We start from the raw sequence: 57671 nt of genomic DNA on the forward strand, positions 1-57671 counted from the left end.
GAGGGGCTTCCTTTCCGTCGGGGTCTGTTGCCGACCGCAGGTCGGTGGGCCCTGCGGGGCTGCGCGGCAGTGGAGTGGGGCGGCCCGGCACCGGCAAAGCGACTGACGGTCGGGGAGTGGTCGGGACTCATGCCCCGCTGTGCGGGCCCGTTGTCGGGTGACACCTGTTGTCTGGGGCGGAGAGCCTGCCACCCACCCCCTATGTCCCATTTTGGAAGGGGCTTTGGGGAGTGCTCCGGCGGGTCATGCGTCCTGAGTTCGGTTAACCGGGCCCCATGACGCATCCCCCCTCAGACAGGCCCACTCAGCGCCTCACCAGTCACATCCGCCCTGGGGCACGTGAGCGGAGGGAGGGGTGTGACTCATGGGGCGGCAGTGGGCCGGTCAGGGGTGGCGATGTGCCGTGGAGACGACTTAACCGAACCCAGGACGCACGACCTGCCCGGGGTCCCTGAAATGGCCCGCCAAACTGGGACATAGGGGGCGGGTGGCGAGTCCGTCCACCCCTGCTGACGGGTGCACCCGCCAACGGACTGTCACCAGCGGGGCATGAGTCCCCACCAACCACCCGCATCAGCTCGCCGAGCCGGGGCCGGGCCGCCCCACTCCACTCCCGCCCAGCCCCGCAGGGCCCACCGGCCCGCAGGCCGGGAAAGAAGCCGCCCCACGATCCCAGCCCCCCCGGGGACCCCTCCCCCCGGGCCGCCCCCCTCAAAGCAGCACTTGCGGTGGAGGGTTGGGAGTCAAGGGTGGGCGCAGCCCATCGGCTTGCCGACGCGACGAAGGAGCGCCCTTGACGCCCAACCCGCAACCGCGAAACTGAAACCCAGGGGCGGCCCCCACCCGCCATCAAACACACCGGCCCACCCCGACTACCCCTCGGTCCTCACCCGCACCCCACAACACACCGCCACCAGCGGGGCATGAAGCCCAGCCCGTTCCCGACCGTCAGACGCTTTGCCGGTGCCGGGCCGCCCCACTCAACTCCCGCGCAGACACCGTCACAGTCGGCCCAGCATGAGGGCCACGACAATCACCCACAGGCTCGCGCCGACGGTTACCGCGATGGCGGCGAGGCGCGTCATTCGCGTTCCCTCGTGCCCGCCGGCGGACAGCCGAAGATCCGCTCGTACAGGGCGACTTCGTCCGGTGCCTGATAGGCGAACAGCGCCTCCCAGCGTTTGTACTCCCGGTGGGCACGCCGCCGACGTGGGCTGACCACCCGTAAGGCGACGGCGAGCGCGCCCGTGAACCAGCGCCGTACGCGCTTCATACCCCACCCCTGCTGCTCCACTTGTTGCGTTCCGCCACCCGCGCACTGAGTTCTTCGGGCGACCCGCCGACGGGCTCGTCGCCGACCGGGCGAGACGTTCGCTCCGCGCCCTCCCCACCCGCCGGGTCCTTCCACACGAGAAGCGCGCCGTCCGCCCCGAACGTGGCGATCAGCAGGGACAGAAGACGCCGTGCGTCGCTAGTCGTCATCGGACAACCGCCGCATCAGTCCGGCCTCAACTTCCCGCATCAACTCCGGGGTTGCTGTCGCGTAGCCATCGCGCGGGACCCACTCCGGGACGAGTCGCCAGAAGTCCTCGGTCGCGTCTTCGGTGGGATCCACCATGTCGCACCCTTCTTACGATTAGTTACGAACCGTGTTCAGAGTGCGACGTACCGCGCTACGTTGGGAAGCGGTTCACCGTCCGACCTGTGCATTGGTCTCACTGGCGTACCTCCACACGCCTGACCTGCACGGATACGACGAGTGACATCGGGTCTCAGGTCAGTGGTCAAGGAGGTTTCGCATGACGGAGCAGCGCGATGTTGACGAGACGGTGAGGAGTCCCCAGGAGGCATTCGGCGACGCATTGCGCAACGCCCGTGAATTGCGAGCGGCCGGCAAGTTGTCGCAGTCGGCCCTGGCGAAGATGGCACGTACGTCAAAGTCAACCGTCAGCCGGATCGAGCGCGGAGTTCCGCCGATCGCCAGCACCTTGCCCGCTGTGTTTGATCAAATCTTTGAGACGGACGGGCTGTTCAAGCGGCTGTACGAAGAGGTGGTCTCGCGATCGTTCCCAGCCCTGTACCGGCGACGCATGAGACTGGAGGGCGAGGCCATCGCCATCTGGGAGTGGTCCCCCACCATCATCCCCGGTCTCTTTCAGACCGCCGAGTATGCCCGCGCGCTGTTTCGGGCCAATAACCCACGGGCGACTGAAGATGAGATCGCGGGATTTCTGCGTGCACGACTCGCGCGGCAGGACCAACTACGGGGCGACGCTCCACCGAACGTCCGTGTAGTGCTGTGCGCGTCTGTGATCGCGCGTCGCATTGTGAGCCGCGACGCGATGCGCGGGCAACTGGCGGTGCTCCTGGGTCAAACAGAACGCCAGACCACGCGCCTCCAGGTGCTGCCACTCGACGCCGAACCGCATCCGCTCATCGATGGACCCGTCACGTTCCTGACGGCGCCAAATCATGTGACCGTAGTCTGTGTTGATGCGTTCCGTACGGCGGACATCAACGAAGATCCTGAACATGTCCGGACGGCCGTACGCGCCTACGATGACTTGACCAGCGAGGCGCTTTCAGCACGGGACAGCGCTGCCTTCATGAGAAAGCAGATGGAGAAACTGTGAACCCAAACTCCGTCCCCACCGCGTGGGTCAAGTCCACCTACAGCAACGGTGATGGCGGCAACTGCGTCGAGTGGTCCCCCACCCACGCCCACGCCCACAACCTCGTCCCCATCCGCGACAGCAAAGCCCCCCATCTCCCCCACCTCACCCTCACCCCCCACGCCTGGACCAGCTTCGTGGCCTTCGCCACCACCCACGCCACCGCCTACGCGGACGACGCCGGCCAGTAGCGGATCTCCAGCATCGTGCAGCCCGTCTCCGTCCGGTACGGCCCGTGCGGCATCCCTGGCGGCCGCGACGCGTAGTGACCCGCCGTGAATGTGACGCCCAGCGTCAGATCGTGCAGTTCGCCTTCGAGGAGGTAGACCTCTTCGTAGTACTCGTGCCGAATGACCCCCGCCTCGGAGGTGTCCAGTCCCGGGGCCCAGCGCGCGAGACGAGTCAGCTCTCCCGCGTCGCCCGGGGCCGTGCTGAGCACCCGTTCCGTGACGCCGGGCTGCCCGTCGACGTCCCTCCACGGCAGGTCCGCCGCGTCGAGGAACTCATGCATGTCCTTCATCCGATGGCCGCCGCCCACGCGATCCCGTCGACCATGTCCCCTGTACCGGCACTGGCCTCGCGCTCGCTGGGGCTGCCTGATCCCCCCTTGCTTGCCGTGCTCTTGTTGTCGGCGTCCCACATGGTCTTCGTCCTCCCACACCGGTTCGACGCGCGCTCGGGCGCACGAGGGACAGTTCATCACCGCTGAACTGCCTGGGCCCCGCTCCGGCGTGTGCCGGGCGGCCATGGTATGTGGGGCCGTGGTACGTGCGGAGCGCGTCAACGCAACGCGTCGATCGCCCGCACGATCAGCGCACGGGCGCCTGCCCCGTACACCGCCATACTCCGCAGCGTCTCAAACGCCTTTGTGTACAGAGCGATCTCGCTCGGCTGCGTGTGTGTCACTCGGGCCGAGATCAGCTCGACTGAGACGAGCGTGTCGTCGTACATGTGGAACAGTTCCTGCGGGAAGAGGCTCCTGTCGGGCGTCGCCCTCGGAATGATGCCCAGTGATACCGCCGGAAGGGCCCCGGCGGTGAGCAGGTAGCCGAGTTGTGCCGCCATGGCGTCGTGGTCCCCCAACTGGTAGTAGAGCGCGGACTCTTCGATGACGAGGACAAAGCGGTGCCCGGCCCTCTCGATGATCTTGGAGCGCTCGACCCGCGCCGCCGCGGCCTGCTTCGCATCATCCGGGACATCGAGCAGACGGGCATTGCCGCTGAGGAGAGCAGACGCGTACCCCTCCGTCTGCAAGAGCCCCGGAATGAGGCTCGGTGAGTAGACCCGAAACAGTTCGGTCGATTCGTACAGTCGCACGTAGCTGTCTTGCAGGTGCCGAAGTCCGGCTCGTACCCGGCGTTGCCACTCGACGAACTGAGACTCCGCATTGAGGGATTGCGCGATGATGTCCGGCGCCTGATTCGGCGCGTCGCACGCATTGCACCACCGTCGGATGTCGTCCGGGGAAGGGGGAGTCCGCGCGTTCTCGATGCGCGACGTCTTCGGATGGGTCCAGCCGCAGCGCGCGGCCAGCTCACTGCCGGTGAGCCCCACCTCGGCTCGGAGAGCTCGCAGCCGGTTGGCGACGCGCTCGCGGGCCGCCTGTGCTGAGGACGAAGGAGACTCGGGCATGAGCGGGCGTGGTTACCTTTGGGTTAGTTGACCGTGTAGTTCTCGTGGGGCACCGCGCGCTCCCACACCACTTCGAAGGCGTCGGCACACAGCTTCGCCGTCGCAGGATCGTCGCTCATCTCGCCGCCGGCCGACGCCCCGTTTCCGGTGAAGTGGTTCCAGCGGATCAGCCGCCCGTCGATGAGCCAGAAGTCGTTGCCGGGCAACGCCACATCCGAGGCTCGACGGCGTGGCAGCCATCGGACCTCCTCGCCTGCCCCCAGGTTGACGGGCGTTCCGGCATGCTCGTAGCGGATGTAATCACTGGGCGGTTCGGAGACGATGCGGACCCGGCGGACCACGACACCGCGCGTCACCGCGCGTCGGATCAACTCGACCCACGGCCCCCAGTAGGGAGAGCCGGGGTCGATGTCGCGTTGCCCCGTCGCTCTCCAGCGCGCGAAGTCGTCGGCCTCGCTGTCCACCCCGTACGCGTCGCGCATTTCCAGATGACAGGCCGTCCGCTGTGCTCCGTCGAGGAGTTCAGTGAAGCTCGGTACCTTCTGCGACATCACAGGCCCTCCTCAAGAGCGGCACCATGCGGGCCGGAATCCGGACTACTGCCTCGTGATCGGGGATGCCCATCGCGTGCCCGGGCAGCTCGAACACGGCGCACTCCGCTTCGACTTCCGGCCCCGGTTTCCATCCCTGAATGATCAGCTCACCCGTGCTTTCGTCGACCCACACGGTCGGGCTCTCCCCCGTACCGGTGTTGGGGTCGATCCCGATGAACCGTAATTTCATCGCTGCCTCCGGCACTCTTGATGTGCGTGGATGTGCACAACATTCACCCTCCGGAGCCACCGCGTCAAGGGCACCAAATAGCCGAAGGGCAGCGGAAATATCGCGGCGTGAACATTGGTGCACATTGCTGGAAGCGGCGAACATCACTTCTCTACCGTCAAGGTCTGACCCCATCCATGACGGCAGGGGCCGGCAGTGGACACGCGGCTCCTGCCACGCGCGGTGCCGCCTCACCCACCCGGAGCCTTACCGCCCGGTCAAAGGAAGTGAGTCCATGGAACAGTTCGAGCGCGCCCGGTTGGACGCCTACTTCGCGCGCATCGCCGACCACTTCGCACCGGTCGAGCGCCCGTCGTCCTTCCTGATCACTCATCTGCTGCCCGAGCGTCCATCGTTCGTACAGGCAGTGGGAAAGAGCAGCGCCCTGCGGGCCGTGCTGCCCAAGCCGAGGTCCATCGCCCCGGCCGCACTGCGCGAGGTCGAGAAGACGATCCCGTGCGACTCCCTGACGCGCGACCTGTTCGAAGACGCGTACGCCGCAGTCGAGTACATCGAGTCGCGCGCGCCCGGCGAGGACGTCGTCCTCCTGGACGTGGGCGGCTACTTCGCCCCCTCGCTCGACGCGCTGGGCGACCGCTTCTCCGGGCGTATCGTCGGCATCGTCGAGGACACCGAGAACGGCCACCGCCGCTACGCCGACCGCGACAAGCTGCCCTGCCCCGTGATCTCCGTCGCACGCAGCCCGTTGAAGATCCCCGAGGATTTCCTCGTAGGGCAGTCCGTCGTGTTCTCCGCCGAAGCCCTCATGCGTGGCCGCGGCGACATCCTGCACGGCCGCCCCGCGCTCGTGATCGGTTTCGGCAAGCTCGGTTCGAGCATCGCCCGCCTGCTCCACGCCAAGGGCGTACAGGTCACTGTGTACGACGTCGACCCCGTCCGGCAGACACACGCGCTCTCCCAGGGCTTCATTGTGGCGCGGGATCGTGACGCCGCCCTGCACGGCGCGGGTCTGGTCCTCTGCGCGACCGGCGCGGTGTCGCTGCGCTGCGAGGACTTTTCGAGCCTGCGCAACGGTGCTTACGTCGCGACCGTGACCTCGTCCGAGGACGAAGTCGACCTCGCCGCACTGCCCAGGGTCTACCAGCGGTCGCCCCAAGGCGATCACGTCACGCGCTACTCAACGACCGGCCACTACTTCTACCTGCTCAACGGAGGTAACGCCGTCAACTTCCTGCACGGTGCCTCTGTCGGACCCTTCATCTTCCTCGTGCAGGCGGAGATTCTCGCCGGAATCCAGTTGCTCACTCGCGGCGACCTCGGACCCGGTCTGCACGAGGTGGGCGCCGACGATCGGGCGACCATCGCAGCCACGTGGCTCAGCTACTTCAACCGATAGAGGACAGGAGCGACCCATGCCGGTCACCGCACAGCACGTACGCGAAACAGTGGATGCCTACCTCGCCGAGCACCCTGACGAAAACGACAGCCTGTCAGCCCTCATCCGGACGCTCGACCAGGCGGGCGACACGATCGCCTCACGCAAGGAGTTCCGGGGCCACGTCACAGCCGGCGCCGTGCTGCTGCGCCCCGACGGCCGCGTACTCACCATCGAGCACCGTGTCCTGCGTGAGTGGCTGCTGCCCGGCGGGCACGTCGAGGAGTGCGACACGACGCTCGTAGACGCCGCGTTGCGCGAACTGGAAGAAGAAACAGGGATCGCTCCCGACCGCGTCGAGCCGGACAGCGGCCTGCCTCTCCACATTGATGTACACACGATCCCGGCGAATCCGGGAAGGGGGAGCCGCGGCATCTTCACTTCGATTTCCGGTTCTTGTTCCGCACGACGGCCGACATGGTCGAGCTGCGAGGGGAGGAAGTCACGGCGTGCTCATGGCAGTTCGCCGACACGCTGACAGTTGAGCCCCTGCGCTTTCGCGTAATGAACGCCTCAAGGTAGCGCCGGCTGACGGACGCAGCTCGGCCGCGCCAGGTCCTGTCCGGTCGATCTTCGCGGATAAGCCCGCGGCGTCTGGTGCCGTGCATCGCAAGGCGGAGGATCGCTTATGTACTGGACGTACTTGGGCGACTGACGACAACGCGGCGAGGTGCGGTGCCAGGCGTCGCGGGCCCGCGAAGATCGACCGGACAGGACCTAGCCGCAGAGGCATCGGGGCCGCTGTGCGTCAGGGCATCACCGCAGGTCAGTCGTCGTTACCGGCGGCGTGGATCTCCTCCGCCGCCGCCCACGCGATCACGTCGAGCATCGCTCACGAACGCGACTCCCGAACCGGGTCGCGTGTACACGTGAGCGCGTACACTAGTCTCATGACTGAGAACACCGTGACCGTACGGGAAGCCCGCGCGCACCTCGCCGACCACATCAACCGGGCCGAGGAAGGCGTTCCGACTGTCATCACGCGCAACGGCGCTCCGGTGGCAGCCGTAGTCCCCATCGCGGACTTCGAAGCGCTGGAGGGAGCCGCCGACGTCATGCTGGCGCGCGAAGCCGAAGCGGTCCTGGCCGAGGGCGGTCCCACAGTGACGATGGCGGAACTGCTGGCAGACCTGTTCACCGAGCAGGACGGCGAAGCGGCGTGAAGTACGCCTTCCGATTCACCACGGCGGCACAGCGGCAGCTCCGGGCCGTCAGCCGACCCGAGGCCATGCGCATCCTGACCGCACTGACCGCGCTCGGTGACGACCCGTACCGCGAGGACGCCGACGTCAAGAAGCTCACCGGCCCGTCCGGGCTCTACCGGCTCCGGGTCGGAAGCTACCGGGTCGCCTACCAGATCAACGATGGTGAACTCGTCATCCTCGTCGTCAAGCTCGGCGACCGCCGGGACGTTTACCGCAACCTGTAGGCGGTCAGGCCAAAGACCATCCGATCCCGTCCAGGATGTCGTGTTCGCTGACCACGACCTCCTGGGCGCCGGTCCGCTCCATGATCGCGAGGAGTACGAGGGCGCCCGCGCCGATGACGTCCACCCGGCCCGGGTGCATGACGGGGATCGCGGCGCGTTCCGCGTGTGTGGCGTGGAGCAGGCGGGTGGCGATGCGCTGGACCTGGTCGTACGGGATCCGGGAGTGGTGGATCGCGGCGGAGTCGTACTCGGTCAGGCCGAGCGCGATCGCGGCGACCGTGGTCACGGAACCGGCCAGGCCGACCAGGGTGCGGGCCTCGCGCAGCGGGACCGTCTGTTCGGCCAGGTCGAGGGCCGCCTCGATGTCGGCGCGGATCGCGGCGATGGCCGTATCGGTGGGCGGGTCGACGGGGACGCCGTCCCGTACGAGGTGGCGTTCGGTCAGCCGTACGCAGCCGATGTCCACGGAGCGCGCGGCGCGCACGTGATCGTCGCCGACGACGAACTCGGTCGAGCCGCCGCCGATGTCCACGACCAGGTAGCTGTTCCCGTCGGCCGGGCCCAGTTCCTTCGTCGCGCCGGTGAAGGAGAAGGCCGCCTCCTGGTCGCCGGTGATCACCTCGGGCTCCACGCCCAGGATGTCCAGGACCCCGCTGACGAACTCGGCGCGGTTCTCGGCGTCCCGCGAGGCGGAGGTGGCGACGAAGCGTACGCGCTCGGCGCCGTGTTCCTTGATGAGGGCGGCGTACTCCCGGCAGGCGGCGAAGGTACGTGCCAGCGCCTCGGGAGCGAGCCGGCCCGTCCTGTCCACGCCCTGGCCGAGGCGGACGATCTTCATCCGGCGGTCGAGGTCGACCAGTTCACCCGTCTCGGGGTGCGCGTCCGCGACGAGCAGGCGGATCGAGTTCGTACCGCAGTCGATGGCGGCGACCCTGGTCATGCCTTCTCCCTCTCGTCGTGGGACGGACCGTCGGAGGGACCGCCGGACGGACCGCCGGACGGACCGTCGGAAGGGCCCGGACCGTCGGACGGGCCGGACACGCACGGCGTCACACACGGGCCCTTCGCCCACCACTCCGGCAGCATCGCGATCGCCTCGTCGCCCAGCGGGTTCACCCCGGGCCCGGCCGCCAGCGAGTGGCCGACCAGGACATGCAGGCACTTCACCCGGTCCGGCATGCCGCCGGCGCTCGGGAAGCCCTCCAGGACCTCGATGGCGTCACGGCGCCCGATGTAGTCCTCGTGGGCCGCGCGGTACGCGGCGGCCAGCTCGGGATCGGTCGCGAGGCGCTCGGTCATCTCCTTCATGACGCCGTTCGCCTCCAGCGTGCCGATGGCCGAGGCCGCGCGCGGGCAGGTGAGGTAGTACGTCGTCGGGAAGGGGGTGCCGTCGGGGAGCCGCGGGGCGGTCTCGACCACGTCCGGCAGGCCGCAGGGGCAGCGGTGCGCGATGGCGCGCAGCCCGCGCGGCGGGCGGCCCAGCTGTTCTTCGAATGCCGCGACGTCCGCCTCGGTGGGTTCCGTGCGTTCGGTCTGCGGAGGGGGCGTGTCCATGCCTGCCTAGGTATGTTCTGCGGTTCTCGGGCGTTCTCGGGTGTTCTCGGGTTTTCTCAGGTGTTCTGGGAGTTCTTGAGCGCCTCGGGTGTTCTTGGGTGTCCTCGGTACTCTGTCGCGGGCCGTCCCCGGCTATCTGTCCTGGCGGTCCGCGTTGTCCACGCCGTCCAGCACATTCGAGTACCAGGGGCGACCCGTCGCCCCCCGTTCCTCGCGGCGCTGCTCGCGCACATCCGGGTCGATCACGGTGTAGCCGGTCTCCCCAGGCATCACGTAATGCAGATGCTCCCGGGCCAGCCGCTGGATGTACGCGTCGTCCTGGAGCCGCGCCTTCTCGTCGCGCAGCTCCTCGACCCGCTGCTTCGCCTCGCGGGCCAGCCGCTCCTGGTCGGCGATCTCGTTCCGCTGCGACACGTACTGCCGCATCGGATACGCGAGCGCCACCACCAGTGTGCACACGACCAGGGCGAGGAAAGCGGCCCGGCCGGTGAGCCGGGAGCGGCGGTCCTGCCTGCGGTTCTGCGAGCGGTAGACCCGGGCGGCCGTCTGCTCGCCGAGCAGTCGCAGCCTGGTCGCGGTGGAGAACCGGTCCCGGTTCCCGGCCATGGCTCGCCTCCCCTTTTACGTCCCCTGTTGTACGTACGTCCCCGGACACGGTACGGGACCGCGGCCGGGGACGTACGGACGACGGGCGGAGCCGCCCCTCGCCCTCGTACCGACAGGATCAGGAAGAACGCATCCTCTTAATGGTTCTTACTGGTTCGCGGAGCGAAACCGCGGGAACGCGCTGCGGCCCGCGTACACCGCCGCGTCGTCGAGGATCTCCTCGATGCGCAGCAGCTGGTTGTACTTGGCGACGCGCTCGGAGCGGGCCGGGGCGCCGGTCTTGATCTGACCGCAGTTGGTGGCGACGGCGAGGTCGGCGATGGTGACGTCCTCGGTCTCACCGGAGCGGTGGGACATCATGCACTTGAAGCCGTTGCGCTGGGCCAGCTCGACGGCGTCCAGGGTCTCGGTCAGCGAACCGATCTGGTTGACCTTGACGAGCAGGGCGTTGGCCGAGCCCTCCTCGATGCCACGGGCCAGGCGCTCCGGGTTGGTGACGAACAGGTCGTCGCCGACGATCTGGACCTTGGAGCCGAGCTTGTCCGTGAGGACCTTCCAGCCGGCCCAGTCGTCCTCGAAGAGCGGGTCCTCGATGGAGACGAGCGGGTACGAGGCGACGAGCTCCTCGTAGTACTCGGTCATCTCGGCCGCCGAGCGCGACTTGCCCTCGAACTCGTACGACCCGTCCTTGTAGAACTCGGACGCGGCGACGTCGAGCGCGAGCGCGATGTCGCGGCCGGGGACGTAACCGGCCTCCTTGATCGCTTCGAGGATGAGGTCGAGCGCGGCGCGGTTCGACTCCAGGTTCGGCGCGAAGCCGCCCTCGTCGCCGAGGCCGGTGGACAGGCCCTTCTGCTTCAGGACCTTCTTGAGGGTGTGGTAGACCTCGGCACCCCAGCGCAGGGCCTCGGAGAAGGACTCCGCGCCGATCGGGGCGATCATGAATTCCTGGATGTCCACGTTGGAGTCGGCGTGCGAGCCGCCGTTCAGGATGTTCATCATCGGAACGGGCAGCAGGTGCGCGTTCGGGCCGCCGAGGTAGCGGAAGAGCGGGAGGTCCGAGGCCTCGGAGGCGGCGTGCGCGACGGCGAGGGAGACGCCGAGGATGGCGTTGGCGCCGAGCGACGACTTGTCCGGGGTGGCGTCCAGGTCGAACATCGCCTGGTCGATCAGGCGCTGCTCGGTGGCGTCGTACCCGACCAGCTCAGGGCCGATCTGCTCGATGACGGCGAGGACGGCCTTCTCGACGCCCTTGCCCTGGTAGCGGTTCTGGTCACCGTCGCGGAGCTCAAGGGCCTCGAACGCACCGGTGGAGGCACCGGAGGGGACAGCAGCACGACCCGTGCTGCCGTCGTCGAGGCCGACCTCGACCTCGACCGTGGGGTTGCCTCGGGAGTCGAGGATTTCCCGGGCTACGACGACGTCGATGGACGGCACGAGCATCTCCTTCTGGGATGTGACGCTTGGAGTGCAGGGTCTCATTGGCCTTGCGACACGAGACTATCCGGCGCGGGGTCATCGGTCGGCCGGTGCCCGCCACCTAAGACGGAATGGGGCCCGATTCCCCCACGCCGGAGCCCGCGGGGGCCGGGTACGCGGGAGGGTGGCGCCGGGTCCGCGGGTGAGCGGGAGCCGCGTCCGCGGGTGAGCGGGGGCCACAGGCGAAACCCCGGCCCGGCGCGTACGGGGGATTACGCGCCGGGCCGGGGCGGTCTCGGGTGGGGACGGTCCCGAGGGGCTCCGGTGGGGACTGACCGGGGGGGCTCCGCTGGGGACGGTCCCCGGAGACTCCGGTGGAGACGGTCCCCGGGGGCTCCGCTGGGGACGGTCCCGAGGGGAGAGCGGTCCCGGTTCCGGATACGGCCCGGACGAGGCCGGGTGGGTCAGCTCAGGTGGAGCTGCTGGCCCGGGTAGATCACGTCGGCGTCGCTGACGATGTCCTTGTTCAGGTCGTACAGCTTCTGCCAGCCACCCTCGACGTCCTCGGCCTTGGCGATCTTGGAGAGGGAGTCACCGGGCTTGACCTTGTACTCGCCGTCACCCTTCTTGATCGTGGTGGGACGGCTCTCGCCGCGCGAGGCCGGCTGGGCCGCGCCGCGCGTGGTCTCCTGCTGCTTCGGCTGCGCCTGCTGCTTGGGGGCCTGCCGCTGCGTCGGCTGCGACTTCTTCTGGGTGGGCCGGCTGGGCTGGGTGCTCTCGGTGGCGGAGCCGCCGTCGTACGCGGCCCTGGACAGGCCCACGCCGCAGTTCGGCCACGCGCCCTTGCCCTGGCCGGCGAGGACCTTCTCGGCGACGGCGATCTGCTGGGACTTGCTGGCCTGGTCGGCGCGGGCGGCATACGCGGTACCGCCGTAAGCGGCCCAGGTGGACGGCGTGAACTGGAGGCCGCCGTAGAAGCCGTTGTCCGTGTTGATCGACCAGTTGCCTCCGGACTCGCACTGCGCGACCTGGTCCCACTCTGCGGCGGTCGCGGCGGAGGCCGAGGTCGCACCGATCAGCGGGGCGGCGACGGCTGCGCCGGTGACCCCGGCGAGCGTGGCATAGCGGACGGCCTTCGACGGGCGGCGGTGCTTGCCCTTGCTGGAACGCAGCAGCATGGAACATCTCCCTCACCGACGCCTACGAGGTCAGCTGTCGGGTTCGGGCCAAGTGAGTTGCCCGGCCGTGTGCTCTGTCGCACACGGCTTCACCCCAAGCCGGTCCTCGGTCGTCTGTCGACGGCCGGAGCCCGGCGCGAACCTTTGGGTCCCCCGCTCCTGCCTACGGCGCATGACGCGTCGGTTGCTCCCCCCGACCGACGGCAGGATTCGGCGTGACGGTCGACGGGGCCCGCGGTGCGAGCGGTTCAGACCGTAATCACAGGTCCGCCCATTGTTCAAAGGAGAACATCAAGGAAAAATCGCCCTTACCTCCCCCTTGGATGACCCCATTTACGCAGGTGAGAGACGAAACGACCCAACCGCCGGAGCAAAAGGCCCCAGTTGCGGCGAAGAGACCCTTGTCTCACTTTCGCAGAAGTGGACATAGGGCCTCTAACTGCCTCTACTTCACGCCCAGATCAAGGGTCTGGCCAGGGAAGATCAGGTCAGGGTCGGCGCCGACGGTGTCCTTGTTCGCCTCGTAGATCGCGGACCACCCGCCGGGCACCTCGCGCTCGTCGGCGATGAGCCAAAGACAGTCACCGGCGCGGACGGTGTACTCACCATCCAGCGCGCCCGCGCCTTCCGTTTCGCCCGCGGAGCCGCCCGCCGAACCATCCGCCGGGCCGCCCGTCGCACCACTCGTCGCGCCATCCGCCGCGGCGTTGGCGTTACGTGTCGATCCGTCACCGCGCGAGGCATGACGGCCGGATTCACGCTCTTCGCCCGAATTGCCCGGTGCGGAGTCGTCCGGGGCCGCGTCGCCGCGGTGCTTGCCCTTGGCGGCGCCCTGACCGGACCCGGCGGACCCGGCGGAGCCGGAGGACTCGGCGGGAGCGGGCTCCTTCGTACCGTCACCGTTGGAGGCCGAGGCGTCCGGCGAGGCCGAGGAGCCGTCCGACGGGGACCCGGCCTTCCCGGATGTCCCGGACGGCTCAGGAGTCGCCTCAGATGTCTTCTCCGGCGTCGCCTCCGTCGCCGTCCCCGGCGTCGTACCGGGATCCACGCGCGGCGCGGGACTGCCCTCCGTCAGCCCGGCGACCGCGGCGCAACTGGCCCACGCCCGCGGCCCCTGCGCTTCGAGGATCCTCTCGGCTATCGCGATCTGCTGCGAGCGGCTGGCGAGGTCGGCTCTGGCCGCGTACTCGGCGCCGCCGAAGTCGTCCCAGGTCTCCTGGGAGATCTGGAGTCCGCCGAAGAAGTCGTTGCCGAGGTCCGCGCTCCACATGCCGCCGCTCTCGCACTCGGCGACACGGTCCCAGGTGGACGCGTCCGCCGCACTGGCACCGGCGGCACCGAGCAGCGGAATGGCGATCGCCGAGCCGGTCACCCCTGCCGCGACGATCAGGGCGGGGGCCTGGCGAGGTCGACGGTGTCGGCCGTTCCCGGAGCGCATGTGATTGCCTTCCGTGTGACTGATGTTTCGACTGGTGCGTGTGGCGGCTGAGTTTTCGAGAACGTAGCGGTACTCGAACTCCTGTCACAAGTCGATGCAGCGGAGATCACGCGAAAGTCACAGTCTTGACGGTCCGTCAGAAATCGTCAGTCGGACAATGGCGTGAACTGCACCGGAAGCGTGCGCAATCCACGCATGATGAGCCCTCCGCGCCAGCGCAAATCGGCAGGATCTCCCGCAAGCCGCACATCGGGCAGCCGGGTCAGCAGGGTGGCGAGCGCGGTCTGCCCCTCCACCCGGGCGAGCGGTGCGCCGAGGCAGTAGTGGATGCCGTGTCCGTATCCGAGGTGCTGATTGTCACGCCGGGAGAGGTCGAGCGTGTCCGGATCCGCGAAGCGCTCGGGGTCACGGTCGGCGGCGGCGAGGACGACCAGCACCGGATCGCCCGCCGCGATCAGCTGTCCGCCGAGCGTCAGGGGCTCGGTCGCGTACCGCCAGGTGGCCAGCTCCACGGGACCGTCGTACCGCAGCAGTTCCTCGACCCCTGTCGCGAGCAGTCCGGTCTCCCCCGCCCGGAGCGAACGCTGGAGCAGCGCGCGCTGCTCGGGATGGCGCAGCAGGGCGAACATGCCGTTCCCGATCAGGTTCACGGTCGTCTCGAAACCGGCGAACAGGATGATGAAGGCCATCGCCGCGGCCTCGTTCTCGGTGAGATGTTCCCCGTGGTCGCCGGCCCGGATGAGTCCGGAGATCAGATCGTCGCCGGGATCGGCCCTCTTACGGTGGATGAGGTCGGCGAGATAGCCGCGCATCTTCTTGACCGAGCGCCCGACTCCGCCGCGTGGTCCGCCGGCGTGCCGGATCATCATCCCCGCCCAGTCGCGGAAGTCGTCCTGGTCCTCGCGCGGCACCCCGAGCAGGTCACAGATCGCGTAGATGGGGAGCGGGAACGCGAAGTCATGAATCAGGTCCGCCTCGCCCCTCGCGGCGAAGCCGTCGATGAGCCGGTCGGTCAATTCCTGTACGCGCGGCGCGAATTCGGCCACGCGACGGGGCGTGAACGCCTTGGACACGAGCCGGCGCAGCCGAGTGTGGTCGGGCGGATCGATATTGAGCAGATGTGTCATCAGCTCGGCCTTGCGCTCACCGGGTATGCCCGTCTTCCCCTTGGCGTGCGCGGGCTCGGCGTGATGCGCGGGGTTCTTGGAGAGCCGCGCGTCGGCGAGGGCCTGCCTGGCATCCACATACCGCGTCACGAGCCACGCCTCCACGCCACTGGGCAGCGCGGTCCTGTGCACGGGCGAATGCTCGCGCAACCAGGCGTAGGCGGGATACGGATCGGTGGCGAACTCCCAGGTGAACAGCGCGGGAGCGGGCGCGGCCGGGGATATGGGGGCGGGCTGGTGACGCATCCCCCGACAGTAACCGTCGGCGTCGCCGGGGAACGGACCGCCGGGGTACGGGCCGCCGGGGAACGGACCGACGACGCCGTACCACCACCCTCGGCGGCCGTTCGGGCTGTACGGCCCGGCCCCGGGCCGTGCGGCTATACGGCGTGGCCCTCCGCCGTGCGGATCGCGTCCCGGTATACGCGGGCCGCCGCGCGCAGTGCCGCCTCCGGGTCGACGCCGGCCTCTTCCGCGCGTACCGCCAGGGCCAGTAGTTCGTAGCCGACGCCGTCGGCCTTCGGGAGCGGGACGTCGAGGCCGGCCGTGCGGGTGCGGCCCGCGAGTTTCGCGGCGAGGGCGAGGCCGGGCTGGCCCAGGGGGACTCCGTCGGTGACCGAGTCGCGCTGCTTCTCGACCGCTTTCATCCGGAGCCAGTGGGTTTTGACGTCCTCGGGGGTCTCGGCCGTCTCGTCGCCGAAGACATGGGGGTGGCGATGGATGAGCTTCTCCACGATCGTGCCGGCGACGTCGTCGATGGAGAACGGCCCGGCGTCCTCCTCTCCCTCCTCCGCCACGGCACGCTCCTCCGCGATACGGGCGTGGAAGACGACCTGGAGCAGTACGTCCCCCAGCTCCTCGCGCAGTTCGACGGCGTCGCCCTCCTCGATCGCCTCGACGAGTTCGTACGCCTCCTCGATGGCGTACTTGGCGAGACCCTGGTGCGTCTGGGTCGATGACCACGGGCACTCGACGCGGATCCGGTCCATGACCTGGACGAGGTCGAGCAGCCGGGCGCCCGGCAGGTCGTACGAGCCGGGAAGCAGCTCCAGGTCGGGCATCGGGACCCGGCCGGAGCCCGCCAGCCGCGCGAGGCCGTCGGTCAGCCGGGCGTCGGTGCCGTCGCCCTCGCCGGAGGGGATGACCACGACCGTACGGCCGCCCGCGCAGGCGTCGACCAGCTCCCGCGCGGTGGGCGCGGCCTGCTCGACGGTGATGCCCGCCTCGCGCAGATAGGGCAGCTGCGGATGGCCGGGGTCGGCGCACAGCACCGCGTCGGCGGCACGCAGCAGCTGCCAGGCGGGCCAGGACAGCAGCCCGGGGGCGACCCGGTGGCTGGCGGTCAGCAGGACGATACGGCCGGGGGTGGCGGGAGCTTCGTCTGTCACCTCTCGAACCTACCTCCGGCCGCCGGCCGCCCCGCCCGCGGGCCGAGGCCGCCTGCGGGCCGAGGCCGCCTGCGGGCCGAAGCCGGGCGCGGGCCGAGGCCGGGCGCCCCCGCCCGGCCGTTTCCGATCAGGCTCCGGCCGGCTGCTCCTGGTCCGGTGCCTCGCTGGTGAGCTGGGTGATCCACGGCGTCTTGGCCTCGCCCAGCCTGACCTGCTGGTTGTCCCAGCTGCCGTAGCGCGGATTGACGTCGATACCGAGTTTCTCGGAGGTCTTCGTCAGCTCGGCGAGGACCGTCTGCTGGCCCTGCGGCGTCGTGGTGTTGGCGCCGAGCGCCACGGCCAGCTTGGTCAGCAGCACCTCGCGGCGGATCGCCGACTCGATCTGGTCCGGGGCGAGCGCGCCCTGCTGGAGCAGCATCGCGGCGAACTGCGCCTCGCCGCCGGACTGGGCGGCTGCCTGCTGCCGGGTGGTCTGGATCTCCTTGCGGCTGATCGTGACCCCGGCGTTGCCCGCGGCCTTCTCCAGCACCCGGTCGAAGATCATGCTGTTCAGCTTGGCCTGGCTGAGCTGCCCGGTGTTCTTGATCAGCTCCTCGGCCTCGGCCTCGGGCGCGGTGCGCTGCGCGTCCCGTACGTCCCGTACCTGGGCCTGGAGCGCGGACACCTCGATCCGCTGCCCGCCGACGACGGCCGCGGCTCCGGGGTGGGCTTCGTTGCCGCAGGCGGTGAGGAGTGGGGCCGCGGCGAGAAGCGCGACGGAGACGGAGAGCGCGGTGCGACGACGGCGGTGCAAAGGGGGCCTCCCGGCGTGATTGTGCGGCGATGCACAAGGCCTTGCAGAGATCGATGGTAGGCAGTGGACGTGGTCTGGGCCACTGGTTCGACCAACGATTCACGGGCGGATCGGGGTGCGCGATCCGCGAAGGCGACGGGCCGGGGGGCTCCCGGTGCCCGGAGCGGGGGCAATGGTCCGCGCCTTCACGCGTTCACGTTCATCACCCAGCGCTCGGCCCAATCGCGTTGCGCACTCTCGATGTGCTCATAGGATGCGATGCGCCGCGCATGCTCCCTCAGCTTCAAAATCCGCTCAGGATGGGATGCCACGGAGAATCCAATACCGATCTGCCAGTATCCGGCAACCATCACCACATCCCCGGTCACTGACATCATCACGAACGTCGGATTGTCCCGGCCGGACCCGAGGAGCCCACTCTCGCAGCCGGCCCCTGCGACGTCCCACCCGTCGGAAAGCGATACGCGCACCCAGCGGTACGCCTTGAATTCCGACTCGTCCGGCATATCGACGGAAACGTCCACGCCGACCAGGAATTCGGGCCACCCGTCCCCCGCCATCGAGAACAGACCGCATTCCCGAGCCGTCCTCTCCCACTCCTCATTGATCTTGGAGTGAAGGTCCTGCTCGGCATGATCGATGATGACGTCCCGCCGCCCCTCGTCCGCATGCAACTGCGTCACATACCGGGCCACGAGAACCGGGGCGAGGTCGTCGCGGGTTCCGATCACTTCATGAACCCTGAATCCGGCATCGGAGAACTTGCCCAGAAGCTCTGGGTGCAATTCACCCACCACGCCCCGCCCCTCCTCACTCACTTGTCGATCGACCGCTAGCGCTTGGCGTACTTGTAGTACGTCGGATTGTTGTAGTCATGCACGCCGTTCTTGAGCGGGAACCAGGCGATTTCCCCGGTTCGGTGATGAACCATCACCCTTATCTGATTGTACTCACCAAGGTGCTCCATATCGAAGATCGGCGAGTCCTTCCAGTCGCCCCACCCTCGGACATTCCCTTCGTTCCGCCAGAAGTCGGCCCCAGCATTGGTGACTCGCTGAGGATAGGACGAGTCCGATGCCACGGAACGTGCGAGCCGGTCGTGCTTCTTGGTCAGACCCGCCTGCGCGGCCCACTCCGCACTTCGCTCGGCGATGGCCGCCGGTGAATAATTCTCATCCGGCGTCCAGTCACCGCCGTCGGCTCCATCACTTCCACTCTTCTTGCTCTTCGCGGCACAGTTGTGGACGAGAACCGGCTTGGCACCCGCGAGCACGAAGAACGTGTGCGCCGTGTCGACGCTCAGGTTGTAGACCGCCGCCCGCTGCGTCCACGCCTGGACCGCCTCGATCTGGACCCAGCTGCCGTTGCCCGACCTGAGCCACTGGCCCGGCTTCAGTTCGCCGGCCTTCTGCCACTTCTTGAGGTCCGGGCTCCAGAGGAGGTGGCCCTCCGTCGCCGTGATCGTGTCCGTGGCGTCACCCTTGGCACCGTCCGTGTCGACCGTGAGCTTGACCAGGTTCTTCAGGCCCTTGCCCTCGATCGTCGCGGTGACCTCCTGCGCCGAGGTCTTCCCGGTCGTCGGGTCCGTGGCCGTGACCTTGTCGCCTGCCTCCACGTCCTCGATCGGTTTTCTGCCGCCGTCGGCCATCACCACTTCCGTGCCCGGCAGGAAGCTGTTGCCGGTCAGGTCGGCGGCGAGCTGGAGACACGACACGGCCGAATCGACCCTCTCGGCCACATCGCCGATCTTGTCGGCCGCCTTCGCGATGTCGTCCGCGTACTTCACGGCCTTCATGCCCATCCGGCCGGCCTTCGCCGCCCGGACCGCGCCCGCGCCCACTCCGCCCAGGGCCAGGCCGCCCACCGTGGCGACGGCCCAGGCGCAGGCCTCCATGTCGCCCTTGGTGACGCAGTTCTTGATGTCGTTGAAGCCGGTGACCTCTCCGACGATATTGCCGACCGTCTTCACGCCCTCCCAGACCGCCGGGGCGACCTCGATCACGTAGTCCACCGCCGCCGATACGGACTCGACCACGATGCCGATCTGCTCCACCGCCGCGTCGCGGATGGCGTTCGTGACCTTGGCGACGTCCGCGACGACATCGCGGGTGGCCGAGACGATGATCGCCGGGAGGTTGGGGTTGGCCGTGACGATCGCGCCGGCCACCGCCATCAGCGGTTTCGCCGCCGCCACGATGTCGGGGATCGGGTTGTGCTTGGCCACATACGCGGCGACCGACTTGGCCTTGCGGGTGACGGCCTCCCGGGCCGCCTGGACCTGGGCTCTGGCCTCCGCCGCTTTCTGTCTGGCCCAGTCGGCCGTCGAGGAGGCCGCCGAGCTGATCTTGTTGCCGACCCATCTCGTCGCGTTGACGACGGCGTTGACGGCCGTCTTCAGGCCCGACTTCTCGTACACCCACTTCGCGGCGTTGCCCAGGGCGTTCTTGGCGATCCTCAGTGCGGAGAGCGGATGGCGCACGGTGTAGACCGCCGCCTTCCATACCGTCTTCGCGGTCTTGACCACGAACTTCGCGGCCTTGCTGTTCTTGACCTTGTTCCAGGTCTTCTTGCACCAGCCGCAGCTGGGCCAGTTGCCGTCCGGGTCGGTGAAGTTCGTCGGTGAACCGGCGCCGTACGTATAGCGGTTGGCGAGGATCGAGGCGCCCGAGGCGTAGGTGTACGCGTCGCGCGAGTCGAAGGTGCCCGTGCCCGGGTCGTACCAGCGCGCGCCCATGTTGACCTGGTCGGTCTCCGGGTCGGTGTAGTCCCCCTGGAAGCCCGCGCTGCCCGCCTCGTCGGACGCCCCCGCCGTGCCGATCGTCGCGCCGAAGGGGTCGTACGCCGTCGAGGACGCCAGGGATGTCTGCGCGCCGTTCGTCGGCGACATGCCGCCGACCACATCGCCGTGCTTGTCGGTCACGGACAGCTGTGCCGCGCCGCCCTCGGCGACCGAGAGCAGTTCGTCCGCCGCCCCTCGGCCGTAGGTGGCCGAGTTGTCCTTGACCGGGTCGGGGGCGAAACCGGCGTAGGTGAAGTCGACGCCGTTGCGGTCGGCGACCCGGTTCAGCGCGTCGTAGGTGTAGGTCGTCCCGGACTCGCCCGCCTTCGTCATCCGGTCGAACGCGTCGAAGGTGAACTCCTCCGCCAGCCCCGAGCTGGTACGGGAGGCGAGGGTGCCGCGCGCGGTGTAGTCGTACGTGTAGTCCCCGTCGGACAGCAGCCGGTTGCGTTCGTCGAACGTGGCCGTCTTGGCGCCGTTCTTGACGCGGTTGCCGCTGTCGTCCCAGCCGTACTCGGTCGTCGCGCCGTCCGCTGTCCAGGAGGTGAGCCGGCCCGCCTGGTCGTAGCCGTAGGTGTTCTCGCCAGCCTTGGCGGTGCCGGTGCTCGTCTTGCCGGTCAGCTGGTCGTTCGTGTCGTAGTCGTAGTCCGTGGACGCGACGGCCGCGCCGCCGCTGCTTCTGACCGTGTCGGTGTCGAGACGGCCCAGGTCGTCATAGGTGTACGCGCGCGACTGCCCGGCGCCGTAGTCGACCCGCTCGACCGCCCCGGCGCCGTCGTAGTCGTAGCTCTGCTGGACGCCCGTCAACGGGTCCTTCGCGCCCGCCAGTTGCTGGCGCGCGTAGGTGAAGGTCGCGGTTCCGGCCGCGTCGGTGCGCTCGGTCAGCTGGCCGTCGCCGTTGTAGCTGTAGGAGGCGTCGCCCGACGGGCCCTCGGCCTTCAGCAGCAGGCCCCGGTCGTTGTACTCGTATCCGTTGTCGCCCTTGGGGGACGATGCCTTGGTGAGCCGGCCCGCCGCGTCGTAGCCGTAGCGCTTCTCCGCCGTGGCGGCCTCGGCGCCCGCGCCGCTTTCCCGGATCAGATTGCCGGCCTTGTCGTACTCCCGCTCGCGCGTGACCCCGCCCGGCGCGGTCACCTTCACGGCCTGGCCGGTCGCGTCGTACGCCGTCGTCCAGGTGCGGTCGGCGGGCGACGGGTCGCGCGCGGTCGACGGCTCGATGACGGACTCGGGCAGGCCGAGCGTGTTGACGGTGTAGATGGTGCTGTTGCCGCGCCCGTCGGTGTAGCGGGTGCGGTTGCCGAGCGCGTCGTAGCCGAAGGACGTGGTGATCGTTTTGGTGTCCGTGACCGGTTCCGTCTGGCTGGTCAGCCGGTCCAGCGCGTCATAGGCGTAGGTGGTGCTGCGGCCCAGTGAGTCGGTCGCGCTGATCAGGTTGCCCGCCTGGTCATAGCCGTAACCGACCTTGCGCAGCTCGCTGTTGGTGGCGTCCAGGTCGGCGTCCCTGACCAGCTGGCCGAGCCCGTCGTACAGCCTCGACGACGTCCGTCCCTTGCCGTCCGTGCGCCGTACTTCGCGCCCGGCGATGTCGTATCCGAACTGGGTGACCACGCCCGCCGCGTCCGTCAGCCGCGTCAGCTGGCCGAGCGCGTCATAGACGAACAGGGTGGCGGCGCCGCTCGGTGCGGTCTGCTTGACCACATTGCCCGCGTCGTCGTAGTCGTTGCGGGTGGTGAAGGAGCCCGGCTGCGGGCTGCGTTCGATCTGGGTGGTGGTGACCGGCCGGTCCATGTCGTCGTATGTCGTCTCGGCCCGCGCCCCGTTCGGGTCGGTGACCGAGAGCACCTCGCCGGTGCGGGTGTACGTGTACGACCAGCGGGCGCGGTCGTCGCCGGTGCCCGAACCGGTCGGCTCGTCCCTGACCGTCAGACGGTTCTGCCGGTCGTATTCGTAGCGCGTCACCCGCCCCAGCGGGTCGGTCGACTCGGTCACATTGCCCAGCGCGTCATAGGTGTTCGTGACGGTCGGGGTGACGGGCGTGTCGGAGCCGGGCGCCGTGTAGGCGGGCGCGGTGGTGGAGACGACCCGGCCGAGCCGGTCGTAGGCGGAGCGGTTGATCCGGCCGAGGGCGTCCACCGACTCGGTCGCCGCGCCGAAGGTGTCATAGCCGGTGTAGGTGACGGGCCGGGTGGTGACGGGCGCGGCGCCGTCGGACTCCGTGCGTACCTCCGGCGCCTTCATGGACTGCGGCCGGCCCAGCTCGTCGTAGGTGTACTCGGTGGTCCTGCCGCCCTGGTCGGTCCGGGAGGTCGTCAGTCCGCGCTGGTCATAGCCGTAGCTCGTGGTGCGCGACTCGGTGCCGTTCTGGACGGTCTCCTCGATCGCGTTGCCCGCGTCGTCGTACTTGTAGGTGACGGTCTCGGCGTTGACGCTCACCGGCCACGGCACATTGGAGGCGAGCCCGCTGGAGGCGGAGGTCTTCACATTGCCCGCGAGGTCGTAGGTCAGGGTGGTGCGGCGGGCCACCCCGCTCGGGTCGGAGACCGTCGACTTCGTACGGCCCACCTCGTCATAGGTGTACTGCGTGACGAGCTTGCCGTTGCCCGCCGTCTCGGTGAGGACGTTGCCGGCGCCGTCGTAGGTGTTCGCCTCGATGACGATGTCGCGCTTGGTGCCGTCGGGGTTGTGGAAGTCCTTGAGGGTGATGGACTTGACCAGATCGTCGCCGAAGTACTGGTAGACGACGGTGCGGCCCATCGAGTCGGTGTTCCTGGCGACCCGGCCGCCCATGTCGTACGCGAAGGACTCCAGGACCGTGTAGTCGTCGTCCCCGCCGTCGTCCTCCCAGTCGCGCAGCCGGGTCTCGGCCATCATGTTGCGCGCGGTGTAGAGGTAGTCGAAGTGGTTGCCGTTGGCGTCCACCATCGAGGTCTTGTTGCCGAAGACGTCGTAGGTGTACGTGGTCTCGCTGCCCTCGGCGTCGGTGACCGTCTCGGGGCGGCCCCGGTCGTCGAGAGCGAACGTCATCGCCCGCGTCGCGTCGCCGCCGAGCAGATCGCTGACCTCGGTGCGCGTCACATTGCCGTCGGCGTCATAGCTGGTGCTGGTCTGCTGCTGGTGCTTGGCGCCGTTGTTGACGACGTTGGTCGCGGCCGGGTCGGTGACGGTGGCGACCCGGGAGAGCTTGTCGTAGGTGAAGGTCGTGGTGACCCCGGCCGGCTGGGCGTCCGAGACGGTGGTCTCGGTGAGCTTGCGGCCCAGCGTGTCATAGGTGTACTTCGTGATCTGGCCGGACGGTTCGGTCAGCTGGGCCAGATCACCGCTCTTGAAGTAGCGGTAGCGGGTGACCTTGCCGAGCGGGTCGGTGGTGGTCAGCGGCAGTCCGGTGGCCGTGTTGCCGCCGTCGACCGCCGGTTCCGCGCCGGTGGTGTACGTATGGCGCACGACCCCGCCGTCGGGCGCCGTCTGGGTGAGCAGCGCCCCCTTGTCGTTGTACTGGTACTGCGTGCGGTAGCGGTTGTCGGTGACGCCGGTGGAGCGTCCGTCTCGGGTCTCGGAGGGCTGGTCGGCCCGCAGGTCGAAGTCGCCCGTCGGCACCGGATAGGTGGTGTACGTGGTCTGGCAGTCGTCCTTGGACCGGCAGGTCGTACGGCGGACGACATTGCCGCGGTCGTCGTAGCCGAGCGCGACGGTGTCACCGTTCTCGCTGGTGATCGAGGTCTGGAAGCCCTTGTCGTCGTAGCCGAACGTACGGATGGCCACGCCGTCCGCGGGGTGCCGGATGAAGTCGGGCTCGCTGCCGCCGTCCCCCGGTGGATTGGTGCAGAAGGCCGGGTCGCCCGGGTCGGGCTTGGTGCAGATCTCGGCCGGCGGCTCCGTCGGCCCCGGGGAGGAGGGGATCGCGGGTTCGCGGGCGCCCAGCGCCATCGGCTCGCCGTAGCGCAGCATTCGCGAGGTCAGACCGTCGTACTCGTAGAAGTAGGGGGCGTCCATCGGGTCGCGGACCTCGACGGTGCGCCGCAGGTCCTTGTCGTTGCCGAAGACCGCGGGCGTGCCGACCTTCCAGGTGCCGCCATTGCGGTCGGTGTACTCCTCGACCCGGTCGAGGGAGGTGTCGTAGCGCACCTCGGCGGCGGTACGGCCCGAGGGCAGTGTCGTGGAGGTGAGCAGATCGGCGGCCCGGCCGCCCTCGCGGTAGTGGCCCGCGACGGCCGCCGCGCCCAGCGGGTGGTGGTAGACGGAGACATCGTCGATGGTGCCGGCGAACGACTTGGCGGCGGTGGCGCCCCAGCCGGGCCAGGACGCCGGGGTGACCGGACGGGCGGCGCCGATCTGGTTGTACGTCAGATCGTTCTGGGCGAGCTGGGCGCCGGTGAGGGTGCCGGACAGCTTGCCGTCCAGATACAGGTTCTGGGTGGAGCCGGAGACGGAGAGCACGGCGTGGTGCCATTTGCCGTCGTTGACGTTCTTGGTGATGTCGGTGATGGGCGCGGCGGTGCCGGTCCAGAACTGGCCGCGCAGTTTGCCGTCCGTACCGACGTAGAGCAGGGGTGCCCCGCTGGTCGGGGCGGTGCCCCAGGCCTTGTTCTGGTAGCCGACGAGCGGACCGCCGACCCCCGACGCGATGGTCTTGAACCACACCTCGACCGCCGCGTCACGGCTCTTCTTGAGCGTGCCGGAGGGCAGGTCGACGCGGGAGGTGGTGCCGTTGAAGGTGGCCGCCGTACCGGGGTCGCCGGTGATCGCGCCGGCCGCGCCCAGCGTCACATCGGTGTAGGTGCCCCGGTCCTTGCCGAGGTTGACCTCGACGGCACTGTTGGCGGCCGTGCCCTCCGCCTCGCCGAGGCGCCAGTAGGACTCGGGGCGCGAGTCGAGGACGGTGGAGCGGTAGTGGCTGCCCGCGCCGTAGCCGTACTGGGTACAGCCCGCCGCCGGGTCGCACACCTTGTCGAGACGGTCCCCGGTGTAGGTGTAACTCCAGCTCAGCGCGGCTCCGTTGACCGCGTTGGTGGCCACCTTGGTGACATGCGCGCCGGTCCAGGTGAAGGTGAGGGAGCGGCCGGAGCGGGCGTTGACCGCCGTCGAGATCTTCCCGCCGGAGTAGGTGTAGTTGACGACCGTGGAGAACGGGTCGGTGACCTTCACCAGCAGGCCGGACGAGCTGAAGTCGTAGACCGTGCCCGACTTGTCCTGGAGCTTGTACGTACCGGCCGCGGCGTCCGCCGTCAGCTTGGCGAACCGGCCGGGCGGCGGGGCGAACGTACCGTCCGCGTTCTTGCCGAAGCGGACGTCCTGGCCGTCCGGGTAGCGGATGACGACATTGCCCGTGCCGTCATCGTCGGAGGTCAGCCGCATGTCGTACCGCGTCGACCAGCCCGCGCCGAAGGCGGCGTCACGCCTCGGGTCCAGGCTGTTGTACGTCCGTACGAGCGTGAGGTCAGGGCCCACCCCGGCCACGGAGGCGTCGATCGCGGCGGTGGTGAAGTTGCCGACGTTCGGGTCGAACTCCTTGCCCTGGGCCTCGGCGAGCCGCGAGGTGATCTCGGGCTGCGGGACGGCCGCCACCAGCGCGACCTGCGCGGTCGGCACCTCGTTCGACGCGTCCTTGACGAAGCCGCGCCACAGATATGTCGTGCCCCACTTCAGCCGCCCGGCGGGCACCGTGTAGGCGGATCCCGGCTGATACGCGGAGGTGGTGCAGCCGGTCGGCTTGCCGTCCTTGTCCGCCTCGCAGATCTCGAACTTGTACTGGAGCGCCAGGCCGGGCGGCGCGTCGATGTCGACCCCGGCCGCCCACAGCTGCGGGGTGAGGGTCTGCGCCTGGTAACCGTTGGGCGGGAACTGCTCCTTGACCACCGGCGCGATGTCGAAGACCTGGAGGACGAGCCGCCCCGGCGGCACCTGCTCGTCGGTGAAGACCTTGCCGCCGGTGCGGACCATCGTGAAGTCGAGCATGTAGGTGCCCGGCGGCAGCGCCTTGATGGTCGCGTCGAAGGTGATCTTGCCGCCGTGCGCGACCTGTCCCGTGACATCGGCCGCGCGCTGCTGGGTGACGAGCTTGCCCTTGGAGTCGTACGCGCGGTAGGCGAGGTAGTAGCCGCCCGCGGTCCAGGTCTCCGCGCCCTTGTTGGTGACGGTGACCTTGACCTTGCCCGCCTGGTTCTGGAGGACGGGCGGGTCGGGCACCGGCTTGGGGAAGGAGTAGGACGCGTTGTACGGGGAGTGCGTGACGAACAGCTTCGGCGGGTTGGCGGTGGTGTCGCCGGTGAACTTCTTGAACCCGAGCGGGTCACTGGCCGAAGCGCGCAGCGAGAGCCCGTAGTTGGGCTGGCTGCCGTCCACCCAGCGCTGCACCAGGTCACGGCCGCTCTTGCCGAGGTCGAACAGCTCACCGGCGGCGGGGCAGCCGGACTTCGAGGAGCCGACGGCGATATGCCCGTACGCGAAGGACTTGGACGCCAGCGAACCGCCGACCGAGGGGCCGGGGTACGAGCCGCCGTTCGCGACCGTCCAGGACTGGGTCACCGGATGGACGGAGACGGAACGGGGCTTGCAGGAGGCCGCGTCGTAGTTCACGACCTGGAGCTGCGCGCCGAAGATCTTGTGGTTCTTCAGCTCCGTGTCGAGGCCGGGGAAGCCGAGATAGGAGGCGGTGGAGCCGGCCGTGCCCTTGCCGACGTGCAGTTCGTTCGAGCCCGCGACCGGTCCGTTCTCCGTGACGTACATGGAGCGGGAGGACGCGGTGGTGTCGACGGACGGGTCGACCCGGACGGGGAAGGCGCGGGCCGGATCGGTGAGCCAGTCGCGGTCGGCGCTGACCCGCAGGGCCTGGCCGCCGCCGTCGCGCGCGATCAGTTCGTAGCGGACGGCGTGGGAGAGCGCGCCGTTGGCGTCCTCCATGAAGCCGGCCGGGATGACGGCCTTCGTGCGCCCCTGGTCGTCGGCGAGGACGACGGAGCCCGCGCCGCCGGAGCCCGCGGTGCCCGGCTTCGCGGTGAGGCCGGTGAGTGTGAGCGGGAAGTCGAAGGTGGTGGGGGCGTCGGCGGAGCGCAGGACAAGCGTCTCCTTGACGCCGCCCGCCCGCGAGTCCAGCCACAGATCGGTTTCTGGCAGGACCTCGCGGTAGCTGACACGGCTGTCCGCCGCGCCGTTCCCGTCGCCGTTCTCCGGCGTGGCGGCTCCCTTGGCGGCGGTCGCGCCGTCCAGCCCGTACGCGAAGGACTCGCCGGAGGGGAAGGTGACGGCCGCGAGCCGGTCCGCGTCCGCCCGGTCGGCGAGCCGTACGCCCACGGAGCCGGCCGCGCCCGCCCAGCCGCCGTCCGACGCGACCAGCGCGGGGTCGACCGGCCGCCAGGCGCCCGCGCGGTCGCGGTAGTGGAGCGGGGTGGTGGAGAGTTCTGTCGTCTCGGTGCCGTCGGCGTTGGCGTACGTACGGCTGTGCGCGGCGCGCTCGGAGACGATCTCCTTGCTGGTCGCGCGGTCGAAGCCGGTGACGGTGTCGGCGGGGGCGGGCGGCGTGGCGACGGAGGCGGTGTTGCGTCCCTCGGCCGGCTTGCGCACCGACGGCGCGCGCAGCGGGTACTTGGCGCGCAGCGACTGTCCGGTGGTGCGGTTGGTCCCGTCGGCGACCAGATGGTCGCGGCCCTCGGCGCTGCCCCAGCGCTGGCCGGGACCCTTCGCGCCGGGCAGCGGCTCGGGGAACAGCGGGAACCCCACACCGGCCACCGCCACGGTGCCGACGGCGACGACCCCGATCGCGACGAGCGCGATCAACTTGGCCCAGCCTGTGCGGCACAGACGGGCCATCAGAAATGTCCGCACATGCCTTCGGTATGCCGGCACGGTCCCCCCACCGATCCGAGACGAAACGATCAACCAGATGATGAGGAGCATGTGATGGACATGTCGAGACCCGCACGCAGGGTTCATCTACTGGTTTCCTTCGTAGGGGTGTTGTTCACCTGACCGCTACCGCACCGTTCACCCAGGGACGCCTAGCGTCCAGCGCATGACTCTCAATTCGCCCCGAAGAACCGGGCGTTGGACGGCACTCGTTACGGCGGCGGCGGCCGCCCTGCCCCTGCTGATCGCACTTCCCGGCACGGCGCAGGCGGCCGTCCCGTTCACCTGCAACCCCGGTGGCGCGACCTACGCGATCGACTCGGCCGGCAAGCTGCTGCGCCAGGACATGCCGTCGCCGGGCGTCGGCAACGCCCTGCCCGCGGCCGGCACCATCGACACGGGGTGGTCCGGCTACGGCAGGCTGCTCGCCGGTCCCGCGGCCGCGTTCTACGGGATCAAGTCGGACGGCCTCTACTACAGCCACCGCATCAGCGCGACGGCCACCTGGGACGTACACCACAGGAAGATCAGCAGCGCTTTCAGCGAGTACCGCACGGGCGCCAGGGCCGACGACATCACCATGGACCGCGGCGGCAACCTCTGGACGTTCTCCCCCGACACCGGACAGCTGCGCTGGTGGCGCTACGACGCCGCCGCCGATGACTTCGTCGCCGAGGGCGGCAAGATCATCGACATGGGATGGGACCGCTACGACGCGATCTACGCCGGTGACAAGGGCGTGCTGTTCGCCCGCTCCGCCACCGACGGCAAGCTCTACCGGTCCCGTTACGACTTCACCAGCCAGCGCTGGGTGGAGCGCCATGTCCAGGTGTCCGCCGCGGACTGGAGCGACACCAAGTACATGAGCTCGTACGGCGGGGACACGCTGTTCCGCGTCAAGGGCAACGGCGAGGTCCGCTACTACCGTTACGACGAGACGCTGGGCAACTTCCCCGTCTACAACAAGCTGGTGGAGAGCAGCGGCTGGGCGGCGTACACCTCGGTGTCCACGGCCCCCGACGCCTGCCGGCTCGACTCCAACCACACGCCGGCCTCACCGGCCGTGCCGCTGGAGACCTACAGCCGCGGCTCCGCGATGCGCTCCCCCTCGGGCGCGCTGGAGTACGCGTACACCGACAACATCGGCCGGCTGGTGTACGGCAGGCAGTCCGACCCGTCGGACTTCAACGGCGTCAAGTGGACGACGATCTCCGGCAACGAGGCCTTCTCCGGGCAGCCGTCCCTCGCCACGCACAGCGACGGCCGCGTCGTGGTGAGCGCGCACAACACCTCGGGCAGCGTCTGGCAGCGCAACCAGACCGCCGTGTCCGCCGAGGACTGGGGCAACTGGATCAACCTCGCCGGGGCGATGGCCCAGCACGCCGTCACCGCGAAGACCCCGACCGGGCTGCTGGTCCAGTTCGCCTCGGACGCCGACGGCAAGCCCTGGTACCGCATCCAGCAGCGCGCCAACGTGGACTTCATGGGCTGGATGCCGCTCGGCGGCAGCGGCTTCGAAGGGCCGTTCACCGCGGTCACCGTCCGGGACGGGATCCAGCTCTTCGGTCGGAACGCCTCCGGCGTACTGAGCACGGCGCTGTTCAAGGAGGCCGGCACGCTGTCCGCGTGGACCGCGCTCGGCGCGCAGGGCGTGACCGGCACCCCGGCGGTCGTCGTCTACCCCGGCTACCGTCTGCGGGTCTTCGCCACCGACGGCAACGGTACGGTCGTCACGACCTCCCAGTCCGCCGAGGGCGGCGCCTACGGGGAGTGGTCCACGATCGACGGGGTCACCGCGAAGGGCTCGCCCACCGCCGTGATCAGCCCGGTCAACGGGGTCACCGAGGTACTGGTGCTCGGCACGGACGGCACGATCCACAACACCGGTGAGACGCTCCAGGGCACCGGGGTCTGGCGGCCCTGGCAGCAGCCGACCAGCGAGCAGGCGGCCACCGAGCCGACCGCGTTCGAGTACACCAACGCGTCGGGGCCGACCTGGGCCTACATGTTCCGTACGGCGGACAACCAGACCCGGGTGTACCACCTGGACCTGGGCTTCTCGCGCATGGCGCGGAGCGCTCAGGGCGCGGCCGACTCCCCGGCCGAAGCGCCGGTCTTCACCGGCCGGACCCTGCCGGCCCCGCCGGCGAAGTGACGGAGGGGGCGTCGGCCACGGCCATGTGGTCGGCGCCCTCCCGGGGGCCCGGCGGTGACTGGGCGTCCGTCCGCGGGATCGCCGTTGACTGGGCGTCCTTCCGCCGGCTCCGGGCGCCCTTGCGCGGGCGGGGGTCCGGGCGGAGCATGATGGCGCGGGAGACGACGAAGGTGATCGGGATGGCCCCGGCCGCCGCGATCAGCGGCGCGTACCGGCTGCCGAAGTGCATGACGTCCACCAGCAGATAGACCCCGACGGTGGTGATGATGAAGTTCGCCGCGTTGGTGAGCGGGAACAGCAGGAACTTCCGCCAGGTGGGGCGCGTGCGGTAGGTGAACCAGCTGTTCAGGAAGAACGAGCCGATCATGCTCAGCACGGACGCGACGACATGCGCGGCCACATACGGCATCCGGCTCAGCAGCAGCAGGTAGAAGGCGTAGTACGTACCTGTGTTCGCCACGCCGACCAGCGCGAACCTGACCATCTGGATCCGGACCGTCATGTGCGTGCGCGCTCCCCCTGGTTACGGCTCCGGCGGAGGCCGCTTCACTCCAGGAGAACAGAAACCCGGAAGAATGTCGCGGAAGGACATCCCGTACGACCTACAGGCAACCGTTCGATGAACAAAGTGAATTGAGACCTGTTTTCCCGCTTTGTGCTGGCATATTCAATCTTCATGCCAGCCCTGAACAACTTACGCGGCCGGAGCATCGCGTCCGCCGCGGGGGCCCTGCCCGCCCTCTCCGCCGCGCTGATCACCCTGGTCTCCGTCGTCGCCGGTGACGCCGTGGCCCGTGTCTTCCCCTTCGGACCGCGGACCCGCAGCGTCAGCGACCTCGGGAATCAGTTCGTACCGTTCCACGCCCAGCTGTGGGACCTGCTGCACGGACGGGCCGAGGGCGGCCTTCTGCTCAACTGGCGCTCGGGGTACGGCGCCGCTTTCCTGCCCGATCTCGGCACGTATCTGACCAGCCCGTTCGCCGTACTGGTCGGGCTCTTCCCCCGGGACCGGATCGACCTCGCGGTCTATGCGATCACCCTGCTGAAGATGGCGGCGGCGGCAGCCGCCATGACCGCGCTGCTGCTCCATCTGGCCCGGGGCGCCCGCCACTCGCCCCGGTGGGTCGCGGCGGTGCTCGGCGCCGGATACGCGCTCTGCGGCTGGTCCGTCGCCGAGGCGTCGTACAACCCCATGTGGCTGGACGGCCTCATCGCCTTCCCGCTGCTCTGTCTGGTCGGCGAGTGGGCCCGCACGGCGCGGCGGCCGGTGCTCGGCCCGCTGGTCGTCGCGCTCGCCTGGACCGCCAACTTCTACACCGCCTACATGGCGACCCTCGGGGCCGCGCTGGTGCTCTGCCTGCGGCTGCTGCTGGACGACGAACGGACCGTACGCGAGCGCGTCCGGGGCCTGGCACGGGCCGCCGTCACCGTGCTGCTCGGCATCGGGCTGGCCGCTCCCGTTCTCGTCCCCGTCTTCCTCGGCACCCGGTACGCGTCCCCGGGCTGGACCAAGGAGTTCGTACCCGTCCCCTGGATGCAGATGTTCACGCGGCTGCTCCCGGCGACGTACGGCTTCTTCACCCCCGCGCTGTTCCTGGGCGCGTGCGTGCTGCTGCCCGCCGCCGCCCTGCTCGCGCACCGCTCGGTGCCCAGGCGCGTACGGGTGGGCTGGACGGCGCTGGCGGTGGGGGTGGCGCTGTCGTTGCAGTGGGGGCCGACGAGTCTGGCGTGGCACGCCTTCGCGATCCCCAACGGCAGCACCTACCGCCAGACGTTCATATTCGCCGGGATCCTCGTCCTCACCGCCTGGACGGGCATCAGCCATGGCTGGCCGGGCCGTCGCGCCCTGCTCGTGGGTACGGGCGTGCTCGTGGCGGTCGCGCTCGCCGCGAGCGCCGGCGGAGTCCCCGACGCGCGGGCGCTGGCACTCTTCGGCGGCGGACTGGCCGCGGCGGCGGCCGGTCTGGCGCTGGCGCGCGCACGCGGCTACGCCGTGCTCGCCGCGCTGCTGGTGGTGGGCAGCCTGACCGGGCAGGCGGCGGCCACCACCGCCTATGTGGACCGTAAACGGCTGTCGGCGCTGGACGACTACCCGGCCTGGGGCACCGACCAGAGCGCCAGGGCCGCCGCGATCGCGGCGGCCGACGGCTGGCCGCGCTACCGCACGGATCCCGGGCGCGAGCGGATCACCGCCAACGACCCGCTGCTGCTCGGCGGCGAGGGCGGCGCGTACTACAGCAGCCATACACCGGCCGTACTGACCAGCACCATGGCCGCGCTCGGCGGTGGCTGGACCTCCGGCGGCCGGGCGATGGAGAGCCTGGACAACCCGGTCACCGACGCGATCTTCGCGGTGGGCGCGCGTCTGCGTACCGAGCCGGGGCACGCGCCGGTGGTCGTACGGGCACCGGCGCCGCCGCTGGTGACCGTACGGCCGCAAGCGCGGGACATGCCGGCTCCGCGCTATGGGCGTTCGCCCTTCCGCAACCAGGAACTCCTGCTCGGCGCCCGGGTCTACAGCCGTGTCCTCACCTCCCCCCGGGACACCGCCACGTGCCCGGCGAACACCGAGGTCTTCCTCTTCGCACCGGGCCACTACGGCAGGGCGAGGCTGGGCGACCACCCGCCCGTCGCGCTCACCGGCAGACTGCCCAAGCGCAGGGCGGCGATGGTCTCCCTCGGCACGGCGGAGCGCGCGGGCATCCCGGTCACCTTCGACGGCGCGCGCCCGCGCGAGTGGAGCGTGGGCTGCCTCGACCGGCGGCGGCTGTCGGCGGCGGTGGACCAGCTGACGGACACGGGCGCCGTCTCGGTGACGGTGACGAACAGCGGTGTACGTGCCGAGGTCCCGGCCGGCAGCACGGGTCTCGCGGTGCTCGCGGCGCCCCGTATCGCGGGCTGGAAGTGCGACGGCAAACCCGCCGCCTCCCACCTCGGGCTGGTCGCGGCACCACTGAACGGCTCCCAAACCACCGTGGACTGTTCATTTCGTCCCCCCGGATCGCGTTTGGGTTCCGCGGTGGGGGCCTCGGCACTGATCGTGCTGGTCAGCGTGGCTTTCGTCACGGCCGCGCGTCGTCGCGCCATGCCCGCGTCGCCCCCGCGACACCAACCCTTCATCTATTGAGCACTGGAGTGTGGCCCGCCGTGCCCGTGTCGGAGCGTAGTTTCCGCGCATGGCTTCTCTTTTGAGCAACCGGCTGGCGAAGCGCATTCTGCGGCCGGCCGCCGGTATGGTTGACCGGCGCATCAAGCATTCGCCCCTGCGTACTGATCTGGATGCCCTCAAGCGCGAAGTCGCCGACTTGCGCGCTCAGCAGTACGCGTTCGGCCTGCTGTTCGACAGGACGGGGCGCAGCGGTCACCGGGTGCCCACGCCCGCGCAGATCAACACGCTCGTCAAGCAGATCGCCGAGGTCACGGGCGAGGACGGCGCGCACGCGCGGCGCAACGTGACGATCGCGTACCGCAATGTGATCGCCCTGGAGGCGCTGGCCGTTGGCCGGCTGGCGGGCTCCACCTCGAACGTGTGCGGCAAGCTCGCCACCGTGCCGCTGCTCGCCCCGCCGAACCGCGACGTCCTGGAGATCGGCACGCTGTACGGCCTGTTCTCGGCCACGATGATGCGCATGCTGCACCGGGCCGGTACGGAGGCGCGGCTCACGATCGTCGACCCGCTGGTCGGCAGTCAGCTCCAGCCGGGCGCGAAGCAGTCCGCAGAGCCCACGGGCACGCCGGTGCGGATGGACGTCGTACGCGCCAACCTCGCGCTGGGCGGCCGGTCCGGCGAGGAGGCCCGTATACAGCAGGGCTTCTCCGGCGACCCCGAGGTGCGGGCCGCGGTCTCCGACCGTGAGTACGGCGTGATCGTGGTGGACGGCGACCACTCCGCGGAAGGCGTGCTGGCCGACCTGGAATGGGTCGAGGAGATCGTGGCACCCGGCGGGATCGTCGTTCTCGACGACTACGGCGACGGCCACTGGCCGGGCGTCCAGGAGGCCACGGACAAGTACCTGGCGAACGGCACGTCGCGACTGGAGATGCTGGGACGCGTCTCGACGTCGGCGTTCCTGCGGGCGCGGGCCGCGTAGGGCCCCCCACCGACGTCAGCCCGCCGCCCCCGTCCCTCGCCCCCCGCCCGGTGGGCCGAGGGGCGGGGGCGGCGGCCGACCAGCAGCCTGGTCGGCCTGCTGGTCAGCTGCCTGATCAGCCGCCTGGTCAGCCGCCGCACTGCTGGAGCATCGTCCGCTTGTCCGCCGCGGTCACGGGCATCTCGTACTTGAGCGCGACCTGACCGAAGCGGACCGCGTACGCGCACCGGATCGCCTTGTCCGGCGGAAGCCAGGACGCCGGACCGGAATCGCGCTTGGCCGAGTTGGCACGGCCCTCCACCGGCAGCAGATTCAGCACGTCGTTCGCCAGTTGGCGGCGCTTGTCCTCGGACCAGCGGGCGGAGCCGAGCTGCCAGCTGTACGACAGCGGCACCACATGGTCTATCTGCACCTCGCTCGCCCGCTGCTTGCTCCACTCGATCGTCGTGCCGGTGTAGGGATCATGCAGCGTCATGGAGGCGACCACGCAGTCGGAGCCCGAGCGGAAGCGCAGCTCCTGGCCGTCGCGGCGCAGCAGATCGTTGCGGGTGTCGCAGCCGTTCCGCGCCAGCGGCACCCCGTCCGCCGTGTCTGTCCAGGCGGGGCCGAACTCGTCCCGGTCATAACCGGTCTTGGGCCCCCGCCCGGCGGTGCGTACCCGTTCGATGAGCTGCCGCGCGCTCTCCCGGTCGGCCTCGGAACTGATCGCCGCGAGCCCCGGCTTCGTCCCGTCGGGATTCCCGAGCGGCCCGGCACCGGATCCGCCACCGCTCGGCGCCGACGCGGACGCCGACGCATCGGGGTCGGCGTCCAGCTCCCCCGTACACCCCGTCAGCACCACCGCGGACACCAGGGACACCACGGGAAGGGCAAGAGCCCTTCCCCCACGACACGTTCGCGCTATTCGTTCCTCAAGACTGCTCACCGCCGCACTCTAATGCGCGGCGGTGACCACCGGATCGCGGCCGGCCGGCCGGACAGGACCTACGAGCCCAGGATCGTCGCCAGGAACTCGCCCGTCCACGCGAGCAGTTCACGCCCCACGACCGGCTTGCCGCCGATCTTCCCGCTCGTCGGGCGCGGTACCAGGATCTGGTGCGCCGGCGCCTTGATGACCGTACGGGGATAGAGCCGCTTCAGGCGCAGCTCCTGCGACTCCCTCAGCTCCACCGGCGCGAACCGGATGTTCGCGCCCTGGAGCACGATCTCGCCCACCCCGCACGCCCGCGCGAGCATCCGCAACCCCGCCACCAGCAGCAGATTCTCCACCGGCTCCGGGAGCTTGCCGTAGCGGTCGGTCAGCTCCTCGCGGACCGCCGCGATGTCCTCCTCCGAGTTGGCCGAGGCGATCGCGCGGTACGCCTGGAGCCGCAGCCGCTCGCCCGGCGCGTACTCGTGCGGGACATGCGCGTCGACCGGCAGCTCGATCTTGACCTCCAGCGGCGGCGCCTCCTCCACCCCGCCCTCGATGGACGCGCGGTAGTCGGCGACCGCCTCGCCCACCATCCGTACATACAGATCGAATCCGACACCCGCGATATGCCCCGACTGCTCGCCGCCGAGCAGATTGCCCGCGCCGCGGATCTCCAGGTCCTTCATCGCGACATACATGCCCGCGCCCATCTCCGTGTGCTGGGCGATCGTCGCCAGCCGCTCATGGGCGGTCTCCGTCAGCGGCTTCTCCGGCGGGTAGAGGAAGTACGCGTAGCCGCGCTCCCGGCCACGCCCCACCCGGCCCCGCAGCTGATGCAGCTGCGAGAGACCGAAGTTGTCACCGCGCTCCACGATCAGGGTGTTGGCGTTCGAGATGTCGATCCCGGACTCGACGATCGTCGTGGAGACCAGGACGTCGAATCTCTTCTCCCAGAAGTCGACCACGACCTGCTCCAGCGCGCTCTCGCCCATCTGGCCGTGCGCCGTCGCGATCCGCGCCTCGGGGACGATCTCGCGCAGCCGCGCCGCCGCCCGGTCGATCGACTCCACGCGGTTGTGGATATAGAAGACCTGGCCCTCGCGCAGCAGTTCACGCCGGACGGCCGCGCCGATCTGCTTCTGCTCGTAGGGGCCTACGAAGGTCAGCACCGGATGGCGCTCCTCCGGCGGCGTGGTGATCGTCGACATCTCACGGATGCCCGTGACGGCCATTTCGAGCGTACGGGGGATGGGTGTCGCGGACATGGTGAGGACATCGACATTGGCACGCAGCTTCTTCAACTGCTCCTTGTGCTCCACGCCGAACCGCTGCTCCTCGTCCACGATGACCAGCCCCAGGTCCTTGAACCTGGTCTCGGACGAGAACAGCCGGTGCGTACCGATGACGATGTCGACCGCGCCCTCCCGCAGACCCTGGAGCGTCGCCTTCGCCTCCGCGTCCGACTGGAAGCGGGACAGCGCCTTCACGGCCACCGGGAACTGCGAATACCGCTCGGAGAAGGTGCCGAAGTGCTGCTGCACCAGCAGCGTCGTCGGGACGAGGACCGCGACCTGCTTGCCGTCCTGGACCGCCTTGAAGGCCGCCCGTACGGCGATCTCCGTCTTGCCGTAGCCGACGTCGCCACAGATCAGCCGGTCCATCGGGACCGTCTTCTCCATGTCCTCCTTGACCTCGGCGATGGTGGAGAGCTGGTCGGGCGTCTCCACATACGGGAACGCGTCCTCCAGCTCCCGCTGCCAGGGGGTGTCGGGGCCGAAGGCATGGCCGGGGGCCGCCATCCGCGCCGAGTAGAGCTTGATCAGGTCGGCGGCGATCTCCTTGACCGCCTTCTTGGCGCGCGCCTTGGTCTTCGTCCAGTCCGCGCCGCCGAGGCGGTGCAGCGTCGGAGCCTCGCCACCCACGTACTTGGTGACCTGTTCCAGTTGGTCGGTGGGGATGTAGAGGCGGTCGCCCGGCTGGCCGCGCTTGGCCGGGGCGTACTCGACGAGCAGATACTCCCGGGTCGCGCCCTGCACCGTGCGCTGCACCATCTCGACATAGCGGCCGACGCCGTGCTGCTCATGGACGATGTAGTCGCCCGTCTCCAGCGTGAGCGGGTCGATGGTCTTGCGGCGCTTGGCCGGCATCCGGGCGCCGTCCTTGCCCGCCGCCTTCTGGCCGGAGAGATCGGTCTCGGTGAGCACGGCGAGCTTGAGGTCCGGGTCCACGAAGCCGTAGTCGATCGAGCCGCACGCGACATGGACCAGCGACGGGGCGATCTCCTCCAGACCGCGGGCGGTGCGGGCCCCGGGGGTGTCGAGCCTGGCCGGGATGCCCTCGCCGCCCAGAACCTCGACCGTACGGGCCGCCGTGCCGTGCCCCTCCGTGACGAAGACCGTACGCCAGCCGTCCGCCAGCCAGCCCTTGGTGTCGGCGAGCGCGCGTGCGGTGTCGCCGCGGTACGACTCCGGGGCGCGCATGCCCAGCGTGATGGCCTCGCCCGAGGCGTCCTCCAGCTCCTCGTCCACGGCGAACGGGGACACCGACCACCACATCATGCCCAGCTCACGGGCATGCTCCCGGATGTCCGCGATGCCCCGCAGCGAGGCCGCGCCGACATCGATCGGGGCCTCGCCGCCGTCGGCGCTCGCCGCCCACGACGCCTGGAGGAACTCCTGGCTCGTCGCCACCAGGTCCGCCGCCCGGGTCCGTACCCGCTCGGGATCGCAGACCAGCGCCATCGAACCGGCGGGCAGGACATCGAGCAGCAGCTCCATGTCGTCCACGAGGACCGGCGCCAGGGACTCCATGCCCTCGACCGCGATCCCCTCCGCGATCTTGCCGAGCAGCTCGCCCAGCTCCGGATGCAGCTCCGCGAGCGCGGCGGCCCGCTCCCGTACCTCGGGGGTGAGCAGCAGCTCCCGGCAGGGCGGCGCCCACAGTCCGTGCTCGGCCACCTCCAGGGAGCGCTGGTCGGCCACCTTGAAGTAACGGATCTCCTCCACGTCGTCGCCCCAGAACTCCACCCGCAGGGGGTGCTCCTCGGTGGGCGGGAAGACATCCAGGATGCCGCCGCGCACGGCGAACTCGCCGCGCTTCTCGACCAGCTCGACCCGGGCGTACGCGGCGGCGGCCAGCGCCTCCGTGATCCCGTTCAGATCGGCGCTCTCGCCGCTGCGCAGCGCGACGGGCTCCAGCTCGCCGAGCCCCTTGACCTGCGGCTGGAGTACGGAGCGTACGGGCGCGACCACCACACTGACCGGGCCGGCCGTGGGGTCGTCCTTCGCCGGGTGCGCGAGCCGGCGCAGCACGGCGAGCCTGCGGCCCACGGTGTCGGAGCGGGGCGAGAGCCGCTCGTGCGGCAGGGTCTCCCACGACGGGTACTCGACGACGGTGTCCGGGTCGAGCAGCGAGCGCAGGGCCGCCGCCAGATCCTCGGCCTCCCGCCCGGTCGCGGTCACGGCCAGCACGGGCCGCCCGGCCTCGCGCGCCAGCGCGGCCACCGCGAAGGGCCGCGCCGCGGGCGGTCCGACGAGGTCGATGTGCGGGCGGTGACCCTCGGCGGCGGCCTTCACCGCTCCGGCGAGCGCCGGGTCACGTACGACGGCGTCCAGCAGACCGTGCAGGCTCATGAAGGGGGGTTCCATCCAGGTCCGAGATCGAGCGGGTGAACAGCGTGGGCAACGCAAGGGACCCGACACGTCTCACGGGCCGGGGGTTCTCCAGCGTACGACGCCGGTGTGACACCCGGGACCGGAAGCCGGCCGGAGCCGGGCCGGGCGACGGGATCCGGGAATGATCGCACCCGCTTCGGTCATTGAGACAAGCGCGGGGGAAGCACGGGACGCGGGCCGTGACGGGCGCGACGTCCGACGCCGGATTCCGACGACGGGATGGATCACCATGCCTCTTGAGGGTGAGTACGAGCCCAGCGCGATGCCGATGGCACGCGAGCAGGTCGAGGTGTACGAGAGCTCGGGCGGTACGAAGGGAACGACGATGAACGGCCTGCCCGTCATCGTCCTGACCACCCGGGGCGCGAAGAGCGGCAAGATCCGCAAGAGCCCGCTGATGCGCGTGGAACACGGGGGCGTCTACGCGGCGGTCGCCTCACTGGGCGGCGCCCCCAAGAACCCGGTCTGGTACCACAACATCACGGCCGACCCCCGGGTGGAGCTCCAGGACGGCCCCGTACGCCAGGACATGGTCGCCCGCGAGGTCACCGGCGAGGAGAAGGCCGCGTGGTGGGCTCGCGCGGTCGAGGCGTTCCCGCCGTACGCGGAGTACCAGACGAAGACGGACCGCGAGATCCCGGTCTTCATCCTGGAGCCGTCACCCACGCCCCACTGACCGCCACTTGCCGCCACTGACCGGCTGCCCCGGTGCCCCGGTGCCCCGAACGGTCCTGGGGCACCGGGGTCCGTCGGGCACGGGGGCGTCCCGAACCCCACGGATGAGTGGTCCGAGAGGAAACGATACCGTCGCGCGCGTATCGGCGATATCATTTCAGTCTCATGCATGGGGGAAGTAAGGGGAGGCCATGTCTCGCACCGTCATCGATCTCGACGACGACATCGTCGAGGAAGCCATGCGGCTGTACGGCTCCAAGACCAAAGCGGCAGCCGTACGCGCCGCCATGGAGGATGCCGTGAAACGGCGTTTGCGCCAGGAGTTCGCCGATGCCGTGAAGTCGGGGGAACTCGACTTCAGCGAGATCATCGAGAACACCGGCCCGGCCGGCTCCCGTCCCCGGGACCGGAAGACCGCCGCGTGAGCGTCTTCCTCGCGGACAAGTCGGCCCTGGCCCGCTGGGGACAGCCCGCGGTGAGTGAGGTGCTGGACGACCTGAACGACCGTGGCCTCCTGACGACCTGCGCGGTCGTCGAGTACGAGATGGTCTACAGCGCGCGCACCAAACAGGACGCGTCCCGCATCCGTCTCAGCCTGCGCGGCTTCGACTACGCGCCCTGCAACGACGCGGAGCACGAGCGTGCCCTGTGGCTCCAGCGCGAGGCCCTGCGCCGGGGCTTCCATCGGGCGCTCTCGCTCTCCGACGTGCTGATCGCCGCTGTGGCGGAACGGCGCGGCCTGACCGTTCTGCACTATGACGGCGACTTCGACATGATCCGTGAGATCACCGGGCAGACCATGCGCTGGGTGGTCGATCCCGGGACCGCGGACCGGTAGGCGCCCCGCATACGTGGCCACCGCACGGTGGGGCGTGGTAGCCGAAGCAACCATCCACCCATGCGGCGCATATAAGTACAATTCGCGGCATGAATATTCGGACTATCTCTTTCGGTCACCCCGACGCCGTCAAACTCAACGATCGCGTGCAGTTGGAGTACGCCGAGCGATACGGCGACGAGGGCGACGTCACGCCTCTCGAACCTGGCATGTTCGAACCGCCGCGGGGCCTCTATCTGATCGCCTACGACGACCAGGGCACCGCGGTCGCGACGGGTGGCTGGCGCACCCAGGACGAGAACGACCACGGGTACGCGGACGGTGACGCGGAGATCAAACGCATGTACGTGACCCCGGAGGCGCGCGGCCAGGGTCTGGCCCGGCTGATACTGGCCGCCCTGGAGGACAACGCTCGCGCCGCGGGCCGCACCCGCATGGTCCTGGAGACCGGCACCAAACAGCCGGAGGCCATCTCTCTTTACGCCTCCAGCGGCTACGAACCCTGCGCCAAGTTCGGCCACTACCGTTTCCACGAGCTCAGCCTCTGCTACGCCAAACCGCTGGCCGACGCCACCAACGGACGCGCCCCCGCCGTAATTCCTGCCGAGGCCGCCGGGCTTGAGGCCACGGCTCTCTGACGAGTCGTCAAGCATCAGCCGACGAGGCGGCGCCTCAGCCCACCCCGGGACTGACGACCCACGACGGCCTGCGGCGGCTCACAGCGGCAGCCGCTGGCTCCGGCCCCGGCCGTCTGCGCGGGACGCGGTGCGGGGGCTCTCGTGGCGGGGGTCCGAGGGGCAATCCCGCCGGGTCAGGGACGCGTTCAGTTGAGGACGACGACGTCCGTGCGGATACGGAGCGGGCTGTTCCAGGCGATATTGATTTTGACCGTCACGATTCCGGAGCCGGGGGCGATCCCCGTCACCGTGACGGGCGCGGCGCCGATGAACCGGACGCCGTTGGCGTCGACCTCGGACGCCGTGACGATGACCGTCGAGTTCGGGTTGATCACGTTCCAGGTGATGGGGAAGTTGACCCAGCCGTTGTACGCGCCCCAGATGACCCAGCCTCGCCACAGATCGGCGACATTGCCGCCGGTCACCGCGAGCCCGTCGGTCTGGGCAGCCACCTCTACGTTGGTTTCCGGTGCGTTGGGTGTGGACACAGCGGTGCCCTCCTTCTGAGCGGGCCCGGGAAGTCGATCGGATCGTCCGATCGAGAGGACCTGTCACCCTCAGTGTCCGGTTGACCACATAACGCTACAACCCCTCGTATGGGTGAACTCGCCGACTCGGGCGCGTTCTGACGGACAGCAACCGTCGCGCGGTGATAAATGCCCTCCGGCCCCGATGGACGTTGGAGGAACGCCCACCGAGGCCGGAGCCTCCACCGTACCGTTCTACTCGGTGGCGATCGCGTTCAGCACGTTCATCCGACCGGCCCGGAAGGCCGGCACCAGGGCGGCGAAGAGTCCGACGAAAGCCGAGGCCACGAAGACCGTCAGGATCGTCGGCCACGGTATCTCCAGGACGCCGAGACCCTCCAGGGCCAGCAACTTCTGGGCCGAGGTGCCCCAGCCCATGCCGAGCCCGAGCCCGAGCAGGGCGCCGAAGAGGGCGATGACCACCGACTCCAGCCGTATCATGCGGCGCAGTTGGCGGCGGGAGAGCCCGATCGCCCGCAGCAGACCGATCTCACGGGTCCGCTCCACCACCGACAGCGCGAGGGTGTTCACCACTCCCAGCACCGCGACGATGATCGCGAGTGCCAGCAGCCCGTAGACGATATTGAGCAGTTGGCCTATCTGGTCCTTCAAGTCCTGCTTGAAGTCGGTCTGGTTCTGCACCGTGTACTGGGGATAGGCCGCGAGCGAGTCCTTGAGGGCGGCGTACGCCTCCGTCTCCTTGCCGTCCTCGGCCGCCGCGAACATGATCAAGTTCTTGGGCATCTTGTCGGCCGGCACATACCGCTGGGCCGTCGTGATGTTCGTGTACATCGCGCCCTTGTCGACATTCGTGTCGTCCGAGGTGATCGCCGCGACCGTCAGTTCGGCACTCTTCCCGCCCGGGAAGACGACCGCCATCCGGTCACCGACCTTGACGCCATGCTCCTTCGCGTACGTATCGCCCACCGACATCGCGTCCTCGCCGTACGCCGCGGACAGCTCACCCGCGACAGTCTCGCGGCGCAGATCCTGGGCGTAGGTCGGATCGGCGGCGACGATGCCGTCGGACCGCGTCTTTCCGTCCGGGGCGGTCAGCTTGACGTCGACCCACTTGTACTCGGTGACATGCGCGATGTCCGGCGCCTTCTCCAGCGCCGCCTGGGCCTGCGGCATGATCGGCTGGCCGTTGTCGGACTGGACGATGAAGTCCGCGCCGACCGACTTGTCCAGCTCGTCGGTCGCGGAGGCGACCATCGAGGAACCGACCACCGACAGACAGGCCACCAGCGCCAGCCCGATCATCAGCGCGGCGCCCGTCGCTCCCGTACGCCGCGGATTGCGCAGCGCGTTGCGCTCGGCCATCCGGCCGACCGGGCCGAACATCCGCAGCACGACCGCGCTGAGCGCCCGGACCAGACCGCCGGCCAGCAGCGGACCGATCACGACGAAGCCGATCAGCGTGCAGACCACGCCCGCCCCGAGGAAGACCGAACCCTCACTCGCCTCGTCGGCCCGCGTCGATATGAAGAGCGCGGCACCGCCGGCCCCGGTGAGCACCAGACCGATGGCCGCCCTGACCCATCCGGCCCGGCCGTCGGCGGGGGTACCCGCGTCACGCAGGGCCGCCATCGGCGAGATCTTCCCGGCCCGACGGGCGGGAACGTACGCGGAGACGACGGTCACGACGACACCGAGCACCAGCCCGATCGCCGGAGTCGTCCACTTGACCGTCAGATCCTGGGTGGACAGATCCATGCCCATGGAGGACATCAGCTTCATCAGCCCGACGGCCAGCCCCACCCCGGCGGCGACCCCGGCGATCGAGCCGAAGATCCCGAGCAGCACCGCCTCCAGCAGCACCGAGCGGTTGACCTGCTTACGGCTCGATCCGAGGGCCCGCATCAGACCGATCTCGCGGGTCCGCTGCGCGACCAGCATCGAGAACGTGTTGACGATCAGGAAGATACCGACGAGGAAGGCGATCCCCGCGAAGCCGAGCATCGCGTACTTCATCACGTCGAGGAAGGAGCCGACATCCGCGCGGTTCGCGTCCGCGGCTTCCTTCTGCGTCTGGAGCTTGTACGCGCCGCCGCCGAGAGCGGCCGCCACATCCCGCTTCAGATCGCTGTTGCCGACGCCCTCGGCCGCGGTGACATTGACATGGGTGAACCGGCCGGTGTCCCCCAGCAGTTCACGCTGGGCGGTCGCCGTGTCGAAGAAGATGACCGCCGCACCGGGGTTGGTGACGGTGAACGTGGCGATACCCGAGATCTTCGCCCGGAAGTCACCCGTGACCGCGATGGTGCGCAGCTCGTCTCCGATCGCGAGGTGGTGCTTCTCGGCGGTGTCGGCGTCGACCATCACATCGGTGGGCCCACGCGGCGCGTGACCCGAGGTGATCTCCATCGAACGGAGGTCGTTACGCGTCCAGTTGCCCGCGATCGTCGGGGCGCCGCTGCTCGCGCCCACGTTCTTGTTGTCGGCGTTCACCACCGTCACGCTCATGCTGCTGACGGCGCCCTCGGCGGACTTCACTCCGTCCGCCGTCCGCACCGTCTCGACGACCGAGGCGGGCAGCGACTCGGGCTTGCCGGTCTGGGAGGTCTCGTCCCCTCCCTTGGCCGCCTTGGGACTGACCGTGACATCCGAGGACGTCGCGGCGAAGAGCTTGTCGAACGTCGTGTTCATCGTGTCCGTGAACACCAGGGTGCCGCTGACGAAGGCCACCGACAGCAGGACGGCGACGGCGGAGAGCGCCATCCGCCCCTTGTGCGCCAGGAAGTTGCGCATGGAGGTTCTGAACACCGTCATGACGTACGCCCCCGGGCGTCGAAGTCCTTCATGCGGTCGAGCACGGCGTCGGCCGTCGGACGGAGCATCTCGTCCACGATCCGGCCGTCCGCGAGATACAGCACCCGGTCCGCGTACGACGCGGCGACCGGGTCGTGCGTGACCATCACGATCGTCTGGCCCAGCTCATCGACCGACCGGCGCAGGAAGCCAAGCACCTCGGCGCCCGCGCGCGAGTCCAGGTTCCCTGTCGGCTCGTCACCGAAGATGATCTCCGGACGGGCGGCGAGCGCCCTGGCCACCGCGACCCGCTGCTGCTGACCGCCCGACAGCTGGGTCGGCCGGTGCGAGAGCCGGTCGGCCAGGCCCACCGTCTCCACGACCCGCCGGAGCCACGGACCGTCCGGCTTACGGCCCGCGATGTCCATGGGCAGCGTGATGTTCTCCAGCGCGTTGAGCGTCGGCAGCAGATTGAACGCCTGGAAGATAAAGCCGATCCGGTCCCGGCGCAGCTGGGTGAGCTTCTTGTCCTTCAGCTTCGTGATCTCGGTCTCGTCCAGAAAGATCTCGCCCGCGCTCACCGTGTCCAGGCCCGCGAGGCAGTGCATCAGCGTCGACTTGCCCGAGCCGGACGGGCCCATGATCGCGGTGAACTGCCCGCGGTCGATGTCCACATCGACATGATCGAGCGCCACGACCCGGGTCTCCCCCGCGCCGTACGCCTTGACGACCTGCCGCGCTCGCGCCGCGACGGCCGTACGCCTTCCAGTACCCCCGTGCCTGGGAATGGTCACAGCCGTTGTCACGGTAAGTCTCCTATTTCGCTTGATACACCGAGTGTTCGTCTGGCGGTGTTCTGAGTCTGCTGGTTTCGGGGGCCCCGGCGCGCTGGTGCACAGCACAGTCTTCACCTGGGGTTTTCCCCACCCCTCTGCTGCGGTGAGCCCCATTCGCGGGCTCTCGCCGCCGTAGGAGCACGTAGGAGCACGTAGGGCAAACATAAAGAACCAGCCACCGCCCCCTCGTCCTCCGACGGGACGAACGACCCCTGGCCCGAAGTAAGGAGGAGCCCCTAGGGGACCGCGCCCCGGGCCCTCCCCCGCGCGAGGCCCGGGTGAGAGGGTGGCCTCCTGGAGATACATGCATAGGGAAGGGATCCCGTGAGCGGCGCCGGCGGAAGTACCGAGGACTCCGGACGTACGGAAGCGACACCCGCCCCCCGGGCCACGGCCCCGCCACCCGGCCCGGCGCGAGGTCGCGGCCCCGTCGTCGCCGCCCTGATGCTCGGCATGGCACTCGCCGCGCTCGACGGCACCGTCGTCTCCACGGCCGTCCCGCAAATCGTCGGCGACCTCGGCGGATTCGCCGTCTTCTCCTGGCTGTTCTCCGGCTATCTGCTCGCCGTGACCGTCACCCTGCCCGTGTACGGAAAGCTCTCCGACACCTTCGGCCGCAAGCCCGTCCTGATCGCGGGCATCATCCTCTTCCTCATCGGCTCACTGCTCTGCGCCACCGCCTGGAACATGGCCTCGCTGATCGCCTTCCGCGTCGTGCAGGGGCTCGGCGGCGGCGCGCTCCAGGGCACGGTGCAGGTCATCGCCGCCGACCTCTACCCCCTCAAGGAACGCCCCAAGATCCAGGCCAAACTGTCGACGGTCTGGGCCACCTCGTCCGTCGCCGGCCCCGCCCTCGGCGGACTGCTCGCCGGATACGCGGACTGGCGCTGGATCTTCCTGATCAATCTGCCCGTGGGCGCGCTCGCGCTCTGGCTGGTGGTCAGATATCTGCACGAACCGAACCGGACCACCGCCAAATCGAAAGCCAAATCGAAAGACACCACCAAAACCACGGCCGAAGCCACCGCCAAAACCACCGCCACCGCCAGGCCCGCCGGCACCGCCACCAAGGGCGCCGACACGGCCTCGGACCCGGCGCCGCGCCACCGCGTCGACTGGGCGGGCGCGCTGGCCGTCTTCGCCACCGGCGCGCTGCTCCTCACCGCCCTCGTCCAGGGCGGCGTCGCCTGGCCCTGGATCTCCACGCCCTCGTTCGCCTTCCTCGGCGGCAGCGCGGTTCTCGCCGCCGTCACCGTCGTCATCGAACGCCGCGCCACGGACCCGATCATCCCCGGCTGGGTCTGGCGCCGCCGTACCATCGCGGCCGTCAACCTCGCCCTCGGCGCGCTCGGCCTGCTGATGATCGCCCCGACCGTCTTCCTGCCCACGTACGCGCAGTCCGTGCTCGGACTCGGCCCGATAGCCGCCGGCTTCGTCCTCTCCGCCATGACGCTGAGCTGGCCCGTCAGCGCGGCCTTCGCCAACCGCCTCTACAACCGCATCGGCTTCCGGCTGACCGCCGTCATCGGGATCTCCCTCGCCATGCTGGTGCTGCTCGCCTTCCCGCTCCTCCCCTATCCCGGCCAGGCCTGGCAACCCGCGCTGATCATGCTGCTGCTCGGCGCCGCGCTCGGGATCTTCCAACTGCCCCTGATCATCGGGGTCCAGTCGACCGTGGGCTGGTCGGAACGGGGAACGGCCACGGCGTCCATACTGTTCTGCCGCCAGGTCGGCCAGAGCGTGGGCGCCGCCCTCTTCGGTGCGGTGGCCAACGGCGTACTGGCCGCCCGCCTCACCAACGCCCCCACCCCCGGACTCCCCGACGACCTCGACTCCGTCTCCAAAGCCCTGGAGAACCCGGCCACACTCACCGCCGAGGCCGCGGACTATCTGCGCCGGGCGATGGACAGCGCGGTGGAGTACGTCTACGTAGGTGCCGCGGGGGCGGCCGCCGTCTCCCTGCTGGTGCTCATATTCGTGGCCCCCCGCCGGTTCCCCGTCCTCAAGGATCCCGAATAGGTACTCAAGGACCGGCCCCGGAAGGGGTACTCAAGGATCCCTCACCGCCCGCGCCACGCCTCCACCCGCGCCCGCGCCACGCCCTCCGCCAGCGCCACGCCCCGCCACTCGTCCGCCCGCGCCTCTCGTCCGCCCGCGCCACGCCCCCGCCCGCGTCACTCCTCCGTCGGCGCACGACCCGTGAGCGCCGCCAGAGTGGTCCGTACGTGAGCCATGTGCGCTCGCATTTCCTCGCACGCCGCCGAGTGCTCCCGCATCAGCCGTTCCGTATCGCGCGCGACGCCCTCCGCGTCCGCGCGCGCCCGCGCGAGCAGTTCCTCCGCCCGCGCCCCCGCGTCCTCCTGGCCATGGCGAGCCTGTTCGCCCGCCTCCGAGAAGGCCCGCTGCGCCGCCATCAACTGGAGCTGGGCATACGCCGTGAGTTCGTCGTGCTGGACCCGCGACGCGGCTTCCCGCTCGGCGAATTCGCGCTCCGCCGCCGCCAGCTCGTCATCCTGCTTCCGCTCCTGCTCGTCGATCACCCCCTGGGTGCGCCGGCGCACCTCTTTGAGCGCGGCAAGCGATTCCGCGCGGAGCGCCGTGACCTCGCGCCGCGCCTCGGCCCTCGCCGCCTCGGCCGCGCCCCTGGCCGCGCGCAGCACCTGACCGGCGTACGCCTCCGCCTCCGCCCGTACGGCGTCGGCCCGTTGACGCGCCGCCTCGCGCAGCTGATCGGCCGCCGTACGCGACGTGTCGATCACCGCCTGGGACTCCTCGCGCGCCTCGGTCCTTACCGTCTCGTCCTCCTGCTTCGCCAGGGCCAGGATCTGCTGCGCGCGGTGGCCGAGCTTCTCGTACGTCTGCGGCGGCAGCGCCGCCACCCGCTCCCGGAGCCGCTCCGCCTCGCCCTCCATCTCCTTGGCGAGGACGGTGAGCCGCGCCACGCGTTCCCAGGCGTCGTCACGGTCCCGGAACAGCGCCGTGACCTCCCGCTCGACCTGCTCGGGGCGGTAGCCACGGCCACGTACGGGCGCGAAGCCATGAGCCGACAACGGTGCGGCAGCCATCCTTGAAGCCCTTCTCCGACACGACACAGAACGCCATCCGGCACAATCCTGCTGGAGCGAGCCGAAGCGCCCATACCACGACACTCCGCCCAGCCACCCCGGTCAAGGATGCGGCATGAACCCCGAAAAGGTGGAAACGTGGAAAATCGGAAAAACGGAACGGCCGGAGCGCCCACCGCGAAGTGCGGCAGGCGCCCCGGCCGTCCCCGAGACCACGCGTCGTCAGAGCGTCAGTGCGTCAGAGCTCAGGGCGTCAGAGCAGTCCGTCCCACATCTGCTCCAGCAGCACCGACCACCAGTTCTCCGGCGACGACAGCGCCGCCGGGTCCAGCGCCGAGAGCTGCGCCTGGAAATCGACGGTCCAACGGCCCGCCTGCTCCGGATTGAGCCCGAACCTCAGCCGCCACATCCGCCCGAGCAGCGCCAGCGAACGCGTGAACTCCGGTAGTCCGGTGTTCACGAACTGCGGAGGCACCGACTGCCCGCCCGGCCCAGCCTCGACCGGTACAGCCATGATGTGCGCCGTGCCGTACTGGACGCACAGCGCGCGGCCGAAGTCCGTGCCCATCACCAGATACGAACCCGCGTCCGGGGCCGGGCGCACCTGCCGCTGCGCGGCCAGTTCGGCCAGTGTCGGGACCACCGGCTGGGCGGGCTGCGCCCAGAAGAACGGCCCGACATCGGACGGCAGCCCCGCCCACACCAGGGTGCGCGCCACGATCTCCGGCACCCCCTGACGGGACACCGCCCGCTGGTCGAACCGGCAGATGCCCTGCGGACCGAACGCCGCCACCAGCTCCTGCGCGACTCCCTCGGGAGGGATCGGCGGCGCGGGCGGCATCTGCGGCAGCGGCGCACGCACCGGCGCGGGCCGGGCGGGACCGTCCGCGACCTGGTGCAACTCACCCTGGTGGGTGAGCAGATGCTGCATGCCCTGCTGCCTGCTGGCGTGGTCCTGGCCGTACGGGGCGACGCTGGTGATCCGGACCTGCGGCCACGTCTCCCTGATCATCCGCGCGCAGTAGCCGCCGGGCAGCTCGCACGACTCCAGCTCCGTGTGCAGTTCGAGCACCTGCTGCGGCGGCACGTTCATGGCGCGCAGCTCGTGCAGGAACTGCCACTCCGGGTGCGGGGTGCCGGGCGCGGAGCGGCGGATGAGCTGGGCCTCGGAACCGTCGGGCGCGCGGTAGCGCAGCACGGCCTGATAGCCGGGGCCGACGGTCGGCGGACCGGCGGGCTGCTGCGGATAGCCGTACGCCGGAGGCTGGGGGTGCGGGGCCGGCGGCGGTACGGGACCACCGGGACCGCCGGAGCCGGGGCCCCCTGGCGGCATGCCGGGAGCCACGCCCGGCGGACCGGACGGCGCGCCCGGCGGACCTGGCGGGTTCGGCGGACCTGGCGGGTTGGGCGGCTGCGGTCCCACCTGTCCCGTGCTCGCGAGCATGGTCGCCGCGTGATGTCCCTCGCCCGAAGACGCACCAGGAGGTCCCGGAGGCCCCGGAGGACTGGACGGACCGGGCGGACCCGGAGGCTGCGGAGCGCCCGGCGGCCGTGGTGGCCCCGGCGGCCGGCCGGCCTGGTCCGGGTCCGCGAACATCGTCGCCGCGTGATGCACCCCGCGCGGAGGCGTACCCGGAACCCCGGGCGGACCGGGAGGCGGCGGAACGCCGGGGGTACCAGGGGCACCGGGGGCACCCGGAGGGCCGGGCGGGCCAGGCGGGCCAGGCGGCCGCAGTGCGTTGGAGCCGGCACCGCCGAGGCTCGGGGACAGCTGCGTCGGCAGATAGCCACTCGCCGGAACACCGGGCGTACCGGGACCCGACGGCGGGGGAGTCGCACCCGGCGGACGCGCGCCGGGAACACCGGGCGTGCCCGGCGGCGGCGGAATCGTCGCACCGCCACCGCGCGTACCACGCGGGGGTACGGCCGCCTTGCTGGTCGCCGCATCGGCGATATCGCCCGCCCCCGCTCCCGTCCCGGCCCCGGAGCCAGATCCGGCCGCGGAGCCGGACGCCTGCCCCGCACCGGAACCAGGTACGGCGGATCCCCCGGGCACCGGCCCCGGCTCCCCTCCCGCCAGTCCCTGAGCGAGTGTCGTACGCGGCAACTGGCTGCCGCCCGACATCAGCGCGGTCGGCGCCTCGGCGGCCACGACCGGTGGCGGCGTGTCCTCGTCGTCAGCCCCCGAGAGCGGGGGCGCGAAGACCGTCGCGGGCAGCGGTACGGACCCGTCCTCCGACGTGGCCGACAGGCCGTTGGTGTCGGTCCCGGTCCAGGGCGTGGCCCCGGTCGGCGCACCCGGCGTCGCGACGGGCACCCCGTCGTTGGAGGTGGGCTCGTACCCGTCCGACCAGGCGGAGCTGCCCTGCGAGGCGTTGCCGCCACCGGGCGACCCGCCGGTACCCGAACCGGCCGTTCCCGAACCACCCGAAGAACCCGGAGCACCCGGACCACCCGAACCACCCGAACCACCCGGAGCGGACGGAGCCGAAGAAGCGACCGGAACAGGCGACGGAGAAGGCGAAGATGAGGACGAAGGAGAAGGCGAAGGATCGGAGGAAGGCGCGGGGGAAGGGGAAGGAGACGGGGAAGCCTCCGCCGTCCGCCCGTCCGGAATCCCGAGCTTGTCCGCCGCGTCCTGGAGCCATTCCGGCGGGGTCAGCAGGAACGACGTCTGGTTCAGATCGATACGCCGCGGCGCCTCCGGAGCGGTCGGCGCCGCCTCCGGCATCCCGTACTCCTCCTCGTACCGGCGGATCACCTCCCCCACCGGCAGCCCCGGCCACAGCGTCGCCTCACCGCTGTCCCTGGCGATCACCAGCCGCTGCCGCCCGCCGTCCGACGTCGGACCGCCCTCGCGGTCCTCCGCCCACACCACGAAGCCCAGCTCGAACTCCCGCACCCGCACCTCACGGTGCTGGTAACCGGGCAGATCGGCGTTGACCCACTCTTCCGCGCGCTCCTGCGCCTGCGCGAAGGTCACCATCGCGCTCACCCCTCCACCGGGACGGCGCGCGCGAAGCCGCCGTCCACCATCAGGTTCGCCACGGTCTCCAGCTCCGGCGGATTGCCCGCCAGCCGCAGCAGGAAGGCGTCGAAGTCGTCACCACAGGGCAGCAACAGCCGCTCCACCCGCTCCCCCACGCTCCAGCCGTCCTGGTCCCTGGCGTCGTCGTACGCGCAGAACCAGACCGAACCGACCCGGTCACCCTTGACCTTGACCGCCAGAATGCCGCCCTGGACGAAACCGACGGCCAGATAATCCTTGGTCAGATGGTCCCGCAGACACTTGTTCGCGTACACCAGGTCGTTGACAGCGGCCACATCCCGCACGGTGAAGAACGGCTGGTCCACCAGCAGCCCCAGCTCCGCGTCGAGCGCCGCGCCCACCGGCGCGCAGCCGCCCGCCGCCTTCAGGAACGAGCGGTAGGCGCCGGGCAGCCGGTAACCGAGATCCTCCTCCACCCCCAGCAGCTGCTGCTCGCTGACCGACAACGCGGCCTTGGGCAGCCCGAAATGGGCCGGCCGGGTCTCCTGAAGAGGACGCGTCCCCCGCTTGCCGTGATCCACCCGTGCCGTCGCCAGACCACCGTGATGACGCAGCAGCGCCTTCACCTCCACCGGCACGAGCACCATCCGGCGCGAGGCCCGCAGATGGTGCCACGTCCAGCCGTGCGGTGTGGCCACCGACGGGACCGTGTCCCACAGTTCATGGCCCGCGGCGGCCAGCGCGGCATTGGCCGACACATAGTCCGTGAGCCGCAGCTCGTCCACGCCGAACCCCGCCGGGGGCTCGGCTATCTCCGCGGCGGCACGCGCGTACGGCGAGAAGTCCGGATAGCCGTCGTCATCCACCCGTACACCTCTGGGGTGACGGGAGGCCCGGACCGGATCCGGGAAATGCACGACCTGCCCGGCGTAGGCCGCGTTCGGTGGCGCGGCTTGCTGCCCGAGCCGACCTGTCGTCATGGCGGTTGCCCCCTGCTGCGCTTCCGGCTGGTTCCACAGCCCTGGTTGCAGGACAGCCTATGCGGTGGTGCAAGAGGGGATCCGACGCTCCTCCCCCCGGCCGTATCCCCCCGTCCCACACCCCTGTCCCACACCCCTGTCCCGGACTTCCGCCGCCCTTGTCCCGCCCTTGTCCCGCCCTTGTCATTCACGCGTCCTCACCCGTGTCGCCATCCCTCCGCACTACGCCGATCGGGCGTACTCCGAGACGAAGGGCAGGCCCCGTGACGGGCGGTTACGCAGGCGTGACCCAACGCCGACGCCACGCCACGATCCACGCCCCAGCTTCCCGAGGGCCCGCCGCATTTGGCAGGCTGTGCAGGCGAACAGGGGCGTGACAGCAGGAATACGGGGGCGTGAACGAGCGGCTGCCCGGCCGCCGGCACCGGGAGGGGACAGCACATGCACACCGCACCAACCGACGCGTCCGGGGACCCACGCCTCAGCTGGAGCAGCACCGAACCACACCGTCCACCGGTGCTCCACCGGCGCAGGGACGGCATCCTGCCCGCCGTCGCCGCCGCGCTCTCCGTCCGCGGCCAGACCCTCACCTGCACCGCCGGCAAAGCCGACCAGCCACCCGTACTCCACCCCCTCGTACAGGACTTCCTCGACACCCTCACCAGCGGCCAGCGCGAACGGTTCACCGGCCGCTGCCCCGAGGCGATCCTGCTCTCCCGCCAGTTGACCGCCGCCGAGGCCGGACGCTCCAAACGGGCCAGACGAAAACCCTTGTCCCACAGCGAGGCACGCCGCTCCCTCAAACACGCCAAACTGACCGCCCGCCGCATCCGCGAGGACGGCGACCCCCTGCACGGCAGCTACGCCCCGCCCTGCCGCTCCTGCGCGCCGCTCCTCGCCCACTTCGGCGTACGGCCCGTCGACCCCACCGAGAACGGCTGAGCGCATGCGCGACCCGCACACCACCCGCTTCCCCCTCCCCGTCGACGCCGCGCTGCGCGAGGCCGGCTGGCAGCCGGGGCGCTGGGACATACGGCAGGCCGAGGAGTGGGCCGACGCGCTGCGCGCGCACACCACACCCGCCGGCCACCGGCACGCCGTCTTCCCGGCCGCCGTCGAGGCCTGGGCGGAGTTCGGCGGACTGCGCGTCATCGCCCCCGGTCCCGGCCGGCAGATCGCCCCGGCCGTCGTACGGATCGACCCGCTGGCGGGCATCCACCTCACCCGTACGCTCGCCGACCTCGGCCGCTCCCTGGACACGGAGATCAGCCCGCTCGGCGAAGAGGGCGACGGACAGGCCATCCTCGCGATGGACCTCACGGGCCGCGTCTTCAGCATCGACCACACCGGGGACTGGTACCTGGGCCCGGACCTCGACCAAGCGCTCGGCACCCTGCTCACGGGCCTGGAACCGGCACGCCTCACCTCCGGCTGAGAGCCGAAGGCCCGAAAGCCGAGGACCGAGGGCTACGGGCTACGGGCTGACGGCCGAGGCTGAGACACGCCTCACATCCGGAGGGACCGGCGTCAGGCGGCCCGGCGGCCCGGCAGCCCGACCACGGGACGGCGTCAGGCGGCCCGGCGATGCGGCAGCACCGCCGACACGCGAAAACCCCCCGCGTCCGTCTCACCCGAGACGAACACCCCGCCCAGCGCGGTCACCCGCTCCCGCATCCCCACAAGACCATTACCGCCACTCGGCAGCCGTACATCGTGCGCACCACCGTCCGAAGGCCCGTTCTCGACCTGCATCGCGACCTCCCCGTCACGGTGCGCCAGCCGGACCATCACCTTCGCGCCCGCCGCGTGCTTCAGCACGTTCGTCAGCGCCTCCTGCACCACGCGGTACGCCGTCTGCTCCACCTCGGGCGCGTACGAACGGGACTCGCCCTGCACCGTCAGCTCGACGACCATCCCCGTATCCCGGGACTCCCCGACCAGCACCTCGATGTCCCCCATGCCCGGACCGTCCTCCGCCGCGGCAGCCGCGGCGGCAGCGGCAGCCGCGCCCACGGCGGCCAGCGGCACCGCCGCCGGAGCGTTCGCCGACACCGCGTCCGACGCCTGGCGCGCCGCCACCTGCTCCCCGGCCCGCAGCACCCCGAGCATCTCCCGCAGCTCCGTGAGCGCCTGCCGCCCCATGTCACCCACCAGCGCCGCGTTCTTCACCGCCTTCGGCGGATCCTTCAACGCGACCGCCTGGAGCGCCGCCGCGTGCACCACCATCAGACTCACCCGGTGCGCCACGACGTCATGCATCTCACGGGCGATCCGCGTCCGCTCCTCCGTACGCGCCCACTCCGCGCGCTGCTCGGCCCGGTCGGCCAGCAGCGACAGCTCCTGCTCCAGACTGTCCGCCCGCTCGCGCAGGCTCTCCATCAGCCGCCGTCGCGCCCCGACATAGAGCCCGAACAGCACCGGCGGCGCCGTCAGCCCCAGCGACATCAGAACCGCGACCAGGGGCACGTACCACCCGGCCGCGTCGAACCCCGAGACGGACACGTTCTGTCGCATCCGTACGTACGTGACGATCAGCGTGCCGACGAGCGACATGCCGGTCAGCGCGCCGAGAATCCGGCGTGGGGCCTCCGAGGCGGCGAGCGTGTACAGCCCGACCACCCCCATCAGATAACCCATCTCCGCCGGAATGATCGCGATCGAGACGAGCACCACGGCGAACGGCCACCGCCGCCGCACCAGCAGCACCGCGCCGGCCAGCAGCCCGAAGACCACCCCCAGCGGCACGGGCAGCCCCGCCACGTCCGCGAATCTGCTCCCCTCAAGCCCGCACTCCAGGGCCGACACCAGTGCCAGCCCCACGTCCAGTACGGCGCTGCGCCGTCGTCCCCACCACCACCAGCCGCGGGCGTTCGCTCCCGCGGCGTCCTGGTGTGCCCCCGTTGTGGTCATGTCTCCCACCCTACGGGCGCCCGCCCCCCAATTTCCGGCGACCACCACAGCACGGGACGGGACGGGACACGCGGGGAAGGCGCATCGATAGCTCGAACTGGTGAATCGCCCGCACATTCGAGCCGGACGTCCGCATTCCGGACGACGATCTCCGTATGACAGCGATCCACGGCAGCTACGCCGACTTCGAGGGATTGAGGCGACAGGCCGTCGCACTGCGCCGCCAGGGCCTCAGTCGCCGCCAGATACGCGACCGGCTCCACGTACACAACAACGACATCCTCAACCGCCTCCTGGAAGGCGAGCCACCCCCGGACTGGACGAAGCGCCCGAACGCCAAGGACGACCTCCGCGAGAAGGCACGCGAGCTGCGCCTGAAGGGGCTCACGTACGACCAGATCCAGGTCGAGTTGGGCTGCTCGAAGAGTTCGATCTCCCTGTGGGTACGGGACCTGCCGAAGCCGGAGCCCCGCTACACGGAGGAGGAACGACGCGCCCGCATGAACGCGGGCCTAGCCCGTTTTCGTGAGGCTCAGGAGCTGGAGCGGGAGGAGACGAAACGCTCAGCACGCGAGGAGATCGGCAGGCTCTCCGACAGAGAGCTGTTCATGACAGGAGTCGCCTTGTACTGGGCCGAAGGCGCCAAGGACAAGCCGTACGCCCGCCGCGAGTCGCTCCTGTTCATCAACAGCGACCCCAATGTGATCAAGCTCTACCTGCGCTGGCTCGAACTGCTGGACGTCACGCGCGACCGGATGCACTTCCGGGTCAGCATCCACGAGTCGGCGAATGTCCCGGAGGCCGTGCGGTTCTGGGCCGATCTGGTGGGTGTTGATCCATCCATCTTCCAGAAGACGACGCTCAAGAAGCACAACCCGAAGACCGCGAGGAAGAACACCTCCGACGCGTACAGAGGCTGCTTGATCATCTATGTGACCAAGAGCGCCGATCTTTACCGTCGCGTGGAGGGCGCCTGGTACGGCATAGTGTTAGGTGCCAATTCGACGGCCTGACCCTATGTCCGGTTTCGTCGATTTTCCGCCGTAGTGTAATTGGCAGCACGGCATCCTTTGGAGATGTTCGGTCTAGGTTCGAATCCTAGCGGCGGAGCTGCGCAGTTCGGGTCCTGACCTCGCCGGTCGGGGCCCGTCCTCGTTTCCGTCACGAAACCCACCGGTATCCTGCGGTTGTCCATCACCCGAAGCCGAAGGGCATTCCCGTGAGCGCCAACCGTCCCCAAGTTCTCGGCTCCGCTCGAACAGGGGAGACCCCACTGGCCGCCGCCATCGTTCTCGCGGCGGGTGAGGGAACCCGCATGAAGTCGAAGACCCCCAAGGTTCTGCACGAGGTCTGCGGGCGCTCGCTCGTCGGGCATGTCGTGTCCGCCGCCCGTGAGCTCGATCCCGAGCAGCTCGTGGTGGTCGTCGGACACGCCCGTGAGCGGGTCGAGGGGCACCTCTCCGCCGAGTACGCCGGTGTCCGCACCGCCTACCAGGCCGAGCAGCACGGCACCGGGCATGCCGTGCGGATCGCCCTCCAGGAGCTGGGGGCCACGCCGCACGGGACCGTGATCGTCGCCTGTGGTGACACCCCGCTGCTCTCCGGCGAGACCCTCAACGCGCTGGCCGCGACGCATGCCGCCGACGGCAACGCGGTGACGGTGCTGACCGCCGAGGTCCCGGATTCGACGGGGTACGGGCGGATCGTCCGGGACGGGGCGAGCGGCGCGGTCACGGCGATCGTGGAGCACAAGGACGCCACCGACGCGCAGCGCGCGATCCGTGAGATCAACTCGGGTGTCTTCGCGTTCGACGGGCCGTTGCTGGCGGACGCGCTGGGCAAGGTGCGTACGGACAACAGCCAGGGTGAGGAGTACCTCACCGATGTGCTCGGCATTCTGCGGGAGGCGGGGCACCGCGTCGGCGCGTCGGTCGCCGTCGATCACCGCGAGATCGTGGGCATCAACAACCGCGTGCAGCTGGCGGAGGCGCGCCGGCTGCTGAATGAGCGGCTGCTGGAGCGGGCGATGCTGGCGGGGGTGACGGTGGTGGATCCGGCGTCGGTCTTCGTCGACGTGTCGGTCACGTTCGAGCAGGACGCGGTGGTCCATCCCGGTACGCAGCTGCTGGGCGCCACGCATCTGGGCGAGGGTGCCGAGGTGGGGCCGAATTCGCGGCTGAAGGACACGGTGGTGGGCGCGGGCGCGCGGGTGGACAACACGGTGGCGGACGGCGCGGAGATCGGCGAGGCCGCTTCGGTGGGGCCGTACGCGTATCTGCGGCCGGGTACGCGGCTGGGCGTGAAGGCGAAGGCCGGTACGTACGTGGAGATGAAGAACGCGACGATCGGTGAGGGCACGAAGGTGCCGCATCTGTCGTATGTCGGGGATGCGACGATCGGCGAGTACACGAATATCGGCGCCGCGAGCGTGTTCGTGAACTACGACGGTGAGTCGAAGCACCACACGACGGTCGGCTCA

Annotated in this window: 45 protein-coding genes, 1 tRNA gene, 1 pseudogene and 1 riboswitch (1 of these 48 running past the window's edge); of the genes and pseudogenes, 19 read left to right on the plus strand and 28 right to left on the minus strand. The window is 69.9% G+C overall.

Going from position 1 to position 57671, the window contains the following annotated elements:
- Positions 1-1081: 1081 nt before the first annotated feature.
- The 3 genes from ABTZ59_RS27085 to ABTZ59_RS27095 are packed head-to-tail and all read right to left on the minus strand — an operon-like array spanning position 1082 to position 1618.
- Entirely contained in the window at positions 1082-1273 is a 192-nt protein-coding gene (locus ABTZ59_RS27085; RefSeq protein ID WP_351418267.1) for a hypothetical protein, read from the minus strand.
- Positions 1270-1482, minus strand: a complete 213-nt coding sequence (locus tag ABTZ59_RS27090; protein ID WP_351418270.1) for a hypothetical protein — start codon at positions 1480-1482, stop codon at positions 1270-1272. Before ABTZ59_RS27090 ends, ABTZ59_RS27085 begins: the two co-directional genes overlap by 4 nt.
- Entirely contained in the window at positions 1472-1618 is a 147-nt protein-coding gene (locus tag ABTZ59_RS27095) for a hypothetical protein (protein WP_351418275.1), read from the minus strand. Before ABTZ59_RS27095 ends, ABTZ59_RS27090 begins: the two co-directional genes overlap by 11 nt.
- A 181-nt stretch (positions 1619-1799) precedes the next feature.
- Here ABTZ59_RS27095 and ABTZ59_RS27100 point away from each other — a divergent pair, with 181 nt between their 5' ends.
- A complete protein-coding gene (locus ABTZ59_RS27100; protein WP_351418280.1) occupies positions 1800-2633 on the plus strand; it encodes a helix-turn-helix domain-containing protein in 834 nt (277 codons plus the stop codon).
- Positions 2630-2863, plus strand: coding sequence for a DUF397 domain-containing protein (locus ABTZ59_RS27105; RefSeq protein ID WP_351418285.1), 234 nt, complete (start codon positions 2630-2632; stop codon positions 2861-2863). The genes ABTZ59_RS27100 and ABTZ59_RS27105 overlap by 4 nt, the downstream gene beginning before the upstream one ends.
- Here the strand turns inward: ABTZ59_RS27105 and ABTZ59_RS27110 are convergent.
- The 4 genes from ABTZ59_RS27110 to ABTZ59_RS27125 all read right to left on the minus strand — a co-directional run bounded on the left by ABTZ59_RS27110 (position 2839) and on the right by ABTZ59_RS27125 (position 5087).
- On the minus strand, positions 2839-3183 hold the full coding sequence (locus tag ABTZ59_RS27110) for a cupin domain-containing protein (protein ID WP_351418289.1): 345 nt from the start codon (positions 3181-3183) through the stop codon (positions 2839-2841). The two genes, ABTZ59_RS27105 and ABTZ59_RS27110, sit on opposite strands and share 25 nt — an antisense overlap.
- Positions 3184-3452: 269 nt before the next feature.
- Positions 3453-4304 (minus strand): helix-turn-helix domain-containing protein, encoded by an 852-nt coding sequence (locus ABTZ59_RS27115; RefSeq protein WP_351418294.1) that lies wholly within the window; start codon positions 4302-4304, stop codon positions 3453-3455.
- 23 nt (positions 4305-4327) lie between these two features.
- Positions 4328-4855 (minus strand): DUF6879 family protein, encoded by a 528-nt coding sequence (locus ABTZ59_RS27120; protein ID WP_351418299.1) that lies wholly within the window; start codon positions 4853-4855, stop codon positions 4328-4330.
- Positions 4827-5087 (minus strand): hypothetical protein, encoded by a 261-nt coding sequence (locus tag ABTZ59_RS27125; protein ID WP_351418602.1) that lies wholly within the window; start codon positions 5085-5087, stop codon positions 4827-4829. The genes ABTZ59_RS27120 and ABTZ59_RS27125 overlap by 29 nt, the downstream gene beginning before the upstream one ends.
- A 274-nt stretch (positions 5088-5361) precedes the next feature.
- Between ABTZ59_RS27125 and ABTZ59_RS27130 the strand changes: the two genes are divergently transcribed.
- The 4 genes from ABTZ59_RS27130 to ABTZ59_RS27145 all read left to right on the plus strand — a co-directional run bounded on the left by ABTZ59_RS27130 (position 5362) and on the right by ABTZ59_RS27145 (position 7951).
- The gene (locus ABTZ59_RS27130) at positions 5362-6483 is read left to right on the plus strand and encodes an NAD(P)-binding domain-containing protein (RefSeq protein WP_351418304.1); all 1122 of its coding nucleotides are present in this window, start codon (positions 5362-5364) and stop codon (positions 6481-6483) included.
- Positions 6484-6499: 16 nt separating this feature from the next.
- Positions 6500-7000 carry an NUDIX hydrolase gene (locus ABTZ59_RS27135; RefSeq protein ID WP_351418308.1) on the plus strand — a complete coding sequence of 167 codons (501 nt, stop codon included), beginning with the start codon at positions 6500-6502 and terminating at the stop codon, positions 6998-7000.
- A gap of 412 nt (positions 7001-7412) precedes the next feature.
- Positions 7413-7685 (plus strand): type II toxin-antitoxin system Phd/YefM family antitoxin, encoded by a 273-nt coding sequence (locus ABTZ59_RS27140; protein WP_351418313.1) that lies wholly within the window; start codon positions 7413-7415, stop codon positions 7683-7685.
- Positions 7682-7951, plus strand: coding sequence for a type II toxin-antitoxin system RelE family toxin (locus tag ABTZ59_RS27145; RefSeq protein ID WP_351418327.1), 270 nt, complete (start codon positions 7682-7684; stop codon positions 7949-7951). The genes ABTZ59_RS27140 and ABTZ59_RS27145 overlap by 4 nt, the downstream gene beginning before the upstream one ends.
- 4 nt (positions 7952-7955) lie before the next feature.
- Here ABTZ59_RS27145 and ABTZ59_RS27150 read toward each other — a convergent pair whose 3' ends face one another.
- The 11 genes from ABTZ59_RS27150 to ABTZ59_RS27200 form a co-directional block, all read right to left on the minus strand.
- The gene (locus ABTZ59_RS27150) at positions 7956-8891 is read right to left on the minus strand and encodes a Ppx/GppA phosphatase family protein (RefSeq protein WP_351418344.1); all 936 of its coding nucleotides are present in this window, start codon (positions 8889-8891) and stop codon (positions 7956-7958) included.
- Entirely contained in the window at positions 8888-9505 is a 618-nt protein-coding gene (locus ABTZ59_RS27155) for a DUF501 domain-containing protein (protein WP_351418351.1), read from the minus strand. Before ABTZ59_RS27155 ends, ABTZ59_RS27150 begins: the two co-directional genes overlap by 4 nt.
- Before the next feature lie 132 nt (positions 9506-9637).
- Positions 9638-10111 (minus strand): FtsB family cell division protein, encoded by a 474-nt coding sequence (locus ABTZ59_RS27160; protein ID WP_351418358.1) that lies wholly within the window; start codon positions 10109-10111, stop codon positions 9638-9640.
- Positions 10112-10258: 147 nt separating this feature from the next.
- On the minus strand, positions 10259-11554 hold the full coding sequence (gene eno / locus ABTZ59_RS27165) for a phosphopyruvate hydratase (RefSeq protein ID WP_351418375.1): 1296 nt from the start codon (positions 11552-11554) through the stop codon (positions 10259-10261).
- Between the two features lie 440 nt (positions 11555-11994).
- Positions 11995-12708 (minus strand): transglycosylase family protein, encoded by a 714-nt coding sequence (locus ABTZ59_RS27170; protein ID WP_351418380.1) that lies wholly within the window; start codon positions 12706-12708, stop codon positions 11995-11997.
- 4 nt (positions 12709-12712) lie between these two features.
- A riboswitch (cyclic di-AMP (ydaO/yuaA leader) is annotated at positions 12713-12889 on the minus strand.
- A gap of 264 nt (positions 12890-13153) precedes the next feature.
- The gene (locus tag ABTZ59_RS27175) at positions 13154-14146 is read right to left on the minus strand and encodes a transglycosylase family protein (RefSeq protein WP_351418383.1); all 993 of its coding nucleotides are present in this window, start codon (positions 14144-14146) and stop codon (positions 13154-13156) included.
- A 146-nt stretch (positions 14147-14292) separates the two neighbouring features.
- Positions 14293-15558, minus strand: coding sequence for a cytochrome P450 family protein (locus ABTZ59_RS27180; RefSeq protein WP_351418387.1), 1266 nt, complete (start codon positions 15556-15558; stop codon positions 14293-14295).
- Positions 15559-15692: 134 nt separating this feature from the next.
- The gene (locus tag ABTZ59_RS27185; RefSeq protein WP_351418392.1) at positions 15693-16700 is read right to left on the minus strand and encodes a nucleoside triphosphate pyrophosphohydrolase; all 1008 of its coding nucleotides are present in this window, start codon (positions 16698-16700) and stop codon (positions 15693-15695) included.
- Between the two features lie 127 nt (positions 16701-16827).
- Entirely contained in the window at positions 16828-17493 is a 666-nt protein-coding gene (locus tag ABTZ59_RS27190) for a SurA N-terminal domain-containing protein (protein ID WP_351418401.1), read from the minus strand.
- Positions 17494-17678: 185 nt separating this feature from the next.
- Complete coding sequence (locus tag ABTZ59_RS27195; protein ID WP_351418406.1) at positions 17679-18290, minus strand: hypothetical protein; 612 nt, start codon at positions 18288-18290, stop codon at positions 17679-17681.
- A gap of 35 nt (positions 18291-18325) precedes the next feature.
- Entirely contained in the window at positions 18326-28090 is a 9765-nt protein-coding gene (locus ABTZ59_RS27200; protein WP_351418413.1) for a LamG-like jellyroll fold domain-containing protein, read from the minus strand.
- Between the two features lie 187 nt (positions 28091-28277).
- Here ABTZ59_RS27200 and ABTZ59_RS27205 point away from each other — a divergent pair, with 187 nt between their 5' ends.
- Positions 28278-30266, plus strand: coding sequence for a tachylectin-related carbohydrate-binding protein (locus tag ABTZ59_RS27205; protein ID WP_351418422.1), 1989 nt, complete (start codon positions 28278-28280; stop codon positions 30264-30266).
- 109 nt (positions 30267-30375) lie between these two features.
- Here ABTZ59_RS27205 and ABTZ59_RS27210 read toward each other — a convergent pair.
- Positions 30376-30768: pseudogene (locus ABTZ59_RS27210) on the minus strand (GtrA family protein); the annotation flags it as partial.
- Between the two features lie 174 nt (positions 30769-30942).
- Here ABTZ59_RS27210 and ABTZ59_RS27215 point away from each other — a divergent pair.
- Positions 30943-33393 carry a YfhO family protein gene (locus ABTZ59_RS27215; RefSeq protein WP_351418426.1) on the plus strand — a complete coding sequence of 817 codons (2451 nt, stop codon included), beginning with the start codon at positions 30943-30945 and terminating at the stop codon, positions 33391-33393.
- 49 nt (positions 33394-33442) lie between these two features.
- Positions 33443-34357 carry a class I SAM-dependent methyltransferase gene (locus ABTZ59_RS27220; RefSeq protein ID WP_351418431.1) on the plus strand — a complete coding sequence of 305 codons (915 nt, stop codon included), beginning with the start codon at positions 33443-33445 and terminating at the stop codon, positions 34355-34357.
- A 127-nt stretch (positions 34358-34484) separates the two neighbouring features.
- On the opposite strand, the gene ABTZ59_RS27225 is transcribed toward ABTZ59_RS27220, so the two are convergent.
- Both ABTZ59_RS27225 and mfd read right to left on the minus strand, forming a co-directional pair.
- On the minus strand, positions 34485-35207 hold the full coding sequence (locus ABTZ59_RS27225; protein WP_503003759.1) for an HNH endonuclease family protein: 723 nt from the start codon (positions 35205-35207) through the stop codon (positions 34485-34487).
- Positions 35208-35341: 134 nt separating this feature from the next.
- Positions 35342-38902 (minus strand): transcription-repair coupling factor, encoded by a 3561-nt coding sequence (mfd, locus tag ABTZ59_RS27230; protein ID WP_351418436.1) that lies wholly within the window; start codon positions 38900-38902, stop codon positions 35342-35344.
- A gap of 271 nt (positions 38903-39173) precedes the next feature.
- Between mfd and ABTZ59_RS27235 the strand changes: the two genes are divergently transcribed.
- The 4 genes from ABTZ59_RS27235 to ABTZ59_RS27250 all read left to right on the plus strand — a co-directional run bounded on the left by ABTZ59_RS27235 (position 39174) and on the right by ABTZ59_RS27250 (position 41095).
- Positions 39174-39620, plus strand: a complete 447-nt coding sequence (locus ABTZ59_RS27235; protein WP_351418441.1) for a nitroreductase family deazaflavin-dependent oxidoreductase — start codon at positions 39174-39176, stop codon at positions 39618-39620.
- 190 nt (positions 39621-39810) lie between these two features.
- The gene (locus ABTZ59_RS27240) at positions 39811-40044 is read left to right on the plus strand and encodes a type II toxin-antitoxin system VapB family antitoxin (RefSeq protein ID WP_351418446.1); all 234 of its coding nucleotides are present in this window, start codon (positions 39811-39813) and stop codon (positions 40042-40044) included.
- Positions 40041-40457 carry a PIN domain nuclease gene (locus ABTZ59_RS27245; RefSeq protein WP_351418449.1) on the plus strand — a complete coding sequence of 139 codons (417 nt, stop codon included), beginning with the start codon at positions 40041-40043 and terminating at the stop codon, positions 40455-40457. Before ABTZ59_RS27240 ends, ABTZ59_RS27245 begins: the two co-directional genes overlap by 4 nt.
- 89 nt (positions 40458-40546) lie before the next feature.
- Positions 40547-41095: a GNAT family N-acetyltransferase gene (locus ABTZ59_RS27250; protein ID WP_351418457.1), complete on the plus strand. Its 549-nt coding sequence runs from the start codon at positions 40547-40549 to the stop codon at positions 41093-41095.
- Positions 41096-41280: 185 nt separating this feature from the next.
- Here ABTZ59_RS27250 and ABTZ59_RS27255 read toward each other — a convergent pair whose 3' ends face one another.
- The 3 genes from ABTZ59_RS27255 to ABTZ59_RS27265 all read right to left on the minus strand — a co-directional run bounded on the left by ABTZ59_RS27255 (position 41281) and on the right by ABTZ59_RS27265 (position 45218).
- Positions 41281-41622 (minus strand): hypothetical protein, encoded by a 342-nt coding sequence (locus ABTZ59_RS27255; protein WP_351418460.1) that lies wholly within the window; start codon positions 41620-41622, stop codon positions 41281-41283.
- A 234-nt stretch (positions 41623-41856) separates the two neighbouring features.
- Positions 41857-44433 carry an ABC transporter permease gene (locus tag ABTZ59_RS27260; RefSeq protein WP_351418464.1) on the minus strand — a complete coding sequence of 859 codons (2577 nt, stop codon included), beginning with the start codon at positions 44431-44433 and terminating at the stop codon, positions 41857-41859.
- Positions 44430-45218 carry an ABC transporter ATP-binding protein gene (locus ABTZ59_RS27265; RefSeq protein ID WP_351418467.1) on the minus strand — a complete coding sequence of 263 codons (789 nt, stop codon included), beginning with the start codon at positions 45216-45218 and terminating at the stop codon, positions 44430-44432. Before ABTZ59_RS27265 ends, ABTZ59_RS27260 begins: the two co-directional genes overlap by 4 nt.
- Before the next feature lie 354 nt (positions 45219-45572).
- Between ABTZ59_RS27265 and ABTZ59_RS27270 the strand changes: the two genes are divergently transcribed.
- A complete protein-coding gene (locus tag ABTZ59_RS27270) occupies positions 45573-47267 on the plus strand; it encodes an MFS transporter (RefSeq protein ID WP_503003746.1) in 1695 nt (564 codons plus the stop codon).
- A gap of 155 nt (positions 47268-47422) precedes the next feature.
- Here ABTZ59_RS27270 and ABTZ59_RS27275 read toward each other — a convergent pair whose 3' ends face one another.
- From ABTZ59_RS27275 to ABTZ59_RS27285, 3 genes are all read right to left on the minus strand, one after another.
- On the minus strand, positions 47423-48313 hold the full coding sequence (locus ABTZ59_RS27275; RefSeq protein ID WP_351418470.1) for a coiled-coil domain-containing protein: 891 nt from the start codon (positions 48311-48313) through the stop codon (positions 47423-47425).
- A gap of 253 nt (positions 48314-48566) precedes the next feature.
- Complete coding sequence (locus ABTZ59_RS27280; protein ID WP_351418615.1) at positions 48567-51299, minus strand: SUKH-4 family immunity protein; 2733 nt, start codon at positions 51297-51299, stop codon at positions 48567-48569.
- Between the two features lie 5 nt (positions 51300-51304).
- Positions 51305-52282 carry an SMI1/KNR4 family protein gene (locus ABTZ59_RS27285; protein WP_351418475.1) on the minus strand — a complete coding sequence of 326 codons (978 nt, stop codon included), beginning with the start codon at positions 52280-52282 and terminating at the stop codon, positions 51305-51307.
- Positions 52283-52723: 441 nt separating this feature from the next.
- Between ABTZ59_RS27285 and ABTZ59_RS27290 the strand changes: the two genes are divergently transcribed.
- Together ABTZ59_RS27290 and ABTZ59_RS27295 are read left to right on the plus strand one after the other, a co-directional pair.
- A complete protein-coding gene (locus ABTZ59_RS27290) occupies positions 52724-53224 on the plus strand; it encodes a YwqJ-related putative deaminase (RefSeq protein WP_249952643.1) in 501 nt (166 codons plus the stop codon).
- Between the two features lie 4 nt (positions 53225-53228).
- Positions 53229-53717, plus strand: coding sequence for an SUKH-3 domain-containing protein (locus ABTZ59_RS27295; protein WP_351418480.1), 489 nt, complete (start codon positions 53229-53231; stop codon positions 53715-53717).
- A 134-nt stretch (positions 53718-53851) separates the two neighbouring features.
- Here the strand turns inward: ABTZ59_RS27295 and ABTZ59_RS27300 are convergent, their stop codons facing one another.
- A complete protein-coding gene (locus ABTZ59_RS27300) occupies positions 53852-55192 on the minus strand; it encodes a sensor histidine kinase (protein ID WP_351418485.1) in 1341 nt (446 codons plus the stop codon).
- Between the two features lie 155 nt (positions 55193-55347).
- On the opposite strand from ABTZ59_RS27300, the gene ABTZ59_RS27305 reads away from it, so the two are divergent.
- From ABTZ59_RS27305 to glmU, 3 genes are all read left to right on the plus strand, one after another.
- Positions 55348-56205: a hypothetical protein gene (locus tag ABTZ59_RS27305; protein WP_351418488.1), complete on the plus strand. Its 858-nt coding sequence runs from the start codon at positions 55348-55350 to the stop codon at positions 56203-56205.
- Positions 56206-56229: 24 nt separating this feature from the next.
- Positions 56230-56302, plus strand: a tRNA-Gln gene (locus tag ABTZ59_RS27310).
- 109 nt (positions 56303-56411) lie between these two features.
- On the plus strand, positions 56412-57671 hold the 5' portion of the coding sequence (gene glmU / locus ABTZ59_RS27315; RefSeq protein ID WP_503003750.1) for a bifunctional UDP-N-acetylglucosamine diphosphorylase/glucosamine-1-phosphate N-acetyltransferase GlmU. 237 nt of this gene lie beyond the right edge of the window; the window shows 1260 of its 1497 coding nt (coding positions 1-1260); its start codon is at positions 56412-56414; its stop codon lies off the right edge, out of view.

The sequence above is a fragment of the Streptomyces sp. NPDC094034 genome (genome assembly GCF_040303865.1).
GTDB lineage: Bacteria > Actinomycetota > Actinomycetes > Streptomycetales > Streptomycetaceae > Streptomyces.

Bases quoted from the DNA above. Each gene is read 5' to 3' on its own strand.
- ABTZ59_RS27085 (WP_351418267.1), bottom strand. From the start codon at position 1,273: ATGAAGCGCGTACGGCGCTGGTTCACGGGCGCGCTCGCCGTCGCCTTA.
- ABTZ59_RS27090 (WP_351418270.1), bottom strand. From the start codon at position 1,482: ATGACGACTAGCGACGCACGGCGTCTTCTGTCCCTGCTGATCGCCACG.
- ABTZ59_RS27095 (WP_351418275.1), bottom strand. From the start codon at position 1,618: ATGGTGGATCCCACCGAAGACGCGACCGAGGACTTCTGGCGACTCGTC.
- ABTZ59_RS27100 (WP_351418280.1), top strand. From the start codon at position 1,800: ATGACGGAGCAGCGCGATGTTGACGAGACGGTGAGGAGTCCCCAGGAG.
- ABTZ59_RS27110 (WP_351418289.1), bottom strand. From the start codon at position 3,183: ATGCATGAGTTCCTCGACGCGGCGGACCTGCCGTGGAGGGACGTCGAC.
- ABTZ59_RS27115 (WP_351418294.1), bottom strand. From the start codon at position 4,304: ATGCCCGAGTCTCCTTCGTCCTCAGCACAGGCGGCCCGCGAGCGCGTC.
- ABTZ59_RS27120 (WP_351418299.1), bottom strand. From the start codon at position 4,855: ATGTCGCAGAAGGTACCGAGCTTCACTGAACTCCTCGACGGAGCACAG.
- ABTZ59_RS27125 (WP_351418602.1), bottom strand. From the start codon at position 5,087: ATGAAATTACGGTTCATCGGGATCGACCCCAACACCGGTACGGGGGAG.
- ABTZ59_RS27130 (WP_351418304.1), top strand. From the start codon at position 5,362: ATGGAACAGTTCGAGCGCGCCCGGTTGGACGCCTACTTCGCGCGCATC.
- ABTZ59_RS27135 (WP_351418308.1), top strand. From the start codon at position 6,500: ATGCCGGTCACCGCACAGCACGTACGCGAAACAGTGGATGCCTACCTC.
- ABTZ59_RS27140 (WP_351418313.1), top strand. From the start codon at position 7,413: ATGACTGAGAACACCGTGACCGTACGGGAAGCCCGCGCGCACCTCGCC.
- ABTZ59_RS27150 (WP_351418344.1), bottom strand. From the start codon at position 8,891: ATGACCAGGGTCGCCGCCATCGACTGCGGTACGAACTCGATCCGCCTG.
- ABTZ59_RS27155 (WP_351418351.1), bottom strand. From the start codon at position 9,505: ATGGACACGCCCCCTCCGCAGACCGAACGCACGGAACCCACCGAGGCG.
- ABTZ59_RS27160 (WP_351418358.1), bottom strand. From the start codon at position 10,111: ATGGCCGGGAACCGGGACCGGTTCTCCACCGCGACCAGGCTGCGACTG.
- eno (WP_351418375.1), bottom strand. From the start codon at position 11,554: ATGCTCGTGCCGTCCATCGACGTCGTCGTAGCCCGGGAAATCCTCGAC.
- ABTZ59_RS27170 (WP_351418380.1), bottom strand. From the start codon at position 12,708: ATGCTGCTGCGTTCCAGCAAGGGCAAGCACCGCCGCCCGTCGAAGGCC.
- ABTZ59_RS27175 (WP_351418383.1), bottom strand. From the start codon at position 14,146: ATGCGCTCCGGGAACGGCCGACACCGTCGACCTCGCCAGGCCCCCGCC.
- ABTZ59_RS27180 (WP_351418387.1), bottom strand. From the start codon at position 15,558: ATGCGTCACCAGCCCGCCCCCATATCCCCGGCCGCGCCCGCTCCCGCG.
- ABTZ59_RS27205 (WP_351418422.1), top strand. From the start codon at position 28,278: ATGACTCTCAATTCGCCCCGAAGAACCGGGCGTTGGACGGCACTCGTT.
- ABTZ59_RS27215 (WP_351418426.1), top strand. From the start codon at position 30,943: ATGCCAGCCCTGAACAACTTACGCGGCCGGAGCATCGCGTCCGCCGCG.
- ABTZ59_RS27220 (WP_351418431.1), top strand. From the start codon at position 33,443: ATGGCTTCTCTTTTGAGCAACCGGCTGGCGAAGCGCATTCTGCGGCCG.
- mfd (WP_351418436.1), bottom strand. From the start codon at position 38,902: ATGAGCCTGCACGGTCTGCTGGACGCCGTCGTACGTGACCCGGCGCTC.
- ABTZ59_RS27235 (WP_351418441.1), top strand. From the start codon at position 39,174: ATGCCTCTTGAGGGTGAGTACGAGCCCAGCGCGATGCCGATGGCACGC.
- ABTZ59_RS27240 (WP_351418446.1), top strand. From the start codon at position 39,811: ATGTCTCGCACCGTCATCGATCTCGACGACGACATCGTCGAGGAAGCC.
- ABTZ59_RS27250 (WP_351418457.1), top strand. From the start codon at position 40,547: ATGAATATTCGGACTATCTCTTTCGGTCACCCCGACGCCGTCAAACTC.
- ABTZ59_RS27260 (WP_351418464.1), bottom strand. From the start codon at position 44,433: ATGACGGTGTTCAGAACCTCCATGCGCAACTTCCTGGCGCACAAGGGG.
- ABTZ59_RS27275 (WP_351418470.1), bottom strand. From the start codon at position 48,313: ATGGCTGCCGCACCGTTGTCGGCTCATGGCTTCGCGCCCGTACGTGGC.
- ABTZ59_RS27280 (WP_351418615.1), bottom strand. From the start codon at position 51,299: ATGGTGACCTTCGCGCAGGCGCAGGAGCGCGCGGAAGAGTGGGTCAAC.
- ABTZ59_RS27285 (WP_351418475.1), bottom strand. From the start codon at position 52,282: ATGACGACAGGTCGGCTCGGGCAGCAAGCCGCGCCACCGAACGCGGCC.
- ABTZ59_RS27290 (WP_249952643.1), top strand. From the start codon at position 52,724: ATGCACACCGCACCAACCGACGCGTCCGGGGACCCACGCCTCAGCTGG.
- ABTZ59_RS27295 (WP_351418480.1), top strand. From the start codon at position 53,229: ATGCGCGACCCGCACACCACCCGCTTCCCCCTCCCCGTCGACGCCGCG.
- ABTZ59_RS27300 (WP_351418485.1), bottom strand. From the start codon at position 55,192: ATGACCACAACGGGGGCACACCAGGACGCCGCGGGAGCGAACGCCCGC.
- ABTZ59_RS27305 (WP_351418488.1), top strand. From the start codon at position 55,348: ATGACAGCGATCCACGGCAGCTACGCCGACTTCGAGGGATTGAGGCGA.